The sequence below is a fragment of the Azospira sp. MPR-LB4 genome, from assembly GCF_058809525.1.
Genome location: NZ_CM179521.1, coordinates 3,637,537 through 3,691,895, shown reverse-complemented (window position 1 = coordinate 3,691,895; position 54,359 = coordinate 3,637,537). Strand labels below are relative to the sequence as shown.

55 protein-coding genes (2 of these 55 only partly in view) are annotated in these 54,359 nt (G+C 66.9%); 36 read left to right on the top strand and 19 right to left on the bottom strand.

Annotated elements, in window-relative coordinates:
• Positions 1-603, top strand: the 3' portion of a protein-coding gene (locus tag AC3QLZ_RS17300) for a TraB/GumN family protein (RefSeq protein WP_492783281.1). It extends 378 nt beyond the left edge of the window; the window shows 603 of its 981 coding nt (coding positions 379-981); the start codon falls outside the window, past its left edge; the stop codon is at positions 601-603.
• A gap of 97 nt (positions 604-700) precedes the next feature.
• On the opposite strand, the gene AC3QLZ_RS17295 is transcribed toward AC3QLZ_RS17300, so the two are convergent.
• Positions 701-1,642 carry a LysR family transcriptional regulator gene (locus AC3QLZ_RS17295; protein ID WP_014237157.1) on the bottom strand — a complete coding sequence of 314 codons (942 nt, stop codon included), beginning with the start codon at positions 1,640-1,642 and terminating at the stop codon, positions 701-703.
• Positions 1,643-1,775: 133 nt separating this feature from the next.
• Between AC3QLZ_RS17295 and AC3QLZ_RS17290 the strand changes: the two genes are divergently transcribed.
• A complete protein-coding gene (locus AC3QLZ_RS17290; protein WP_014237156.1) occupies positions 1,776-2,531 on the top strand; it encodes an SDR family NAD(P)-dependent oxidoreductase in 756 nt (251 codons plus the stop codon).
• A gap of 102 nt (positions 2,532-2,633) precedes the next feature.
• On the opposite strand, the gene AC3QLZ_RS17285 is transcribed toward AC3QLZ_RS17290, so the two are convergent.
• The 3 genes from AC3QLZ_RS17285 to AC3QLZ_RS17275 form a co-directional block, all read right to left on the bottom strand.
• Positions 2,634-3,587, bottom strand: coding sequence for a c-type cytochrome (locus tag AC3QLZ_RS17285; protein ID WP_014237155.1), 954 nt, complete (start codon positions 3,585-3,587; stop codon positions 2,634-2,636).
• Between the two features lie 36 nt (positions 3,588-3,623).
• Positions 3,624-4,358: a c-type cytochrome gene (locus AC3QLZ_RS17280; RefSeq protein WP_014237154.1), complete on the bottom strand. Its 735-nt coding sequence runs from the start codon at positions 4,356-4,358 to the stop codon at positions 3,624-3,626.
• Positions 4,359-4,560: 202 nt separating this feature from the next.
• Positions 4,561-6,651, bottom strand: a complete 2,091-nt coding sequence (locus AC3QLZ_RS17275) for a c-type cytochrome (protein WP_014237153.1) — start codon at positions 6,649-6,651, stop codon at positions 4,561-4,563.
• A gap of 199 nt (positions 6,652-6,850) precedes the next feature.
• On the opposite strand from AC3QLZ_RS17275, the gene AC3QLZ_RS17270 reads away from it, so the two are divergent.
• The 4 genes from AC3QLZ_RS17270 (at position 6,851) to AC3QLZ_RS17255 (ending at position 10,220) form a co-directional block, all read left to right on the top strand.
• Positions 6,851-8,254 carry an NAD(P)H-dependent oxidoreductase gene (locus AC3QLZ_RS17270; protein WP_162097135.1) on the top strand — a complete coding sequence of 468 codons (1,404 nt, stop codon included), beginning with the start codon at positions 6,851-6,853 and terminating at the stop codon, positions 8,252-8,254.
• A 296-nt stretch (positions 8,255-8,550) separates the two neighbouring features.
• Positions 8,551-9,033: a hypothetical protein gene (locus AC3QLZ_RS17265; RefSeq protein ID WP_130458241.1), complete on the top strand. Its 483-nt coding sequence runs from the start codon at positions 8,551-8,553 to the stop codon at positions 9,031-9,033.
• Positions 9,034-9,191: 158 nt separating this feature from the next.
• On the top strand, positions 9,192-9,833 hold the full coding sequence (locus AC3QLZ_RS17260) for a hypothetical protein (protein ID WP_130458240.1): 642 nt from the start codon (positions 9,192-9,194) through the stop codon (positions 9,831-9,833).
• Positions 9,834-9,929: 96 nt separating this feature from the next.
• A complete protein-coding gene (locus tag AC3QLZ_RS17255; protein WP_014237150.1) occupies positions 9,930-10,220 on the top strand; it encodes a hypothetical protein in 291 nt (96 codons plus the stop codon).
• A 213-nt stretch (positions 10,221-10,433) separates the two neighbouring features.
• Here the strand turns inward: AC3QLZ_RS17255 and AC3QLZ_RS17250 are convergent, their stop codons facing one another.
• Positions 10,434-10,874: a carboxymuconolactone decarboxylase family protein gene (locus AC3QLZ_RS17250; RefSeq protein ID WP_014237149.1), complete on the bottom strand. Its 441-nt coding sequence runs from the start codon at positions 10,872-10,874 to the stop codon at positions 10,434-10,436.
• Between the two features lie 116 nt (positions 10,875-10,990).
• Between AC3QLZ_RS17250 and pdxR the strand changes: the two genes are divergently transcribed.
• Positions 10,991-12,559 carry a MocR-like pyridoxine biosynthesis transcription factor PdxR gene (gene pdxR, locus AC3QLZ_RS17245; RefSeq protein WP_014237148.1) on the top strand — a complete coding sequence of 523 codons (1,569 nt, stop codon included), beginning with the start codon at positions 10,991-10,993 and terminating at the stop codon, positions 12,557-12,559.
• 6 nt (positions 12,560-12,565) lie between these two features.
• Here the strand turns inward: pdxR and AC3QLZ_RS17240 are convergent, their stop codons facing one another.
• The 6 genes from AC3QLZ_RS17240 to dinB form a co-directional block, all read right to left on the bottom strand.
• On the bottom strand, positions 12,566-13,210 hold the full coding sequence (locus AC3QLZ_RS17240) for a response regulator transcription factor (protein WP_014237147.1): 645 nt from the start codon (positions 13,208-13,210) through the stop codon (positions 12,566-12,568).
• Positions 13,207-15,042 carry a sensor histidine kinase gene (locus tag AC3QLZ_RS17235; protein WP_014237146.1) on the bottom strand — a complete coding sequence of 612 codons (1,836 nt, stop codon included), beginning with the start codon at positions 15,040-15,042 and terminating at the stop codon, positions 13,207-13,209. The genes AC3QLZ_RS17240 and AC3QLZ_RS17235 overlap by 4 nt, the downstream gene beginning before the upstream one ends.
• A 135-nt stretch (positions 15,043-15,177) precedes the next feature.
• Positions 15,178-15,486 (bottom strand): c-type cytochrome, encoded by a 309-nt coding sequence (locus AC3QLZ_RS17230; protein WP_014237145.1) that lies wholly within the window; start codon positions 15,484-15,486, stop codon positions 15,178-15,180.
• A gap of 153 nt (positions 15,487-15,639) precedes the next feature.
• Complete coding sequence (locus tag AC3QLZ_RS17225; protein ID WP_014237144.1) at positions 15,640-17,121, bottom strand: type IV pili methyl-accepting chemotaxis transducer N-terminal domain-containing protein; 1,482 nt, start codon at positions 17,119-17,121, stop codon at positions 15,640-15,642.
• A gap of 96 nt (positions 17,122-17,217) precedes the next feature.
• Positions 17,218-18,948 (bottom strand): nitrite reductase, encoded by a 1,731-nt coding sequence (locus AC3QLZ_RS17220; protein ID WP_014237143.1) that lies wholly within the window; start codon positions 18,946-18,948, stop codon positions 17,218-17,220.
• Positions 18,949-19,168: 220 nt separating this feature from the next.
• Complete coding sequence (gene dinB, locus AC3QLZ_RS17215; RefSeq protein ID WP_014237142.1) at positions 19,169-20,332, bottom strand: DNA polymerase IV; 1,164 nt, start codon at positions 20,330-20,332, stop codon at positions 19,169-19,171.
• A gap of 647 nt (positions 20,333-20,979) precedes the next feature.
• Here dinB and AC3QLZ_RS17210 point away from each other — a divergent pair.
• Entirely contained in the window at positions 20,980-21,375 is a 396-nt protein-coding gene (locus AC3QLZ_RS17210) for a phasin family protein (RefSeq protein WP_014237141.1), read from the top strand.
• A 218-nt stretch (positions 21,376-21,593) separates the two neighbouring features.
• Here the strand turns inward: AC3QLZ_RS17210 and AC3QLZ_RS17205 are convergent, their stop codons facing one another.
• From AC3QLZ_RS17205 to AC3QLZ_RS17195, 3 genes are all read right to left on the bottom strand, one after another.
• A complete protein-coding gene (locus AC3QLZ_RS17205; RefSeq protein ID WP_014237140.1) occupies positions 21,594-22,100 on the bottom strand; it encodes a DUF2242 domain-containing protein in 507 nt (168 codons plus the stop codon).
• Between the two features lie 153 nt (positions 22,101-22,253).
• The gene (locus AC3QLZ_RS17200; protein ID WP_014237139.1) at positions 22,254-23,171 is read right to left on the bottom strand and encodes a pirin family protein; all 918 of its coding nucleotides are present in this window, start codon (positions 23,169-23,171) and stop codon (positions 22,254-22,256) included.
• A 134-nt stretch (positions 23,172-23,305) separates the two neighbouring features.
• Positions 23,306-23,905, bottom strand: coding sequence for an FMN-dependent NADH-azoreductase (locus tag AC3QLZ_RS17195; RefSeq protein WP_014237138.1), 600 nt, complete (start codon positions 23,903-23,905; stop codon positions 23,306-23,308).
• A gap of 164 nt (positions 23,906-24,069) precedes the next feature.
• On the opposite strand from AC3QLZ_RS17195, the gene AC3QLZ_RS17190 reads away from it, so the two are divergent.
• From AC3QLZ_RS17190 to arfB, 8 genes are all read left to right on the top strand, one after another.
• Complete coding sequence (locus AC3QLZ_RS17190) at positions 24,070-25,011, top strand: LysR family transcriptional regulator (protein ID WP_014237137.1); 942 nt, start codon at positions 24,070-24,072, stop codon at positions 25,009-25,011.
• Positions 25,012-25,141: 130 nt separating this feature from the next.
• Positions 25,142-26,731 (top strand): fatty acid--CoA ligase, encoded by a 1,590-nt coding sequence (locus tag AC3QLZ_RS17185; RefSeq protein WP_014237136.1) that lies wholly within the window; start codon positions 25,142-25,144, stop codon positions 26,729-26,731.
• Between the two features lie 294 nt (positions 26,732-27,025).
• Positions 27,026-27,862 (top strand): methionine ABC transporter ATP-binding protein, encoded by an 837-nt coding sequence (locus AC3QLZ_RS17180; RefSeq protein ID WP_014237135.1) that lies wholly within the window; start codon positions 27,026-27,028, stop codon positions 27,860-27,862.
• Entirely contained in the window at positions 27,855-28,553 is a 699-nt protein-coding gene (locus AC3QLZ_RS17175) for a methionine ABC transporter permease (protein WP_014237134.1), read from the top strand. Before AC3QLZ_RS17180 ends, AC3QLZ_RS17175 begins: the two co-directional genes overlap by 8 nt.
• Before the next feature lie 250 nt (positions 28,554-28,803).
• On the top strand, positions 28,804-29,607 hold the full coding sequence (locus AC3QLZ_RS17170; RefSeq protein ID WP_014237133.1) for a MetQ/NlpA family ABC transporter substrate-binding protein: 804 nt from the start codon (positions 28,804-28,806) through the stop codon (positions 29,605-29,607).
• A gap of 256 nt (positions 29,608-29,863) precedes the next feature.
• Positions 29,864-30,439, top strand: coding sequence for a cupin domain-containing protein (locus AC3QLZ_RS17165; RefSeq protein ID WP_014237132.1), 576 nt, complete (start codon positions 29,864-29,866; stop codon positions 30,437-30,439).
• Positions 30,440-30,485: 46 nt separating this feature from the next.
• The gene (locus AC3QLZ_RS17160; RefSeq protein ID WP_014237131.1) at positions 30,486-31,295 is read left to right on the top strand and encodes a MetQ/NlpA family ABC transporter substrate-binding protein; all 810 of its coding nucleotides are present in this window, start codon (positions 30,486-30,488) and stop codon (positions 31,293-31,295) included.
• Between the two features lie 135 nt (positions 31,296-31,430).
• Complete coding sequence (gene arfB / locus AC3QLZ_RS17155; RefSeq protein ID WP_014237130.1) at positions 31,431-31,829, top strand: alternative ribosome rescue aminoacyl-tRNA hydrolase ArfB; 399 nt, start codon at positions 31,431-31,433, stop codon at positions 31,827-31,829.
• Positions 31,830-31,920: 91 nt separating this feature from the next.
• On the opposite strand, the gene AC3QLZ_RS17150 is transcribed toward arfB, so the two are convergent.
• The gene (locus AC3QLZ_RS17150; RefSeq protein ID WP_014237129.1) at positions 31,921-32,328 is read right to left on the bottom strand and encodes an FKBP-type peptidyl-prolyl cis-trans isomerase; all 408 of its coding nucleotides are present in this window, start codon (positions 32,326-32,328) and stop codon (positions 31,921-31,923) included.
• Positions 32,329-32,832: 504 nt separating this feature from the next.
• Here AC3QLZ_RS17150 and AC3QLZ_RS17145 point away from each other — a divergent pair.
• From AC3QLZ_RS17145 to AC3QLZ_RS17090, 12 genes are all read left to right on the top strand, one after another.
• On the top strand, positions 32,833-33,987 hold the full coding sequence (locus tag AC3QLZ_RS17145; RefSeq protein ID WP_014237128.1) for an ABC transporter substrate-binding protein: 1,155 nt from the start codon (positions 32,833-32,835) through the stop codon (positions 33,985-33,987).
• Between the two features lie 87 nt (positions 33,988-34,074).
• Complete coding sequence (locus AC3QLZ_RS17140; RefSeq protein ID WP_014237127.1) at positions 34,075-34,956, top strand: branched-chain amino acid ABC transporter permease; 882 nt, start codon at positions 34,075-34,077, stop codon at positions 34,954-34,956.
• The gene (locus tag AC3QLZ_RS17135; protein ID WP_014237126.1) at positions 34,956-35,819 is read left to right on the top strand and encodes a branched-chain amino acid ABC transporter permease; all 864 of its coding nucleotides are present in this window, start codon (positions 34,956-34,958) and stop codon (positions 35,817-35,819) included. Before AC3QLZ_RS17140 ends, AC3QLZ_RS17135 begins: the two co-directional genes overlap by 1 nt.
• Positions 35,816-36,598 (top strand): ABC transporter ATP-binding protein, encoded by a 783-nt coding sequence (locus AC3QLZ_RS17130; protein WP_014237125.1) that lies wholly within the window; start codon positions 35,816-35,818, stop codon positions 36,596-36,598. The genes AC3QLZ_RS17135 and AC3QLZ_RS17130 overlap by 4 nt, the downstream gene beginning before the upstream one ends.
• Positions 36,598-37,311, top strand: a complete 714-nt coding sequence (locus AC3QLZ_RS17125) for an ABC transporter ATP-binding protein (RefSeq protein ID WP_014237124.1) — start codon at positions 36,598-36,600, stop codon at positions 37,309-37,311. The genes AC3QLZ_RS17130 and AC3QLZ_RS17125 overlap by 1 nt, the downstream gene beginning before the upstream one ends.
• Before the next feature lie 371 nt (positions 37,312-37,682).
• Positions 37,683-37,829, top strand: a complete 147-nt coding sequence (locus AC3QLZ_RS17120) for a hypothetical protein (protein WP_162097134.1) — start codon at positions 37,683-37,685, stop codon at positions 37,827-37,829.
• The gene (locus tag AC3QLZ_RS17115; RefSeq protein ID WP_014237123.1) at positions 37,810-38,364 is read left to right on the top strand and encodes an HNH endonuclease; all 555 of its coding nucleotides are present in this window, start codon (positions 37,810-37,812) and stop codon (positions 38,362-38,364) included. The genes AC3QLZ_RS17120 and AC3QLZ_RS17115 overlap by 20 nt, the downstream gene beginning before the upstream one ends.
• 101 nt (positions 38,365-38,465) lie before the next feature.
• Positions 38,466-38,735 (top strand): hypothetical protein, encoded by a 270-nt coding sequence (locus AC3QLZ_RS17110; protein ID WP_043798045.1) that lies wholly within the window; start codon positions 38,466-38,468, stop codon positions 38,733-38,735.
• Positions 38,736-39,038: 303 nt separating this feature from the next.
• Positions 39,039-39,842 (top strand): methyltransferase domain-containing protein, encoded by an 804-nt coding sequence (locus AC3QLZ_RS17105; RefSeq protein ID WP_014237122.1) that lies wholly within the window; start codon positions 39,039-39,041, stop codon positions 39,840-39,842.
• 194 nt (positions 39,843-40,036) lie between these two features.
• On the top strand, positions 40,037-40,405 hold the full coding sequence (locus AC3QLZ_RS17100) for an HdeA/HdeB family chaperone (protein ID WP_014237121.1): 369 nt from the start codon (positions 40,037-40,039) through the stop codon (positions 40,403-40,405).
• 16 nt (positions 40,406-40,421) lie between these two features.
• Complete coding sequence (locus AC3QLZ_RS17095; RefSeq protein WP_014237120.1) at positions 40,422-40,802, top strand: YajD family HNH nuclease; 381 nt, start codon at positions 40,422-40,424, stop codon at positions 40,800-40,802.
• A 137-nt stretch (positions 40,803-40,939) separates the two neighbouring features.
• Positions 40,940-41,137 carry a hypothetical protein gene (locus tag AC3QLZ_RS17090; RefSeq protein WP_014237119.1) on the top strand — a complete coding sequence of 66 codons (198 nt, stop codon included), beginning with the start codon at positions 40,940-40,942 and terminating at the stop codon, positions 41,135-41,137.
• On the opposite strand, the gene AC3QLZ_RS17085 is transcribed toward AC3QLZ_RS17090, so the two are convergent.
• A complete protein-coding gene (locus tag AC3QLZ_RS17085; RefSeq protein WP_014237118.1) occupies positions 41,134-41,304 on the bottom strand; it encodes a hypothetical protein in 171 nt (56 codons plus the stop codon). The genes AC3QLZ_RS17090 and AC3QLZ_RS17085 overlap by 4 nt on opposite strands.
• 270 nt (positions 41,305-41,574) lie before the next feature.
• Between AC3QLZ_RS17085 and AC3QLZ_RS17080 the strand changes: the two genes are divergently transcribed.
• The 3 genes from AC3QLZ_RS17080 (at position 41,575) to AC3QLZ_RS17070 (ending at position 45,488) form a co-directional block, all read left to right on the top strand.
• Complete coding sequence (locus tag AC3QLZ_RS17080; protein ID WP_014237117.1) at positions 41,575-41,949, top strand: hypothetical protein; 375 nt, start codon at positions 41,575-41,577, stop codon at positions 41,947-41,949.
• Positions 41,950-42,008: 59 nt separating this feature from the next.
• Positions 42,009-43,712: an ABC transporter ATP-binding protein/permease gene (locus AC3QLZ_RS17075; protein WP_014237116.1), complete on the top strand. Its 1,704-nt coding sequence runs from the start codon at positions 42,009-42,011 to the stop codon at positions 43,710-43,712.
• A 93-nt stretch (positions 43,713-43,805) separates the two neighbouring features.
• Positions 43,806-45,488 carry an ABC-F family ATP-binding cassette domain-containing protein gene (locus tag AC3QLZ_RS17070; RefSeq protein WP_492783280.1) on the top strand — a complete coding sequence of 561 codons (1,683 nt, stop codon included), beginning with the start codon at positions 43,806-43,808 and terminating at the stop codon, positions 45,486-45,488.
• Between the two features lie 64 nt (positions 45,489-45,552).
• Here AC3QLZ_RS17070 and chrA read toward each other — a convergent pair whose 3' ends face one another.
• Positions 45,553-46,923 carry a chromate efflux transporter gene (gene chrA, locus AC3QLZ_RS17065; protein WP_043799143.1) on the bottom strand — a complete coding sequence of 457 codons (1,371 nt, stop codon included), beginning with the start codon at positions 46,921-46,923 and terminating at the stop codon, positions 45,553-45,555.
• A gap of 180 nt (positions 46,924-47,103) precedes the next feature.
• Between chrA and AC3QLZ_RS17060 the strand changes: the two genes are divergently transcribed.
• The gene (locus AC3QLZ_RS17060; protein ID WP_014237113.1) at positions 47,104-48,783 is read left to right on the top strand and encodes a two-component system response regulator; all 1,680 of its coding nucleotides are present in this window, start codon (positions 47,104-47,106) and stop codon (positions 48,781-48,783) included.
• Between the two features lie 40 nt (positions 48,784-48,823).
• Here the strand turns inward: AC3QLZ_RS17060 and AC3QLZ_RS17055 are convergent, their stop codons facing one another.
• Positions 48,824-49,141: a DUF2325 domain-containing protein gene (locus tag AC3QLZ_RS17055; protein WP_014237112.1), complete on the bottom strand. Its 318-nt coding sequence runs from the start codon at positions 49,139-49,141 to the stop codon at positions 48,824-48,826.
• Positions 49,142-49,291: 150 nt separating this feature from the next.
• Complete coding sequence (locus AC3QLZ_RS17050; protein ID WP_014237111.1) at positions 49,292-50,065, bottom strand: rhodanese-like domain-containing protein; 774 nt, start codon at positions 50,063-50,065, stop codon at positions 49,292-49,294.
• A 262-nt stretch (positions 50,066-50,327) separates the two neighbouring features.
• On the opposite strand from AC3QLZ_RS17050, the gene AC3QLZ_RS17045 reads away from it, so the two are divergent.
• The 4 genes from AC3QLZ_RS17045 to AC3QLZ_RS17030 all read left to right on the top strand — a co-directional run.
• Positions 50,328-51,833 carry a pyridoxal-phosphate dependent enzyme gene (locus tag AC3QLZ_RS17045; RefSeq protein ID WP_014237110.1) on the top strand — a complete coding sequence of 502 codons (1,506 nt, stop codon included), beginning with the start codon at positions 50,328-50,330 and terminating at the stop codon, positions 51,831-51,833.
• Between the two features lie 173 nt (positions 51,834-52,006).
• On the top strand, positions 52,007-53,185 hold the full coding sequence (locus AC3QLZ_RS17040) for a trans-sulfuration enzyme family protein (protein ID WP_014237109.1): 1,179 nt from the start codon (positions 52,007-52,009) through the stop codon (positions 53,183-53,185).
• Positions 53,186-53,205: 20 nt separating this feature from the next.
• The gene (locus AC3QLZ_RS17035; protein ID WP_014237108.1) at positions 53,206-53,991 is read left to right on the top strand and encodes an enoyl-CoA hydratase; all 786 of its coding nucleotides are present in this window, start codon (positions 53,206-53,208) and stop codon (positions 53,989-53,991) included.
• Positions 53,992-54,051: 60 nt separating this feature from the next.
• On the top strand, positions 54,052-54,359 hold the 5' portion of the coding sequence (locus AC3QLZ_RS17030) for a CoA-binding protein (protein WP_014237107.1). The gene runs 151 nt beyond the window's last position; the window shows 308 of its 459 coding nt (coding positions 1-308); its start codon is at positions 54,052-54,054; the stop codon falls past the right edge of the window.

Sequence of the window (54,359 nt, the reverse complement as noted above, 5' to 3'; positions counted from 1 at the left end):
CTGCCGGCCGGACTGCAGGAGCGGATCCGTCGCCAGGCAGAGGCCTCCTGCCTGCCCTACGCCGCCATCGCCGCCCTGTCGCCGGAACTGCAGGTGGTGACCCTGACGGTGATGCTGGCGAAGAAGGAAGGGCTGGACCCGACCTATGCCCTGGACATGATGCTGGCCGGCTTCGGCCACGGCACCAAGCGCCCGGTGGTTTCCCTGGAGGAACCGGAACTGCAGATGAAGGCCCTGCACATGAAGACGCCCCGTGAGACCCAGGCCTTCGTCGAGGCCAGCCTCAATTCCCTGGAGTCGGAGAAGGCCCTGGGCGCCCTCAGGCGCCTGGCCAAGGCCTGGGAGGAAGGGGATTACGCCACCATGGCGGACTATCCCGCCTGGTGCGAGTGCATGGAAACGCCGGTGGAACGCAAGGCCATGCAGCGCCTGCTCAACGAGCGCAACCCGGACATGGCCATACGCATCGACCAGCTGCACCGCCAGGGCAGCCGGGTCTTCGCCGGCGTCGGCAGCCTGCACCTGTTCGGCCCCACCGGCCTGCCCGCCCTGATGCAGAAGAAGGGCTACACGGTGGAACGGATCGACTTCGCCCGGCCCTGAAGGCGGCCGGGGCGGCTCAGGTGGCCCGCTCCTTCCTGCATCACCGCCTCCTGCATCACCGCCTCCTGCATCACCGCTTTCTGCCTCAGCACCGCCCTCATCCCGCCGCCTCGCCGCCTCGCCGCCTCGCCGCCTCGCCGCCAGCATAGTCCGCCACCACCTCCACCAGCCAGTCCATGAAGACCCGCACCCGGCGCGGCAGGTGGCGGCGGTTGGCATAGAGGAGATGCACCGGCATGGGCGGGGCGTTGAACTCGGGCAGCACCGGCAGGAGCAACCCGGCCTCTAGCAGGGCCTGCATGCCCGCCAGCGGCACCTGAATGAGGCCCAGACCGGCCAGGCAGGCGGCGGTGTAGGCGTCCGAATTGTTCACCGTCACCGCCCCGGCCATGGGGATGCGGCGCAGCTCCCCGGCCCCGTCCACGTATTCGAAGCCGGGGGACTTGCCCCCCAGGATGGGGACGTAATGGATCAGCCGGTGGGCGGCCAGGTCTTCCAGGGAATGGGGCGTGCCGTGCCGTTCCAGGTAGGCCGGGCTGGCCAGGTTGAGCTGGCGCAACTGGCCCAGGGGCCGGGCCACCAGGGAGGAATCCCCCAGGGCGCCGACCCGCAGCACGCAGTCGAAGCCTTCCCGCACCAGGTCCACGCGGCGGTCGGTGCTGCTCACTTCCACCTCCAGCCCCGGGTGCCGTTCGAGAAACTCCGGCAGCCGGGGCATGACCGCGTGGCGCGCCGTCCCGGCCGGCATGTCCACCCGCAGGCGGCCGCTGAGCTGGGCTTCGTCACGGCGGAACATGGTCTGCAGTTCCTCCATGTCCGCCAGCAGGTCCCGGCTGCGCTCGTAGTAGGCCAGGCCGTCCTGGGTCAGCTGCACCCGGCGGGTGGTGCGGTGCAGGAGGCGGGCGCCGAGCTGGCTCTCCAGCCGTTGCACGGCGGCGGAAATGCTGGCCTTGGGCAGGCCCAGGCTGTCGGCGGCCTGGGTGAAGCTGGCCAGTTCGGCCACCCGCAGGAAGATTTGCATGGCGTCGAGCTGGTCCATGGCGCCCTCATTGTCTATGAATGACGAACAGTCTAAACAAATACCGCGTATTTATCCGGCACTTTTCGATCAATAGACTGGCTTCCACGGTCGGCCCCAAAGCCGGCCCTCCCCCACCTTCAAGGAGCCAGACATGACCAAGATCGCACTCATCACCGGCGGCAGCCGGGGCCTGGGCCGCAACGCCGCCCTCAAGCTCGCCGCCCGCGGCGTGGACATCATCCTCACCTACCGCAGCCGGGCCGACGAGGCGGCTGCCGTCGTCGCCCAGATCGAGGCCCTGGGCCGCCGTGCCGTGGCCCTGCCCCTGGCGGTGGATGAAGCCGCCGGCTTCCCCGCCTTCGCCGAGGCGGTGCGCCAGGCCCTGGCCGGGACCTGGCAGCGGGAGCGTTTCGACTTCCTGGTGAACAACGCCGGCATGGGCATCAACGCCGCTTTCGCCGAGACCACGGAGGCCCAGTTCGACCTGCTCATGAACACCCACCTGAAAGGGCCCTTCTTCCTCACCCAGGCCCTTCTGCCCCTGCTCAACGACGGCGGGCGCATCCTCAACGTCTCCACCGGCCTGGCCCGCTTCGCCCTGCCCGGCTATGCCGCCTACGCCAGCATGAAAGGCGGCATCGAGGTGTTGACCCGCTACCTGGCCAAGGAACTCGGGCCCCGGGGCATCGCCGTCAATGTGCTGGCCCCCGGCGCCATCGAGACCGACTTCGGCGGCGGCGCCGTGCGCGACAACGCCCAGCTCAACGCCTTCATCGCCGCCCAGACCGCCCTGGGCCGGGTCGGCCAGCCGGACGACATCGGCCATGCCGTGGCCGCCCTGCTGTCGGAGGAGACGGGCTGGATCACTGCCCAGCGCATCGAGGCTTCCGGCGGCATGTTCCTCTGAGCAAAAAAAAAGCAGCCGTCCCTGGAGCGGTACGGCTGCGAAAAGGAAAGGGGGCTGTCATGGCCCCTTTCCGGGGGTTGGGAATAAGGGAAACAGCCGGGCCTACTGCACGCCCTGCCCCAGCTTCTTGCCGTTCACCACCACGCCGTAGAGATTGACGCCGTCGTCGGCGTGGTAGCGCTTGCGCGTCTCGTCGATGCTGCCGTTGACCAGGCGCGGGTCCTGGGGCCGCTCGTGGGAATTGATGTAGGCGGCCACGTCCCAGGCCTCCTGGTCCGAGAGGGTCTCGCCCCGGCCCAGGGGCATGTTGTGCTGGATGAAGCCGGCGGCGGTGTTGATGCGGTGCATGCCGGCGCCCCAGTTGTAGGAGTCCTTGCCCCACAGGGCGGGGAAGACGGAGGTGACGCCCACCTTCTTGCCCTCGCCGTTTTCGCCGTGGCACAGCTGGCACTGCTTCTCATAGACCGCCTTGCCCCGGGCGATGTCGTAGCCGCCCTTGGGCGGCGGCGGCTCGTCGAAGCCCCGTCCCGGCAGGGCCTTGCCCGTGGGAGCGCCGGTGGACAGCCAGTAGGCGTAGGTGGTGAGGGCGGTGAGGATTTCGCTGTCGGCCGCCGGCGGCTTGCCGTTCATGCTGAACTGGAAGCAGCCCTGCATGCGCTCCACATAGGTATTCACCTTGTTGTTTTTCTTGCGGTAGGCCGGATACATGGGATAGGCCGCCCACAGGGGCGCCGAGTTGGCCTTGCGGCCCCGGTCGATGTGGCAGTTCACGCAGTTCATCTCGTTGCCCACGTATTCGGGCGCCAGGGCCTTGGTGTTCATGAACAGGTCCTGGCCCCGGCGCACCAGTTCGCCGAAGGCGTTGTTGGGAATGTCGGTGTCGGCCGGGGGCTGGAAGTACTGCTGGCTCACCGGCTTGGCCGGGGCCTTGGGCAGCTGGGTCTGGTCGTCCAGGCGGGAATTACGGAGAGTGTTGGCGGTGTCGGCTGCCTGGGCAACACCGGCGAACAGGCAGATGCTGCCCAGCAGGGCGGCAAGAATCTTGGCGTTTTTCATGGCGGGAATCCTTTCGATGTAGGGGGAACGTTCGTCTCAGCGCAGGCGATGCTGGCTTTCGTCGAAGACTTCCTTGGATTCCCCCAGGCCGGCGAAATAGTCGGCCACGGCCTTGATCTCGGCTTCGCTCAGATCCACGGCGATATGGGCCATGAGCCCGTTGGGGTCGTTGCGGCGGCTGGGCGGCACGGCGGCCACCGCCTTGGTTTTGCGGGTCGCGGCCACGGCCTTGGTGCCGCGCCAGGCTTTCAGCTGGTTCTCGATGTAGAGGGCGGACTGGCCCGCCAGGGGCGGGAAGGTGTCGCCCACGCCGACGCCGGCGGGGCCATGGCACAGGGTGCATTCGGGGATGTTGCGCTCCCAGGCGCCGCGCAGGGCGATCCAGGCGCCGCTGCCAGGCTGGGGCCGCTCCACCGGGCCGGGCTTGATATTGACCTTGGGCAGCTCGGCGTAGGCCTTGGCCACGGCCGCCACTTCCTCAGGCGTGAGGGACTGGGCGATGGGCTGCATCACCGCATTCTCCCGGCGGCCGGCCTTGAAATCGGCCAGCTGCTTGGCGATGTAGGCCTCGGGCAGGCCCGCCAGGCGCGGAAAGCCGGCGGCGGCCATGCCCTTGCCGTCGGTGCCGTGACAGGTGATGCAGGGCATGGCCGCCGGATTGGCGCCGCCCTTCTGCATGATGTCGCTGCCGTCGACAGCCTGGGCCGACAGGGGCAGCAGCGCCGGCAGCAACAGGAGGCCGGAGAGCAGCGGGGTAATCAGTTTTCTCATGGGGTATCTCCTCTCGAAGTTCGGGAATGAGTGACGGAGCGGTCGGGCGCTCTCTATTCTGAATGCATATGCAGATGGCTGGGGGTCGGGTTTCTCCTCGGTTACGTCAATCTCGATCCGCCCCCCGGAAAAAAGCCGCCCCGGGAGGGGGCGGCAGCCTCAGGCTCAAGGCGGGTCGGAAAGCTGGATGAAGGGGTGGGCCTCAGTAGCGGGCATCCTCCGGCTTCTTGCCATTGGGCCAGTCCTTCACCTTTTCGGGGAAGTCCGGGCGGGGCTGGTGGCTGAAGTACTCGGCCACGTCCAGGGCCTCCTGGTCGGAGAGGCCACCCTGGCCCAGGGGGAACTTGCCGTGGAAGCCGATGGGCATGTTGCGTTTGACGAAGGCGGCGGCGGTATAGGTGCGGGCCATGCCGGCGCCGATGTTGAAGGACTCGTCGCCCCACAGCGGCGGATAGACCATCTTGCCGTCTGCGGACTTGAGGCCTTCGCCGTTCTCGCCGTGGCACACGGCGCACTGCTCGGCGTAGATCTTCTTGCCGTTGTCGCTATCGGGCTTCAGGGAACGGTCGATCTTGCCGATGCCGCGGCCGGGCACCTTGTCTTCCGGCTTGGTGGCGCCCTTCATCCAGTCGAAGTAGGCGACCATGGCCTTCATGTCCGCCGACTCCACGGGCAGGGGCTTCCCGTTCATGGAGCGCTTGAAGCAACCGTTGATGCGGTCCTCCAGGGTGATGATGCGGCCGGCCCGGGGCGCGTAGCTGGGGAAGAAGGCGGAGACGCCGACGAAGGGCGAGCCGTCGGCCACGGTACCGGCATTGAGGTGGCAGCTGGTGCAGTTGAGCTGGTCGCCCACATGGTTGGGCAGCAGGTCCTTGGTTTCCAGGTGCAGGCGCATGCCGCGCACCAGCTGTTCGGCGTTGGGCTTGGCCAGCATGTCGGCCAGGCGCGGCGTCTCGAACTTGCTGTTGTCGATGGCCTTGGGGTCCTGCTTCACCACTTCGGCCCGCATCTTCTTCACCTGGGAGGCGGTCACGGCTTCGCCGCCGTTGCCCCAGCTGCTGCGGACGAAGGTGATCAGCTCGGCCAGCTCCTGGTCGTTGAGGCGGGCAAAGCCGGGCATGGTGAATACCCGGGGATGGGCCGCCGTAGAGGCGGTCTTCCAGCCGGTGAGGGTGATGTGCAGCAGGGTGGCCGGGTCCTTCGCCGTCACCGCCGGGTTGCCGGCCAGGGGCGGGAAGATCTTGCTGACGCCGTTGCCGTCCTGGCGGTGGCAGTCGCCGCAGAACTGCACGTAGGCCAGGCCGCCGCGGGAGCTGAAGAGATTGCCCGGCACCTTGCCCGCCACCTCGCTGCGGGGCACGCTGGGGGCCGGCAGTTCATGCTCGCCCGGGGGCAGGGACTTGAGATAGGTGGCGATGGCCACCAGGTCCTCGTCCTTCACGTGCTGGGTGCTGTGGTGGATGACCTCGGCCATGTTGCCGGAGGCGGTGGCGAAGCGGTTCTGCCCGGTCTTGAGGAACAGGGCGGTGTCCTCCACCGTCCACAGGCCGCGCAGGCTCAGGGCGCGCCAGGATTCCACGGTCTCCCCGGCGAGGAAGTGCTTGCCCTTGCTGCCGGCGTCACTCATGGCCTTCTCCTGGAAGGCGATGCCCCGGGGCGTGTGGCAGGCGCCGCAGTGGCCCAGGCCCTGGACCAGGTAGGCGCCCCGGTTCCAGGTGGCGTCCTTGCCGGCGTCGGGCTGGAAGGGAGTGGCGTCGAGGAAGGCCCAGTTCCACAGGGAAAGGCCCCAGCGCTGGTTGAAGGGCCAGCGCATGGCGGTGGGCTTGTTGGCCTGCTTCACCGGCGCCAGGCCCTGCATCAGGTAGGCGTAGAGGGCCTGCATGTCCTCGCCGGTCATTTTGGCGTAGGAGGGATAGGGCATGGCCGGGTAGAGGTTGTGGCCGTCCGCCGCCACGCCCTTGCGCATGGCCCGGTCGAACTGGGCGAAGGTGTAGTTGCCGATGCCCGTTTCCTTGTCCGGCGTGATGTTGGTGGAGAAGAGCACGCCGAAGGGCGTGGCCAGTTCCCGGCCGCCGGCCATGGACTTGCCGCCTTCGGCGGTGTGGCAGGCAACGCAATCGCCCAGGCGGGCCAGGTATTCGCCCCGGGCGATCTGGCCGGCATCGGCGGCTTCGGCCCGACCCAGGCCGGCGGCGGCCAGGGCGGAGAGGAGGAAGGTGGCGGCGGCGCTGCGCCACAGGCGCGTCAAGGCGCCGGCCGGCGCCCCTGCAGGCACGGATGGGACATGGGTCATGGCTGTACTCCCTGTACTTGGTTTGTTTGGGATCAAGTCTAGGGAGGGTGCCCCGCCGCGCCTATTCGGATATCCGGTTAGGGCCATAACCGAAAGTGACTATTGCCGGCGGCTGCCTAAACCGCTTGTCCTGGGCGCCCCGACCTGCCCTCCCCGCTGCACATCGCCATTTCCCCGGCCCCGGGATCATGGCAACATCATGCCAATTCCATTATTCCACTCGCCCATGCAGCCGCCCACCACACCCGCCGCCGACCGCCGCATCCTCATCCTCGACGCCACCCCCGACGACGACGGCCCCGACCGCCGGGTGGCCGACCGGCTGGCCGCCCTGGCCACCGACAGCGGCGCCCTGATCAGCCGCTTCCGCCTGGAAGAGGTGCGCCTGGCCCCCTGCCTGGGCGACTTCGAATGCTGGACCAAGACCCCCGGCCTGTGCCGCACCCAGGATGACGCCAACGCCATCGCCAAGGCCTTCCAGCAGGCCGACCTGGCGGTGATGGTGACTCCCCTCTTCCACGGCGGCTACCGGCCCTCCCTCAAGGGCGCCCTGGACCGGCTGCTGGGCGTGATCCACCCCTTCTTCCACGAATCCCTCGGCGTCACCCGCCACCAGCCCCGCTACGAGCGCTATCCGGCCATGCTCTTCGTCGGCCTGGAAGCCGCGCCCGATGCGGCGGCCCGGGAACTGTTCGCCGCCTTTGCCGGCGGCAACGCCATCAACCTCATGGCCCCCCGTTTCCACACCCTGGTGCTGGCCCCCGCCACCGCCCCCTGGGAAGAGGCCCTGGCCGCCGGCTTCGCCCAGGCCCTGGCCGGCAGCGACGGCGAACCCTTCCCCCACCACCCGCCGGCGGACGCCCTGGCCCGGGCCTGCGCGCCGGACCCGGCCCTGCCGCCGGCGCCGGTGCAGCGCGCCGCCCTGCTGGTGGGCAGTGCCCGGCCCAAGGGCGAAAGCACCTCCGAATCCCTGGCCCGCAGCCTGGCGGAAAACCTGGAACGGCAGGGCGTCGCCGTCACCCTGGTGCACGTCATCGACTTCATCAAGCCCGGCCGCCGCGCCGACGCCGCCCTGGCCGCCCTGGGCGAAGCCGAGCTGCTGGTGGTGTCCGCCCCCCTCTACGTGGACGGCCTGCCGGGCCTGGTCCTCAAGGCCATGGAACAGATCGCCACCCAGCCCGGCCGCCTGCAGCGGATCGCCGGCCTGCTCAACAGCGGCTACCCGGAAGCAGCCCACAACCGCTCCGCCATGGCCCAGCTGCGCCGCTTCGCCCACAACGCCGGACTCGGCTGGGCCGGCGGACTGGCCATGGGCGCCGGCGAAGTGCTGCACGGCAAACCCCTGGCCAGCATGGGCTTCATGTTCCGCAAGCAGATCGCCGCCCTCCGCCAAGCCGCCCCGGCCCTGGCCGCCGGCCGCGGCATCCCCTCCGAAGCCAGCGCCTCCATGGCCCGCCCCCTCCTCCCCGCCTGGCTGTTCCGCCTGGCCGCCAAACTCCGCTGGTTCACCCAGGCCCGCAGCCACGGCACCCCATGGAACGACCTGGGAGCCAGGCCCCATGAGTTGAAGCGGGAGGAGAAGCCGCTGGGGGATGGGGGCTGAGTTGGCGGGCCGCAGATGGGATTGAACGAAACCGAAGGAGACGTGGGGAAAAGCGTCCCCATGAAGTCGTTGGGAAAGCTCATAAAAATGACATTTAGCTGACCGACTGGCAAAATCATCGCGACGTTGAACAGGTGCCACTTATGGCTGCCATCTATCCTCGCGGCATTGCTGCCAATCTAACGAAATTCTGTATATGAAAGCCTCCCAGGCTGCCACTATTTTCTGCTTATACGGCATTCCGCCGGCTTATATGGCAGTTATGCCATCACTTCACGTTAGCGAATAGGATAGTCATGCGCAAAGTTTTCTTACTCACGGGTTTTCAAAACTGGGGCAAAACTTATTTGATTAAGCAGTTGTTTTCGAGAAGTCGATTCCACAAAGGCAGCACATATTCTTTTGGAGACCATGACTTTCTTGTTCTTCCACAATCAAATGATGACCTTGGAAAAGATGGCTATGAAGATGCCTATGAAAAGAGAATAGAAGAGCTGGGTAAAAATGGAATCGAGCCAAAGTATATTTTTTCTGCCTTTTGCCCCACAAAAGAACCACAGAACTTATCCGCGAAAATAATTAATAATTTGTACGCAAGAGACAATGTGATCGTGATTCCTATTGAGTACAAATGGTGTGAGCACGCTCGACTCCAGCTTCCTGAAATATCGTCTTATTTTTCACCCTTGCCAAACGTCTCTATTTCACCGTTATCAGGCAAGGATCCGTCAAAAAAACTAGCGACTCTTCAAAAAATTGTTCTTTCTAATCTACCGTGAAATTCGCTAACAATTCCGTCAAAAGGGAGGCCGCAAGCTACGCTTGTGGCCTCCCTTCCCGGCTTCGCCGATGCGGCGACCCCTCACATCAAACGTTAGCCCCAAAGCCCCTCTACGCTGTACTTACTGTCGTATTCTTGGGATCGGCTGCGGCTTATGTGTTGCTGCCACATGGGGAGCTTATCCAGCAGCTTGCCGCCGTTCCTCTCGTTGGCTCACTCGTTGCTGCATTGGTTCAGACTTTACGGGATCAAGCTGCACACGAACGTCAATTGATTCTTCAAGCTTCCGAGCATCAGTTTGCTATTGGGGCCAGCTCCCACATGGCGGATGTTGCCTTTGATAAACATGTGATCTTTTGTGAAGAGTACGTTCAAGAGGTGTTTGCTACGCTTGGCACCTTGTTTCGCGAAGGACCAACAGAAAATGTTTTGCCGCACGCCTCAACGCTATTTCAAATTCGAAATAAACACGCCGTCTGGCTAACCAATGATCTCGATTCAGACCTTCAAAAATTTGAGGGTGCTCTACGGAAGATTGGCGCAAGCGATTGGTATCTACGTAACGCTGAACGTGCCGAAGATCGGCAACAGAAAATCGAAGAAATGTACAAAACCCTTGCAGATGTTCTTGGGCAAGAAAACATGGGACCAGAATGGCAAGGACAACCATTATCAGCAGATCTCGCAATATCTACGGTCATTCGAGGTTTGCGGCAAGTTCTTGGCACTGAAGAACTAACCGAATTGCGTTCCGCCTTAGTTCAATCTGCTTTGATTAACGTTAAAGAAAATAGCTAATCCTTCGGTCAAGCGGGACTGCGGAACCGGCCTGGCTTCTCCGATCCATCGTTTTCGCGCCGCAGCCCCTTACCTCCAACGTTAAAGCGCACACCCATGCCGCCCGCCAATCGTACAGACGCTGTCCCGAAGGAGCTAGACAAACTTCAGGAGCTCGCCCGGGTTGCCTCGCACAAAGCGCTGGAGGAATACGAGTCGCCCCCCAAGGAATGGGAGGCCAATCTCACACTTGGAACGGTCTTCGATGGCGATGACAGAATCTTTGAGTTGTACGTGGCAGCGGACAATCCCAAAGATACAATCGTTATCAGTTCAGCGCGTGTAGATCGCAAGAACCATTCGGTTCAAGTGGTAATCACAAACCTAAAAAGAAAGATCGCACCTTGACTTGCGCATTCAAAGCTGGCGGCTTAATGCGCTCTAACATGACGCTCAGTCGCTCCGCGAATGGAATCGCCTTGCTCGTGGGAATACCGAGAATGCGATGCTCTCTTCTATGTTTGAGAGTAGCAGCCCTAAAACCACGCCAGTGCCTAGCGGCAATCAGCCCCAACAAAAAAGCCAACCCCAGGGTTGGCTTTTTTGTTTTCCCGCTCCGACCTACAGCAACGGCGGCGTACGCGAAGCGACCATGAGGCGGTTCCAGCCGTTGATTTCGACTACGCACAGGGTCAGGTTGGCGATTTCCACCGGGCTGAAGTGGGCTTTGACCTCCTCGTAGATGGCGTCCGGCACTTCCTGGCCGCTGAGGGCGGTGACGGCTTCGGCCCAGGCCAGGGCGGCACGCTGGCGGGGGTCGAAGACCGGGGCTTCCTTCCAGGTGGCGGTGAGGTTGATCTGGTTTTCGCTGAGGCCGTACTTGCGGGCCAGGGGCACGTGCATGGCGACGCAGAAGGCGCAGCCGTTGATCTGGGAGACGCGCAGGCGCACCAGTTCGAGCAGGCCCAGGTCCAGGCCGGCGCCCTGGACGTAGGTGTGCACGCCGAACATGGCCTTGTAGCCGTCGGGGATCAGTTTGCCGATATCGAAGCGTTGTTCCATGGTTTCCATCCTTGGGAGAGTTGGGGGAATCCCGCGCTGCAGGATGGGGCCATCCTAATGGGCCGGTGGTACGATGCATACGTCCATTTATCGACCATTTGATTGGTCCACTTGCCATGAAACGTGCCGCAGAACTGGAGCTGGCCCTGGCTCCCCGGGCCGAGGGCGTGACCCTGCAACGCTGGCTGTGCGGGGAGCTGCGGGCCGCGATCCTGGCCGGGCGCCTGGCGCCGGGGTGCCGCCTGCCTTCCACCCGGGACTTCGCCCGCCAGCAGGCCATCTCCCGGGGCACCGTGGTGGCCGTCTACGACCAGCTGATCGCCGAAGGCTATCTCAGCGGCGCCACCGGCAGCGGCACCACCGTGGCTGCGGCCCTGCCCATCGCCGCGGCCGGCACGGCGCAGCCCCGGACCAGCACCGCCCCGGGCGTTGCCCGCGCTGCCGCCGCCGACAGGGCGGAGACGGACGATGCCGCCGCCAACCGCCCCCGGCTGTCGCGCCAGGGACAACTGCTGGCGAACAGCCCTTTCCTCTCCCGGGAGGGTATGGTCCTGGGGCGGCCCTTCAGCCCCAACCAGCCGGACCTGGGGGCCTTTCCCCACGCCGTCTGGCAGCGCCTCACGCACCAGCAGGGGCGCGGCCTGCGGCCCGACGACATGGGCTACGGCGACGGGGCCGGCCATCTGCCCCTGCGCCGGGCCATCGCCGAGCACCTGCGCTATTCCCAGCGGATCGACTGCCATGCGGGCCAGGTGATGATCCTGTCCAGCGCCCAGCAGGCCCTGGACCTGTGCGCCCGCCTGCTGCTGGACCCGGGCGATACGGCCCTGGTGGAAGACCCGGGCTATCCCGGGGCGGCCCGCCTGTTCGAGTTGGGCGGCGCCCGGGTGCAGGGCGTGCCGGTGGACCGGCTGGGCCTGTGCACCGACGCCCTGCCGACGGCGGCGGATGCGCGACTGGCCTACGTCACCGCCGCCCACCAGTCGCCCCTGGGCGGCACCCTGCCCCTGGAGCGGCGCCTGGCCCTGCTGGCCTGGGCCGAAGCGGGCCGGCGGATCATCATCGAGGATGACTACGACGGCGAGTACCGCTTCGACGGGGCGCCCCTGCCGGCCCTGAAAAGCCTGGACCGCCACGACCGGGTGATCTACCTGGGCACCTTCAGCAAGCTACTCTTTCCCGCCCTGCGCCTGGCCTACGCGGTGGTGCCCGAATGGCTGGCGGAACCCTTCGCCTCGGCCATCTCCCTCACCGTGCGCCACGCCCCGATCCTGCCCCAGGCGGTGCTGGCCGCCTTCATCGGCGAAGGCCATTTCGCCCGCCACCTACGCCAGATGCGTCGCCTCTACGGCGAGCGGGCCGCCTGCTTCCAGCACGAGTGCGCCACCCAGCTCGACGGCCTGCTGACGATGCTGCCCATCACCACCGGCCTCGACGCCACCGCGCTCCTGCCCCGGGGCAGCGACGACCGGGCGGTGGCCGCGGCCCTCGGCGCCTGGGGCGTGGAAGCCCGGCCCATCTCTTTCTACGGCATGGGCCAGCCGGCGCCGCCGGGGCTGGTCATGGGGTTCTCCGCCTGCAACGAGGCGGCGATCCGGCGCGGCATGGCCACCATGGCGCCGGTGCTGGAATCCTTCAACGCGGCAGCGGCCGGCAACAGGGGCCGGGCAACCGCCGGCGTCTGACGACTCTCAGTCCAGCCCGGCCGGGTCGGCCCGCAGGATCAGCCGGGCCAGTTCGGCGGCACTGCCGGTGCCGGTCTTTTCCATGACGTGCTGACGATGCACGTGCACCGTGTTTTCGCTGATGCCCAGGGCCCGCGCCACTTCCTTGTTGGCCTGGCCCAGGGCCAGCAGCCGCGCCACTTCCCGCTCCCGGGCCGAGAGGCGCTCCAGGCATTCCCGGGCCTCCTGGTGGCGGCGGCTGGCGGCGTGGCGTTCCAGGCTCAGCTGCACGGCCCGCTCCACGGTGTCGAGGAACTGCTGATCCTTGAAGGGCTTCTGCAGGAAATCCACGGCCCCCTCCTTCATGGCCTGCACCGCCAGTTCCACGTCGCCGTGGCCGGTCATGAAAATGATGGGGAAGGGATTGGCGGCCGGATCGCCGGCCTTGAGGCGCCGCTGCAGTTCCAGGCCGCTGACCCGGGGCATGCGGATGTCCAGCACCAGGCAGCCGCCGCCGGCGGAAAAGGCGGGGGCGGCGGCGAGAAAGGCTTCCGCCGATTCGTGGCCCACCGCCTGCCAGCCCACGGACTCGAGCAGGAACAGGAGGGAGCGGCGGAAGGGGGCTTCGTCATCCACCACGTGGATGACCGGGGGCGTGGCAGTGGTGTTCATAGGGGCGTGCTTTCGCCGTCAGCGGCCAGGGGCAGGGAAAAGTGCAGGACCAGGCCGGGGCCGTCGGCGGGTGCGGCGGCCGCCAGTTCGCCGCCGTGGGCCTCGATGATGGTCTTGCAGATGGAGAGCCCCAGGCCCAGGCCGTCGGGCTTGGTGGTGAAAAAGGGTTCGAACAGGCGCTGCTGCAGTTCGGGGCTGAGGCCGCCGCCGTGGTCCCGCACGGCGACGCGGCAGCGCCCTTCCCCGGCACTGAGGCTGACGGCGATGGGGGCATCGCTGCCGACGGCCTCCTGGGCGTCCCAGGCGTTCTTGAAGAGGTTGAGCAGCACCTGCTGCAGTTGCAGCGGGTCCGCCAGCACCTGGCGTCCGCCGGGCGGCAGGGCGTCTTCCAGGGCGATGGCCGGGGCATTGGCCTGGATGCCCCGCAGCAGGTCGGCGCTTTCCCGCACCAGCTGGGCCAAATCGCAAAGCTGCCGCACCCGGCTGCGCTTGCGGGCGAAGGCCCGGATGCCGCCCAGGATGCCGGCGGCCCGCTCCGATTCGCTGGCGATCTCTGCCGCCGCCTGCTGCAGGGCCTCGGGCGTCAGGTTGCCGGCCTGCTGGCGGCGCAGCAGGCTGCGGGCGTAGTTGCCGATGGCGGCCAGGGGCTGGTTCAGTTCGTGGGCCAGGGTGCCGGCCAGCTCCCCCAGGATGGAGAGGCGGGAGAGATGGTCCATCTGCTCCTGGCCGGAACGCAGGGTGGCCTCCAGCCGGTGCCGCTCGGCCAGGGCGAAGGTCAGTTCCCGGGTGCGCCGCTGCACCAGATGCTCCACCCGCAGGGTGTACAGGCCGCCACCCAGCAGGAGCAGCACCAGCCCCGCCGCCCAGGGCCAGTAGCGGCGCCACAGGGCATCCCAGCCGGTCTCCCGCAGGAAGGCGTAGGGGCCGATTTTCAGTTCGCGGAACAGCTCGTGCACCGGGTGGTAGTCGGCGGGCACGCTCCAGGTCTGGCCGCCCTCGTCCGCCGGCAGGGAGAGCAGGGCCAGCAGCACGGCCCGGGACAGGGCCGGGTCGGTACCCCGGGCGGCGGCGAAGGCCCAGCCCGGGTAGAGGGCGGAGGTGACGCCGCAATGGCCCACGTCGGCCCGGGGCGAGAGCACCCGCAGGCGGCCGGGCGGCACTGTCCCTTCCCGCTCCAGGCGCTCCAGCAGGCAGGCCCGCAGCACGCCGGCGTCGGCCTCGCCGCGCAGCACCGCCTCCACCACCCGGGGCATGGGGAAGCCGGTGAACAGGGGCCGGGGCTGGCCCTGCTCCGGGTCCAGGCCGTGGCGGAGCAGTTCGGCCCAGATCAGCTGGTAGCCGCCGAAGGCATCCTCCGCCACCGCCGCCAGGGTGGCGCCGCGCAGGTCTTCCAGGCGGCGCAGGTCGCGCCGCCGCTCCAGCACCACCACGGCGGAGCCGACCACGTGGGCCGGGTCCTGGGAAGGGGCGGAAACCTGGGTGGCGATGCGGCTGATGCCGTGCTCCGCCTCCAGGGCGACGTAGTGGCCCGGGTTGGTGACGACGAATTCCACCTCCCCGCCCTGCAGGGCTTGGGACAGTTCATCCAGGTCGTACTGGCGCAGCTGGATGCGGTGGCCCGGCAGGCGCCGCTCCAGTTCCTGCACCAGGGGCTTCCACTGCACCTCGGCCTCTTCCGAGCCGAGCCAGGCCAGCACCCCGAGGCGGATGTCCGCAGCGCCGGCGGCAGCGGCCCACAGGCCCAGCAGCAGGAGCGCGCCGCAGCGGCCCAGGGCCGGCGCGAGGGAGGCGGGAATGAAAGCGGAGAAGGGGGTACGGCGGCAGGCAGGCATGGCCCGGATTGTAGCCGGGGCAGGCGCCGAAGGGGCATCCAGGGCCGGGCTTGGATCAGACCTGCCGGACAGCCAGACAGGACGGCGGACCGGGCGACGGGAGGGCGCCGAGGTCCGCCGGATAAGGCTGAGGGCTTACTTCAGGGAGAGGACCCAGGTCGCCAGCTTCTTGGCTTCGTCGGCGGTGACGTTGTTGGGGGGCATGGGCACTTCGCCCCAGACGCCCTTGCCGCCGGCCTTGATCTTGGCGGCCAGCTTGTCGACGGCGCCGGCATCGCCCTTGTACTTGGCGGCCACGTCCTTGTAGGCCGGGCCCAGCACCTTCACCGCCACCTGGTGGCAGGACATGCAGTTCTTGGCCTTGGCCAGGGCTTCGTCGGCCTGGGCGTTGCCCAGCAGGAACAGGCCGCCGAGGGCCAGCAGGGAGAGGTGGGTGGATTTCATGGCACGCTTCCTTCGGTGTAGTGGTTGGAAAGCGGCACTGTGCCGGCCCGGGCAAGTTTTTCGCGCCGCGGCCGGCGGCCCGGAAATAATCCTTTGTTACCAGTCAGTTGGCGAAGTGCAGGCTTGATCCCGGTCAAGAACGGCGGGCGGGCCTCATTTGCCCAGCCGCTCGTAGAGCTTCACCGTGGTATCCATCAGGCGCAGCAGGCGCTCGCCTTCGGTGAACACCACCCGGGCGTGGTGGGTGCGCCGGGCCCGGGACAGGTCGGGCAGCAGGGAGGCGATGAAGACCTGCCACTGGGCGTCCACCTCCTTCAGCTGCAGCGCCAGCTCGGCCACGCCGTGGCTGTTCTGCTGCAGCTCGGTCAGGTTGCGCGCGAATTCCCGCACCGATTCGGTCAGGGCCGGCTCCCCCAGGTCTTCGCAGCCGGGCCAGTCCCAGAAGAGGAAGAGCTTGCACACCCGCTGGGAGATCATGCGGTTGCGCCCGGCCGTGTTCACGTAGTGGGCGTCCGGCGTCTCGCCGCACAGTTCGGCGGCCTTGGTCATGGCGTCGGTGGCCTCCAGCATCTTTTCGCTGAGCCCCAGCACGGCGGCGGCCTCGGCCGGGGTGGCGCTGCCCAGCAGGGCTTCCCGGTAGGCGGGCCAGATGGCCTGCACCGCCTGCAGCCGCTCGCCCACCTGGGGCGCCAGCGCCAGGCCGTCGAGGCGCTTGTCCACCCGCTCGAAATCCCCCACCAGGGCCCGCAGGCGCACCTGGTACTTGGCCGGCGGCAGGCCGGTGGCGATCATGGCCCAGGAGGTGGCCAGGCGCTGGGAGAGGACCCGCAGGCGGCCGCAGAGATTGACCAGGGCGCCGGCGGACAGCTTCTTGCGGGGACGGATGATCTCGGCCCGCTCGCGCCGGGAAAAGCTCATGCGCCGCTCCGGGTTGCCGTTTTCGTAATCCCGCAGGGCGGCGTTCTGGATGTAGAGGATGCGCCCGTCCACCACGATCAGGCCCAGGTCGATCAGCTCCCGCAGGCAGCGGGAGAAGGACTCGGGGGTGATGCCCAGGCGGGCGGCGATCATTTTCTTGCTCGGGCGCAGGGTCACCGGCGTTTCGCCGGCGGACTTGAGGGCTTCGCCGCCCTGGGCCAGCAGGTAGTCGAGGACCCGCTGGGTGGCGGAGAGGCCGTAGTGGTAACTGGTGACGTCGCATTCCGTGCTGCGCAGGCGCAGGGCCAGGAGCTGGATGAGACGGTCGCTGAGGGGCAGGTCCTGCTGCACGATGGCGCGCAGGCGCCAGGCGTCGATGACCAGGATCAGGCTGCTGCCCAGGCTCTCGCACTGGGAGGTGTAGCGCTCGGCGCCGAACACTTCGCCGGGGGCCAGGAGCTGGGGGCTCTGGATCAGTTCCAGGGTCTTCTCCACCTCGCCGGCCAGGCGGGTGCTGCGGCGCAGGGTGCCGCGCACCAGGACGAAGGCTTCCTTGACTGGGCTCTGCACGGAAAAGATCTGGGTGTGGGCGGGAATGGAGACGACCCGGCTGGCGGCCAGCAGCTGGTCCGTCACGCTGTCGGCCAGGCCGTTGAAGAGGGGGATGTCCGACAGCAGCTCCCGGCTGCAGCGTCGGCTTTCCTTGGGACTGAACATGGGCGATTCCGGCTAGGGGTGACCAATGAAAAGACGAGAGAAGGCGCACCTTCTCTCGTCTTCCTGGGATGCCGCTTCAGGAGAGGCTAGACCCCATTAGTACACATCGTGCTGGGTGTTGTAAACGTTGAACTTGCCCGTCGGCGTCACCAGCTTGGGGTCCTTGATCACGGCCTTCAGCTTGCGGGTCTTGTCGTCCACCACGACGATGGCCGATTCCTGGTCCTTGCCGTTCCACACGGAGAACCACACTTCGTCGCCGGCCTTGTTGTACTCGGGCTGGACGATGCGCTTGGGGCCTTCCTTGATGCCGGACCAGTCGCCGATGGGCAGCAGCTCGTAACCCTTGTCCAGGTTATTCACGTCCCACACCGCCACGGACTGGCTGATGTTGGCTTCCGGATTGAGGGTGGTGTCCACCCACAGGTTCCTGGACTTGGGATGGGTCTTCAGGAACAGGGAACCGCCGCCCAGGCCCTTCAGGGTGCGCACCACCTTCCAGGCGTTGTCGCCATGCTTCACCGGGTCGGTGCCGATGAGGGAGATGGAATCGTCGCCCAGGTGGCCGGTGGCCCACACGGGACCGAACTTGGGATCGACGAAGTTGGCGCCCCGGCCCGGGTGCGGCGTCTTGCCCACGTCCACCAGCTTGGCCAGCTTGCCGTCCTTGGTGTCGATGACGGCGATCTTGTTGGAGGCGTTGGCCGCATCCATGAAGTAGCGGTGGGTGGATTCGAAACCGCCGTCATGGAGGAAGGGCGCCGCCTCGATCATCTTGATCTTCAGGTTGCTGAGATCGCGGTAATCCACCGAGTAGACCATCCCGGTTTCCTTCACGTTCACGAAGAATTCCGGATTGAAGTGGGAGGAGACGATGGCCGCCACCCGGGGTTCCGGATGGTAGTCCTGGGTGCCCACGGTCATGCCCCGGGTGGAGACGATCTTGCGCGGCTTGAGGGTATCGCCGTCCATGATGACGAATTGGGGTGGCCAGTAGGTGCCGGCGATGGCGTACTTGTCCTCGAAGCCCTTGGCCTTGGAGCTTTCCACCGAGCGGGCTTCCATGCCCACCTTGATCTCGGCCACGGTGTCCGGCTTTTCCATCCACAGGTCGATCAGGTTGATCTTGGCGTCGCGGCCGATGACGAAGAGGTAGCGGCCGGAGGCGGACATGCGGGAGATGTGCACCGCGTAGCCGGTGTTGAGGATGCTGACGATCTTCTTGCTGTCGCCGTCGATCAGGGCGATCTCGCCCGCATCGCGCAGGGTGACGGAGAAGAGGTTGTCCAGGTTGAGGTTGTTGAGCTTCTTCTTCGGCCGCTTTTCCACCGGCACGATCACCTTCCAGCTGGCTTCCATTTCCTTCAGGCCGTACTCGGGCGGCGCCGGCGGGGTCTGCTGGATGTAGCGGGCCATGAGGTCCACTTCGTCGTCACTGAGGACGCCGGAAGTGCCCCAGTTGGGCATGCCGCCGGCGGAGCCGTACTTGATGAAGACCTTGAGGTATTCCAGGCCCTTGGCGATGGTCAGGTCCGGCGTCAGGGCCTTGCCGGTGGCGCCCTTGCGCAGCACGCCGTGGCAGCCGGCGCAGCGCTCGAAGAAGATGCGCTTGGCCTTCTCGAACTCGGCCTCGGTCATCTTCGGCGCCAGGGGATTGATGTCCTGGTGCATGGGCACGCTGGCCAGGGGCGAGCCGCCGCCGGCCTGGTAGTCCCGCATGGTGGCGTCGCCGTGGGATTCCGGCGTGCCGGCAAAGGCGAACTGCACGGCAAAGGCCAGGGCCGGAATGGCCGCCAGCCTGAGTAGGTTGAAACGCTTCGTTTTCATGGCTCCCTGTTCCTGAAAAAATTGAGTGAGGAGGCCCCAATTTCTTCAGCGGCAGAAAACGTACTTTGATCAGGGTCAATAGAATCGGGCGTCACGGTGGCAGCTGGGTTCCGCGCCCCATGCAGGCTTGACGCGCGTCAAGGTTGTCCCGCCGGCATGGTCCCGGCGACGCGAAAAAAGGCCATCGCCGCCCCCGAAAAACGGGGACGCCGCCCCGGCCCTAGAGGGGCAGTTCGGCCTGGACCAGGGGCGCTGGCAGGGCTGCCGCTGCCGCCGCCGGCAGCAGGGAACTGGCCCGCACTCCGAGCAGGCGGAGGCGCTGCTGCAGGGGCACCCGCTTCAGGCATTCGCCGGCAGCCTTGCGGATCGCCGCCCCGTCGGCGGTGGGCACGGCCAGGGTGAGGTCCCGGGTCACCGACTGGAAGTCCGCATAGCGCAGCTTGATGCCGATGGTGCGGGCCACGTAGCCCTGGCGCGCCAGGTCGTCGGCCACCCGCAGGCACATGCCGGTGAAGATTTCCGACAGTTCGGCCCGGTCGTGGCGGGCGTGCAGGTCCCGGGAGAAGGTGCTTTCCCGGCTGATGGACTTGGGCTCCCGGGAGGTGCTCAGGGGCCGCTCGTCGATGCCGTGGGCGGCCCGGTGCAGCCAGGCGCCGGTGCTGCGGCCGAAGTGCTGCACCAGCATTTCCGGCGGAGCCGCCGCCAGGTCACCGATGCTGTGGATGCCCAGCTGGCCCAGGCGTTCGTTGGCCTTGGGGCCGATGCCGTTGATCTTCTTCGCCACCAGGGGCCAGATGCGGGTCGGCACCTCCTCCATGCCGAGCACGGTGATTCCGTCCGGCTTGTCCAGGTCGGAGCAGATCTTGGACAGCAGCTTGTTGGGCGTGATGCCGATGGAGCAGGTAAGGCCGGTGGCGGCCAGCACCGCCGCCTTCAGGCGCCGGGCCAGGGGCAGCGTGGCCTCCTCGATGTGGCTGAGGTCGATGTAGATCTCGTCGATGCCCCGGTCCTCGATACAGGGCGCGATGGCCGCCACGGCGGCCTTGAAGCGGCGCGAATAGTCCCGGTAGGCGTCGAAGTTGGCCGGCAGCAGGATGGCATCGGGCGCCAGCTGGGCCGCCTTCATCAGCCCCATGCCGGAAAAGACGCCCAGGGCCCGGGCCTCGTAGGTGGAGGTGGTGATGACGCCGCGCCCCACGTAGTCCCGCAGGCGGGCGAAGTGCAGGCTGCCGTCGGCCTGGCGCCGGGGCCGGTCCACGGCACGGCCGCCCACCACCACCGGCCGGCCCCGCAGCTCCGGGTAGTGCAGCAGCTCCACCGAGGCGAAGAAGGCGTCCATGTCCAGGTGGGCGATGCGCCGTTCGGGCAGCACCGCGGCAGGCATCGCTGTTCCGGCCGCGGCAGCGGGCAGGTCGGCGGGCGGGACCGGGGCACGGGAATCGTCAGGGAGTGGGCAGGGCTCATCCTTCATGGCTGTATAAATATACAGTACATTGACTGGGGCGTTAAGAGGCTGCCCCGGCCTGCCGACGCGCCGCCCGTCCCACGTCGCCTTTCATCTGCCACCTGGCCTCTGCCACCGTTCCCATGTCGCAGCGCACCAATAGCGCCAAGGAGATGCCTGATTTCATCGGACCTGCCGGGCAGCGCTTATTCCATGGGCATTAACAGACCCCCTCCCCGGAAAGCCACTTACGGTAGGACTCTTGGCATATGACCTCTGGAGAGTGGCGTATTCATTGGCTTCCAGAGTGGGCGTAAGATGCATTTGCCCCTTTTGTCATCGGGGGTAAAGGGTTCCGCCGCCAGGCCCGCCCGCCCTCTGCCGCGGAGGGCGACGACCGGCGCCGGGACCGTCCGCAGGCACGGGCGGCACCGGGCTAACACATCCCCGCCGGCTTCTCACCTAGGCGAGACCCCAGGGTCATTCCCGGGACTCGACCCGGGTCCCAGGCAGGGTTGCCGTGGCTATGATGGCGCCGCTCGATACATCGACACCGATACTTATAAGACAACGCTAGGGGTAATAACATGATCAATCTGCACAACCATCTGCTGGCCGTCACCAAGACCAATATGGAAAACACCCTGGACCTGGCCCACGGCAGCTTCGCCAGCATCGAACGTCTCGCCAACCTCAACCTCAACACCGCCCGCGCCCTGCTGGAACACGGCATCGAGCACACCCGCTGCGTCATGGGCGCCAAGTCGGCCCAGGAAGTGCTGGAACTGCAGACCAAGGCCACCCAGCCGGTCCTGGGCCAGACCCTGGCCTACCTGCAGAACGCCCAGCAGATCGTCACCATGAGCCAGCAGGAACACAAGGCCCGGGTGCAGCAGCAGGTCACCGACATGGGCCAGCAGGTCGCCGCCACGGTGGAACACGCCGTGGCCGCCGTCACCCGCCTGGGCAAGCCGATCAAATAATAAAAAATAGGGGGACCCGCCGGCCTCGTCCGGCGCTTGCTCGACCATGAGGACGGCCGGATCTCCTGGAGATTCGGCCTTTTGTTTTGGCGCCCCCGCCCCGGGCCGCGACACCCGCTGCGGCCTCCGCCCCTGCCCTGCCCTGCCCCGCACCGGGGATGGGACCGGCGCTCCTGCCCCTTCCCTTCCCCCTTCCCTTCCCCCTTCCCTGCCCGTCTTTACTGGCGGCCGCCCAGTTCCCGCTGCACCGCCCGGTAGAAGCGCTCGTAGAAATCCCGGGCGGCCACGGTCTCGCCCCGGGTCTTGACCTGGTTGTCGCCCTCGGTGCTGCTGCTGAAGGAAATGGGGGCCACCAGGGGCACGCCGACGCTGGTGCTCTGGCGGGTGGTCTTGACGTCGAAATGCTCTTCCGTGGCGGTGACGAACAGGGTGGCGCCGCCCCGCGCCTCGCTGCAGGCCAGGTGCAGGCGCAGCTGGGCGTGGCCCTTGTCGTCCACCCGGAATTCCTTGGCGCCGCTGAAGGTCAGGGCATCGCGCCCGGGCAGCACCACGTAGCCGTCCCCCAGCAGGACCCGCCGGGCCGCATCGCACAGGGGCGCCGCCGCCGTGGGGAAATCCCGGCGATGGCGCGGGTCGGACTGGAAATCCTCCCGTTCCGCATAGCTGCCGGGACCGCCGCAGGCGGCCAGCAGCAGGGGCAGCAGCAAGAGGGCGCATCGTTTCATGTCGTTCTCCCTTCCGCCGGGGCCGGGCGGCCCCGCACCCCCTAATTTTGCGCCCCTTTAATGCCTTTTGCCTGCCCCGCCGGCGATGGCGGCGCCAAAGAAAAACGCCGCCGGCGCAAGGCAGGCGGCGTTGCCAGGGGAGAAGGAGAAAAGCTACAGGGCCCGCACCGGGGCGGCGGCGAAATGGCCGGCGCTGTAGTCGCGCATGGCCTGCTGGATTTCCTCCGCCGTGTTCATGACGAAGGGGCCGTACTGGGCGATGGGCTCGCCCAGGGGCCGGCCCGCCACCAGCAGCAGGCGGGAATCCTCCGCCGCTGCCAGGTGCACGCCGGGGGCGCCGTCGTTGGCCAGGATGGCCATATGCCGGTCGGGCACCACATTGCCGCCCACCTCCACGCTGCCCCGGTAGGTGTAGGTGAAGGCGTTGTGGCCGGCGGGAATCTCGTGGAACAGGGCGCTGCCGGCAGGCAGGTGGATGTCCAGGTAGAGGGGCTCCGTATCCGGGCGCTGCACGGCCCCGGCCACGCCCTGGCTGGCGCCGGCGATGATGCGCACCCGCACGCCCGCGGCGGTGGTGTATTCGGGAATGGCGGCGGGCGGAATGTCCCGGTAGTAGGGCGCCACCATCTTGTTCCTGGCCGGCAGGTTGAGCCATAGCTGGAAGCCTTCCATCAGGCCCTCCTCCTGCTCCGGCAGTTCGGAGTGGATGAGGCCGCTGCCGGCGGTCATCCACTGGGCGCCGCCGGGGCCCAGCAGGCCCTCGTTGCCGACGCTGTCGTGGTGACGCATGCGGCCGGCGATCATGTAGGTGACGGTCTCGAAGCCCCGGTGGGGATGGTCGGGAAAGCCGCCGATGTAGTCCTCCGCGTTTTCGTTGCGGAAGGCGTCGAGCATGAGGAAGGGATCGAGGCGGCGCTGCAGGTTCTGGGTCAGCACCCGGGTCAGGCGCACGCCGGCCCCGTCGGAAGTGGCCATGCCCCGCACCAGGCGTTCCACGGCCCGGGAGGCGGCATTGGCAGCGTTGGCGGCAGCCGGTGCGGCCGGCGGCGCAGTGCGGTGGAGAGTGGTCATGGCATGGACTCCTGATGAAGCCGCATCCCGGGCGGGACGGCGGCGGGGAGGACGGGCCTCCCAGGTTAAACGGTGGACAGCGCCGGCCCAGGCCCGTTGCCCGCAGGCAGGGGACCGGACCGGCAGCGTCAGGCTCAGGCGGCGATGGCGTCGATCTGGGCCTGGGCTTCGGCGAAGCCCTTGGCGGCGGCATCCGGCCCCATGGCCAGGCCCTCGGCGTAGATGAATTCCACGTCGGTCATGCCGAGGAAGGCCAGCACGCTCTTCAGGTAGGGCACCTGGGAATCGGCCGGGGTGTTGCGGTAGAGGCCGCCCCGGGCCAGGGCCACGTACACCTTCTTGCCGGTGATCAGGCCCTGGGGACCGTTCTCGGTGTAGCGGAAGGTGACGCCGGCACGGGCGATGGCATCGATCCAGGCCTTCAGCTGCACCGGCACGCCGAAGTTGTACATGGGCACACCCAGCACGATGGCGTCGGCGGACTGCACCTGGGCGATGAGGGCGTCGTCCAGGGCCACCCGGGCGGCCTGCTCGGGGCTGCGCTGCTCGGCGGGGGTGAACAGGGCGGAGAGGGCCGGCTCGTCCAGCACCGGATGGGGATTGGCGGCCAGGTCCCGCACTTCCACCAGGGTGCCGGGATGGGCGGCCTGCAGGCGGGCGGTGATGGAATCGGCGACGCGGGTGGAATTGGCACCGGCGGAACGGGCGCTGGCGTTGATCTGCAGGATTTTCATGATGGCTTCTCCGTGGGGTTGGGGTGCGGGGCCGGGCTGGCGGATGCTGCTCCGGCGAACCGTTGAGTGCACTTTATTACCCGCAATAACGCACCGGAAGCCCTTCAAATGGATATCATTGTTCCACCAATGCAACAACAGACCCTTTACGCCCGGAGCCCGCCATGACCCCCGACCTCAAGCTGGACGCCAACGACCTGGTGCTGTTCGCCCGCATCATGGAAGCGGGCAGTTTTTCCAAGGCCGCCGAGCGGGTGGGCCTGCCCAAGTCCACCCTCTCCCGCCGCATCACCGCCCTGGAGGCCACCCTGGGGGAACGGCTGCTGACCCGCAGCACCCGGCGCCTGGCCATCACCGAATTCGGCGAAGGCATCCTGGACCACGCCCGCCGCCTGCTGGAGGAAACCGAAGCCACCGCCGCCCTGGCACTGCACCGCCAGGCCACGCCCCAGGGCGTGCTGCGGGTTTCCATGCCGCCGGACTTCGGCGAGTTGGACCTGGCCCCGGCCCTCATCGACTTCGCCGCCCACTACCCGGCGGTGCGCCTGGAACTGGACCTGTCGCCGCGCCGGGTGGACCTGCTGGCGGAACGCTTCGACCTGGCGGTGCGGGTCGCCAGCCAGCTGCCGGACGACACCAGCCTGGTGGCCCGGCCCCTGACCCGGTTCCATTCCGGCCTCTACGCCAGCCCGGCCTACGTCGAGCGCCACGGCGCCCCCCGGGCCCCGGCCGAGCTGATGCAGCACATCTGCCTGCGCCTCATCACCAGCAACGGCGAAGCCCAGCCCTGGCGCCTCTCCTGCGGCAACGAGCGCTGGGAGGGCCTGCCCACGGGCCCCCTGACGGCCAACTCGGTGGGCATGCAGCGCACCCTGGCGGCCCACGGCATGGGCATCGTCGGCCTGGCCCACCGCTTCGCCCGCCCCTATGTGGAAAGCGGCCAGCTGCAACGCCTGCTGCCCGCATGGGAGCTGCCCTGCGTCACCGTCTGGTGCGTCACCCCGGGGCGGCGCCTGCTGCCCACCCGCACCGCCGCCTTCATCGACATGCTGCGACTGACTCTGGACGTGCCGGATAACCCGATCCCGGGCCGCGGCGGAATATAGAAAGACACAAGCGGTATTTCACAGCCCTGCGGGCCGGGCCCTACAGTGGCAGCCTGTTCAATGCCGCCGCGCCCCTCCCGGGCCCCATCGCCATGCACACCAAGTCCCACCGCCCCGCCGGAGTCCGCCCATGAGCCGCGGCCTGACCCTGGGCGACACCCTTTCCTGGCCCGCCCGCTACTTCCCCGACAAGCCCGCCCTCATTGCCTGGGAGGGCGGCGATCACGACACGCCGGCCCAGCGCCGGGTGTGGACCTACGCCCAGCTCAACGCCGAGGTGAACCGCCACGCCCACGCCCTCCTCGCCCTGGGCGTGCAGAAGGGCGACGTGGTCGCCGCCTTCCTCTACAACACCCCGGCCTTCGTCTTTTCCCTGCTGGCCGCCGCCCGGGTGGGAGCCGTCTTCAATCCCATCAACTACCGCCTGGCGGCCCAGGAGCTGGCCTTCATCCTGGAGGACGGCCAGGCCAAGGTGCTGCTGTTCGAGAAGGAAGGCTGCGAGGTCGTGGAAAAGGCGCGAGAGCATGGCGTGCCCACGGCCCACTGGATCTACGCCGACTCTGACGCAGCCCCCGCCTTCGCCACCGCCAGGCTGGACCAGCTGGTGCGGCACCAGCCCGCCACCCTGCCGCCGGTGATCGTGGAGGAAAACGACAACTGCATCCTCATGTACACCAGCGGCACCACCGGCCGGCCCAAGGGCGTGCTGCACACCCACCGCAGCAAGCTGGCCCACAACGCCATGATGCACCAGGCCATGACCCTCTCCCGGGAGGACGTGGGCCTGGCGGTGGCGCCCCTGAACCACACCGCCGAGCTGCACACCAGCTTCCTGCCCCGCTTGCAGCTGGGGGCCACCCAGGTGCTGCTGCGCCGCTTCGACGCCGGCGAGGCCTGGCGCCTGACCGAGGTGGAGAAGGTGACCCATTTCTTCGCCGCCCCCACCATGGTCACCCTGCTCCTGCATCACCCGGACGTGGCCAGCCGGGACCTTTCCAGCCTGCGCCTGGTGGAATACGGCGGCGCCTCCATGGCGCCCCACCTGATCCGGGAATGGGACAAGAAGGTGGGCGCCGGCCTGGTGCAGATCTACGGCACCACGGAAATGGGGCCCTGCATGTCCGTGCTCTATCCCCACGAACAGCTTTCCCACGCCGGTTCCGCCGGCCTGCCCTCCCTCAACCACGATCTGCTGGTGGCCCGGGTCAAGGCCGACGGCAGTCCTTCGGACCCCGCCGACCTGGCGGCTCCGGACGAGGTGGGCGAAATCCTGGTGCGGGGGCCCTGCATGATGGGCGGCTACCTCAACCGCCCGGAGGCCAACGCCCGGGCCCTGGCCTTTGGCTGGTACCACACCGGCGACCTCGGCAGCCTGGATAAGGAAGGCTATCTGTGGATCCGCGACCGCATCGACCACATGATCAATTCCGGCGCCGAGAACGTCTATCCCCGGGAGGTGGAAGACGCCCTGGTGGAACACCCCGGCGTGCTGGAAGTGGCGGTGGTGGGCGAGCCGGACGACACCTGGGGCCAGGTGGTGGCCGCCCACGTGGTGGCCAAGCCCGGCGCCACCCTGACCCAGGAGGCCCTGGACCACTTCCTCCTGGAGGGGGACCGGCTGGCCCACTACAAGCGGCCCCGGCGCTACCACTTCATCGAGGCCCTGCCCAAGACCACCAGCGGCAAGATCCAGAAGCACCTGCTGCGTCAGGCGGGGTAAGTGGGGGCCGGCGGGGATGGGCATGGCGCCTTTCCCCCCGGAACCCGGCACCGGAAAAGGGGAAAAAACACGGCAGCTACGGGAAATCCATAGCATTCAGCGGCTTGTCAGCCCCCGGTTCGAGGGCTAAAGTTCCGCCTTTGCGGTTTTCCCCTCCCTGGCGCCGCGCTTCCCGCCCGGCCCCCGGCCCGGCGCAAGTCCCCGCCAGCCGGCGCCCGCGGCACTTTCGGCGAGCCTGACTGTCCCAAGGTGCCCGACGACGACCCGAACCATCCAGAACAGCGTTTTCCCATAATGACAACTCAAAACACCGATTCCCCCGCCCTGGCGCTGCGGGGAGTCAGCAAAAGCTTCCGCACCCCGGACGGCCAGCAGGTGGGCGTGCACCCCACCGACCTGGACGTGGCCCCGGGCGAAATCCACGGCATCATCGGCTTCTCCGGCGCCGGCAAGTCCACCCTGCTGCGCCTGGCCAACCTGCTGGAGCGCCCCGACGCCGGCCAGGTGGTGGTGCACGGCCAGGACCTGATGACCCTCTCCCCCGCCGACCTGCGCACCGCCCGCCAGCGCATCGGCATGATCTTCCAGCACTTCAACCTGCTGCATAACCGCACCGTGGCCGACAACGTGGCCTTCCCCCTGCGCATCGCCGGGGCCGACGAGGCCCGCATCAACGAGCGGGTGAAGACCTGCCTGGAATTCGTCGGCCTTTCCGAGAAGGCCGGGGTCTATCCGGCCCAGCTTTCCGGCGGCCAGAAGCAGCGCGTCGCCATCGCCCGGGCCCTGGCCCCGGAGCCCCACGTGCTGCTGGCGGACGAGCCCACCTCGGCCCTGGACCCCCGCACCACCCAGTCCCTGCTGGAAGTGCTGGCCGACGTGAACCGCCGCCTGGGCGTCACCATCCTGCTGGTGAGCCACGAGATGGGCGTCATCCGCCGCCTCTGCCACCGGGTTTCCGTCATGGAAGCGGGGCAGATCGTGGAGCGCCTGACCATCGCCAACGGCCGCATCCCGCCTGATTCCCAGCTGGCCCAGTGGCTGCGCGAATACGGCGATGCCGAAGGCGACGCCGAGGAAGCCGCCGCCGACCCCGCCCCCCAACACCTGCTGAGCGAGGCCGCCCATGGCTGATGAAACCCTGGCCCCCGTGCCCACCATCCTCGACACCTTCATCGAACTGCTGCCGGAAATCGGCAAGGCCGCCGGCGAGACCGGCCTGATGATGCTGATCTGCCTCACCGCCGCCGTCATCGTCGGCGGCGCCCTCGGCATCCTGGTCTTCCTCACCTCCCCCGGCCAGGTGCTGGGCCGTTACCGCCGCTTCAACCTGGTGGCCAACGGCTTCATCAACGTCTTCCGCTCCTTCCCCTTCATCATCCTGCTGGTGGCGGTGTCGCCCTTCACCCGGCACATCGTCGGCACCTCCATCGGCCCCCTGGCCGCCAGCGTGCCTTTATCCCTGGCCGCCATCTTCTATTTCGCCCGCATCATCGAGCAGACCCTGCGCGACGTGCCCCGGGGCGTCATCGAGGCGGCCGAGGCCATGGGCGCCTCGCCCCTGCAGATCGTCACCCAGGTGCTGCTGGTGGAAGCCCGTTCCGGCCTGATCCTGGCGGTCACCATCACCGCCGTCAGCTTCCTCTCCTACTCCGCCGTGGCCGGCGTGGTGGGCGGCGGCGGCATCGGCGACCTGGCCATCCGCTACGGCTACTACCGCTTCCAGACCGATGTGATGCTGATCACCATCGTCCTGCTGGTGGTGCTGGTGCAGGGCATCCAGTTCTTCGGCCAATGGCTGGCGCGGCGTGTGGATAAGCGCTAGACCTTAAAACCTAAGCCACAGAGGACACAGAGAGCACAGAGAAAAGGCAAAAGGCGATAGGCTTGGGAGGCAATAGGGACGCCATTTTCCACGATGGAACGGCTGAGAAGTCCGTCTCTATTGGCTGCCAGATCAGCCGCCCTTTCAAGTTCAGTCCAGGCTGCAAAGCGGAGGACGAACACCCTCTGTGATCTCTGTGTCCTCTGTGGCAACGCCTTTTGATTCACCCCCAACTACGGAGTCCAAACACATGAAACTGATCCGTTCCCTCCTCGTTGCCGGTCTGGCCCTGGGCTTGGCGGCGGCTCCCGCCTTCGCGCAGGAGAAGAAGAACCTGACCATCGGCGCCACCGCCGGCCCCAACTTCGACCAGGTCAAGCTGGGCATCAAGCCCATCCTGGAAAAGAAGGGCTACAGCGTGAAGCTGGTGGAATTCAACGACTACGTGCAGCCCAACCTGGCCCTGGCCCAGGGTTCCCTGGACGCCAACGTCTTCCAGCACGTCATCTACCTGAAGAAGTTTTCCGCCGACAAGGGCCTCAACCTGACCGACGTGGTCAAGGTGCCGGTGGCCCCCATGGGCCTCTACTCCAAGAAGGCCAAGAGCCTCAAGGACGTCAAGGACGGCGACCGCGTCACCCTGCCCAACGATCCCTCCAACCTGGCCCGGGCCCTGCACTTCCTGGAGCAGAACGGCCTGATCAAGGTCAAGGCCGGCATCGACGCCCTCAAGGCCACCGAGAAGGACGTGGCGGAGAACCCGCGCAAGCTGCAGCTGACCCCCATCGAAGCCGCCCAGCTGCCCCGCACCCTGGACGACGCCGGTCTGGTGGTGGTGCCCGGCAACTTCGCCATCGCCTCCGGCCTCAAGCTGAGCGAAGCCATCTCCCTGGAAAAGACCCCGGACCACTACCTCAACGTGGTGGCGGTGAAGACCGAAGACCAGAACAAGGCCTGGGCCCAGGACATCGTCGCCGCCTTCAAGTCCGCCGAATTCAAGGCCGTGCTGGACAAGCACTTCCAGGGCTACGCCCGCCCCAACTACTGGCAGTAAGCGGACAGCCGGCCCCAAGCCGGCCTAACTGCCCCGCCACAGGCCGCCTCCGGGCGGCCTTTTTCTTGGCCGTCGCCATCCGCCGCCCCTCTGGTCGGGCGCGTCCCCTGCCCCATATTCCGCCGCCGCATATCGACCCCACCAATCGGTATTTCCGCCGGTGCCGGCGATTCCCTAAAGTGGCTCCCATCCTCACTTCCGGCGTGGGGCCCGATCGCCGCGATCGGCCCCCGCCCGCAACCACTGGAGCCCCGGCATGGCACGCCTGTTCACCCCCGATGGCAAGTACGAAGCCGACCCGGCCACCGTCAACGCCCTCGCCCGCAGCCTGGGCCTGACCCTGCGCCACCTGCCCCTGCCCCGGGACCCGCAAACCGCCGCCCTGCTGGCCCGGCCCGAACTGGACCCGGCGCAACAGGCCCAGCTGCTGCAATACCTCGATGCCAGCCTGGGCCAGGCCGTGCAGGCCCCCGTCGGCGCCGGCCGGGACCTGGTGGCCTTCCACGCCGACCTGCCCGAGCTGCCCCGCCTGCGCCAGCAGTTCGCCCAGGTCCATACCCATACGGACCACGAGGTGCGCTACATCCTGGCCGGCACCGGCTACTTCGGCGTGGTCCGGGCGGATGGCAGCCAGGTGCTGCTGGAAGCGGGCCCCGGCGATTACCTGGAAGTCCCCGCCGGCACCGAACACTGGTTCGCCCTCGGCCCTGACCCTGGGCTCAAGGCCCTGCGCCTCTTTTCCCGGGAGAAGCAGTGGGTCGCCGACTACACCGGGCGCCAGGCCGACCCCGCCCTGCTGGGCCTGCTGCAGGCCGGCACCGACAGCCACTGAGCCAACGTAGAAAACAACCCCAACCATCCCCACCGGAGCCATTGCCATGAAAATCATCCACACCCTGCTGGCCGCCGCCCTCTCCCTGGGCCTGGCCGCCGCCGCCCCGGGCGCCCTGGCCCAGGAGAAGAAAAACCTGACCCTCGGCGCCACCGCCGGCCCCAACTTCGACCAGCTGAAGCTGGGCATCAAGCCCATCCTGGAAAAGAAGGGCTACAGCGTGAAGCTGGTGGAATTCAACGACTACGTGCAGCCCAACCTGGCCCTGGCCCAGGGCTCCCTGGACGCCAACCTGTTCCAGCACGTCATCTACCTGAAGAAATTCGCCGCCGACAAGGGCCTCAACCTGGTGGACGTGATCAAGGCCCCGATCGCCCCCCTCGGCCTCTATTCCAAGAAGCGCGCCAGCCTCAAGGAACTGAAGGACGGCGACCGCATCACCCTGCCCAACGATCCTTCCAACCTGGCCCGGGCCCTGGTGTTCCTGGAACAGAACGGCCTGCTCAAGGTGAAGCCGGGCACCGATCCCCTCAAGGCCACCGAGAAGGACGTGGCGGAGAACCCCCACAAGCTGAAGCTGACCCCCATCGAGGCCGCCCAGCTGCCCCGCACCCTGGACGATGCCGCCTTCGTCGTCATCAACGGCAACTTTGCCATCGCCTCCGGCCTCAAGCTGAGCGAAGCCATCGCCCTGGAAAATACCCCCGACCACTATCTCAACGTGGTGGCGGTGAAGGCGGAAGACCAGCACAAGCCCTGGACCCAGGACATCGTCGCCGCCTTCAAGTCCCCCGAATACAAGGCCGTGCTGGACAAGCACTTCCAGGGCTACGCCCGCCCCGCCTACCTGCAGTGAGGCCGGCGCCCCGCGCCAAAGCAAAGGGCCACCCCGGGGTGGCCCTTTTTCATGGCGGCCCGGCAACGGGCTGGCGGCGGATTGGCGCAGAATGGGGGAAAATGCCGACCTGCCCCCCGCCCCAAGGATTCAGCTGTGAGCATCACCCTCAACGAAAGCGAAGTGGAAATCGTCGCCATCCGCGCCCAGGGCGCCGGCGGCCAGAATGTGAACAAGGTCTCCAACGCGGTGCACCTGCGCTTCGACGTGGGCGCCTCGTCCCTGCCCGAAGAGATCAAGGCCAGGCTGCTGGCCCGGCGCGACCAGCGCCTCAGCAGCGACGGCGTCATCGTCATCAAGGCCCAGAAGCACCGCAGCCTGGAACGCAACCGGGAAGACGCCCTGGTGCGGCTGCGGGAAATGATCGCCGCCGCGGCCTTCGTCCCCGCCCAGCGCCGTCCCACCAAACCCAGCCGCAGCTCCCAGCGCAAGCGGGTGGACAGCAAGGTCAAGCGGGGCCTGGTGAAACTGCAACGGGGCCGGGTCAGCGAGTAGGGAAAAGGGGAAAACAGGGAAAGTCCGCGCGGGGCGGACGCCCCGGGCCGGGGCGCGCTGTGTGGCGCCCGGGTCCCGCATCCGCCAAGGATTAGCGGATCACCTTGAGCAGTTCCACCTCGAAGGTCAGGGTGGCGTTGGGCGGCACGGCGCTGCCGGCGCCGCGGGAGCCATAGGCGATTTCCGGCGGGCAGGTGAGGCGGGCCTTGCCGCCTTCGCGCATCTTGGAGACGCCCTCGGTCCAGCAGGGAATGACCCGGTTGAGGGGGAAGGTGGCGGGCTGGCCCCGCTTGTAGGAGCTGTCGAACTCGCTGCCGTTGGCCAGGGTGCCCCGGTAGTGCACCTGCACCGTCAGTTCGGGGGCAGCCTTTTCGCCGCTGCCGTCCTTGAGGGATTCATAGACCAGGCCGGAAGGGGTCTTTTCCGGGGCGCCCGCCTGGACGCCGGCGGCAGCCAGGGCCGCCACGGCGGTCAGCATGAGTTTTTGCCACAGTTGCATGATTTCTCCATCAGTTTGAGCGAAAGGCCGAATGCATACCGGGCCGGCCGAGCAGCATTCAGGCGGGGCCGGAAGCGGTATGCAGCGCCCGATTATAGGCCGCCAGCCGCCATGCGGCGCCAGTCCGGAGCACTCGGCCATGAGCCGGGCACTTGCGGATTCCGGCACCGTTCGCCCCTGCGGGTTTCCACGTACTGACGCCGGAGGGCCCGGAGCCGGTATAATTGATGGTTTCCTCCCCATTTCGCATGGGCTGCCCGGGATTCGTCCCGCCGCCGCCCACCCAACGGGGAACCCGGTCAAACCAGGACAGGCTGGAACCACAAGCTTCCCAGCCCGGGCCTGGGCGCAGGTTACGAGAAACCTGTGCCGGCCAGGCAAGCGCCGCGCCCAAAAGGCGGGCATTGCCGCACCGGCGCCGATATCGACAGGCGTTCCGCCCGGGCCCGCCGGCCCGGCCCGACGCATTGGTACGAATCAAAAACAGAATTCACTGGAGAAACTATGCGCTTCCTGCCCAAATCCCTCGTTCTGGTTGGCGCCCTCGCCGCCGCCGGCCTGGCCCAGGCCGCCGACATCAAGATCGGCGTGGCCGCCGCCCTCACCGGCGGTGCCGCCCAGTACGGCGTCGCCATCCGCAACGGCTTCCAGCTGGCTGCCGATGAAATCAACGCCAAGGGCGGTGTGAACGGCAACAAGATCCAGCTGGTCGTCGAGGACGAGCAGGGCAAGAAGGAAGAAGGCATCAACGTCTTCAAGAAGCTGATTTTCCAGGACAAGGTGCTGATGGTCTTCGGCCCCACCCTGTCCAACTCCATGTTCGCCGCCGGCCCCGTGGCCAACGGCGCCAAGACCGTGGTCTTCGGTACCTCCGTCACCGCCAACGGCATCACCGACATCGGCCCCTACGTCTTCCGCAACTCCGTCATGGAATCGGACGTGCTGCCGGTGACCGTGGCCACCGCCACCAAGCACTACAAGCTGAAGCAGGTCGCCGTCATCTACGGTAACGACGACGCCTTCACCAAGAGCGGCTACGACGTCTTCAAGAAGGTGCTGGAAGACCAGAAGCTGCCCGTCACCACCACCGAGACCTACGTCAAGGGCGACGTGGACTTCAAGGCCCAGCTGACCAAGATCAAGGCCTCCAACCCGGATGCGGTGATCTGTTCCTGTCTGGCCGAAGAAGCCGCCAACATCATGCTGCAGGCCCGGGGCCTGGGCATCAAGGTGCCCTTCATCGGCGGCAACGGCTTCAATTCCCCCAAGCTGTTCGAGATCTCCAAGCTGGCTGGTGAAGGCACCTTCGTCGGCAGCCCCTGGTCCAACACCAACCCGGCGCCCGCCAACAAGGCCTTCGTCGCTGCCTACGTGAAGAAGTACAACGCCGAGCCCAACCAGTTCGCCGCCCAGGCCTTCGACGCCCTGCACGTGGCCGCCGCCGCCCTGCAGGAAGTGAAGCTCTCCGGCGACATCGCCGCCGACCGGGAAGCCCTGAAGAACGCCCTGCCCAAGGCCACCATCAACGGCGCCACCGGCCCCTTCAAGTTCCGTCCCGCCGTCACCAAGTCCGGCAAGCCGGGCGGCTGGGATGCGGATCAGAAGCCCTTCATCTACGTGGTCAAGGGTGGCAAGTTCACCGCCTTCGACGGCAAGTAAGCGACTGTCCGCGTAAGCCTGTCTTACCCACCAATGCGGGGCCGATGAAAGTCTGCCCCGCATTGCATTTGCAACTGGAATTTCCCCATGCTTGAACAACAACTCCTCAACGCCCTGACGCTCGGCAGCGTCTACGCGCTGTTCGCCCTGGGTTTCACCCTGGTGTTCGGCGTGCTGGCGGTGATCAACCTCTCCCACGGAGCGGTGTTCATGGTCGGCAGCTACGCCGCCCTGGCCATGGTCAGCCACCTCAACGCCCCCCTGTGGGTGGCCATGCTCGGCGCCATGGTGGTCAGCGGCACCATCGGCCTGCTGGTGGACGTGCTGGTGCTGAAGCCCCTGCGCGCCCGCAACGCCCCCCACCTGATTCCCATGATCGCCACCATCGGTGTCGGCATCATGCTCACCAGCGCTGCCCAGGGCCTGTTCGGCGCCGAGGTGCTGCGCTTCCCCGAGGACGTCATGCCGGCCGGCGAATTCATGGTCGGCGACGTCCATGTGCGGGCTCTGGAAATCGCCATCGTCGCCATCGCCTTCCTGCTCATGGCCGTGCTGTTCACCATCTTGAAGCGCACCCAGCTGGGCCGCGCCCTGCGGGCCATCGCCGAATCCCCCAAGGCCGCCTATCTGCTGGGCATCAACGTGGAAGGCCTGTTCCACATCACCTCCTTCGTCGCCGCCGCCCTGGGCGGCATCGCCGGGGTGCTGATCGGCCTCAACTTCAACGCCATCACCCCCTTCATGGGCCAGCCCATGCTGCACAAGGGCATCGCCGTGATCATCCTCGGCGGCATGGGCGACATCCGCGGCGCCCTCATCGGCGGCCTCTTCCTGGGCTTCGCCGAGGTCATCAGCAAGGCCTACCTGTCGAGCCAGATGGGCGACGCGGTGGCCTTCGGCCTGCTCTTCCTGATCCTGCTGGTGCGGCCTTCCGGGCTGTTCGGGCGCAAGCTGGAAAGGAAAGCGTGATGGAATGGTTCAATGACTTCTGGTCCACCTACAGCACCCTGGTGTTCTCGGTGGGCGTCCACGCCCTGTTGGCCCTCTCCATCTGGCTGACCCTTTCCTGCGGCCTCCTGTCCCTGGCCAACGCCGCCTTCATGGGCGTCGGCGCCTACGTCTCGGCCCTGCTCACCCTGCATCTGGAGTGGTCCTTCGGCAGCGTGCTGCTGGCCGGCGGCATTGCCCCGACCCTGGTGGCCCTGATCATCGGCGCCCCGGTGCTGCGGCTGTCCGGCGTCTACCTGGCCATGGCCACCCTGGCCTTCGGCGAGGTGGTGCGCATCACCGTGCTCAACCTGGAGATCACCGGCGGCCCCGAAGGCCTCAACGGCATTCCCCTGGCCACCGAAGGCTGGCACATCGCCCTGATCCTGGCGGTGGCCGTCTATGGCCTGGCCCGGCTGCGCCGCTCCAAGGTGGGCCGCGCCTTCGAGGCCATCAAGGAAGACGAGGTGGCCGCCCGCCTGATGGGCATCAACGTGGACCGCTACAAGCTGCTGGCCTTCTCCCTCGGCGCCTTCATCGCCGGCGTGGCCGGGGCCCTCAACGCCCACTTCACCTTCTTCATCAGCCCCCGGGAATATGGCTTCGAAAACGCCGTGGACATCCTCACCATGGCGGTGCTGGGCGGTACCTCCAGCCTCATCGGCCCCATGCTCGGCTCCTCCATCCTGACCCTGCTGCCGGAACTGCTGCGCTCTCTGCAGGACTTCCGTTCCCTGGTGAACGGCGCCGTGCTGGTGCTGGTGGTGCTGTTCCTGCCCAAGGGCCTGTGGGAATCCCGCCGCATCCGTGCCTTCTTCAAGCGTCTCAAGGGAGGTCAGGCATGAACGCCCCCCAGCAACCCAATCTGCTTTCCATCCGTAACGTCGGCAAGCATTTCGGCGGCCTGCACGTGCTGCAGGACGTCAGCTTCGAAGTGCCCGCCGGCAGCATCTACGGCCTCATCGGCCCCAACGGCGCCGGCAAGACCACGGTGTTCAACCTCATCACCGGCCTGCTCACCCCCAGCGCCGGCCAGATCGACTTCCAGGGCCAGACCCTGATCGGCCTGGAGCCCCACCGCATCACCCACCAGGGCATCGCCCGCACCTTCCAGAACATCCGCATCTTCAAGGAAATGGACCTGCTGGAAAACGTCATGGTGGGCATGCACGACCACCTCAACTACGGCGGCTTCGGCATCTTCCTCAACAGCCCGGCCTGCCGCGCTGCCGAGAAGAAGGCCCGGGAACGGGCCCTGGAGCTGCTCTCCTGGGTGGGTCTGGACCACAAGGCCGACATGCTGGCCGACAACCTTTCCTACGGCGACCAGCGCAAGCTGGAATTCGCCCGGGCCCTGGCGACGGAACCCAAGCTGCTGCTGCTGGACGAGCCGGTGGCCGGCATGAACCCGTCGGAAAAGACCATCCTCATGGAAGAGATCAACAACATCCGCAACCGGGGCTACGGCGTCTTCATGATCGAGCACGACATGCGCTTCGTCATGGGCCTGTGCGACCGCATCGCCGTGCTCAACTTCGGCCGCATCATCGCCGAAGGCACGCCGGACGAAGTGCGCAACAACCCGGACGTGATCGAGGCCTACCTGGGCAAGGAGGACGAGTAATGAGCGTACTTCTGCGCGTACACGACCTGGCCGTGGCCTACGGCCACATCGAGGCCGTCAAGGGCCTGGACTTCCACCTCAACGAGGGCGAGATCACCGCCCTGGTGGGGGCCAACGGCGCCGGCAAGAGCACCACCCTGCTGGCCCTCTCCGGCCTCATCAAGCCCACCCGGGGCAAGATCGAATTCCAGGGCGAAGACATCTCCCGCCTGCCCGCCCACCAGATCGTCGAGCGGGGCCTGGTGCAGGTGGCCGAAGGCCGGGCCATCCTCACCACCCTGACGGTGGAGGAAAACCTGCAGCTGGGCGCCTACACCCGGCAGGACAAGGAGGGCATCCCCGCCTCCATGGAAGAGGTGTACCAGCTCTTCCCCCGCCTCAAGGAACGCTCCCAGCAGTTCGCCGGCAACCTTTCCGGCGGCGAGCAGCAGATGCTGGCCATCGGCCGGGCCCTCATGGCCAAGCCCAAACTCCTGCTGCTGGACGAGCCCTCCATGGGCCTGGCCCCCATCGTGGTGCAGGAAATCTTCCGCATCCTGGTGGAGATCAACCGCCGCGGCCTCACCATCCTGCTGGTGGAGCAGAACGTGCGCCAGGCCCTGAAGATCGCCAAGCACGGCTACGTCATCGAGACCGGCAAGATCGTGCTGGCCGATTCCGGCGCCAACCTGCTGGCCAACCCCAAGGTGGAAGAAGCCTACCTGGGCGGCTGACACGCCCGAGCGGGAGTGGCCGACAGGCCACTGCCCCACAAACAAGAAGGGACGCCATTCTCCCGGCACACCGGGCCAGGAATGGCGTCCCTTCTGTATTTCAGCGGCCCTATCTGAGCGGTGACGGGCCCCATAGCCTTCCCATCAAAGCGGCCGCCCAGGGGCGATACAAAATTGCCACCTGCCGGCATAGCAGGCCGACATCTTGTTCCTCCGGGGTTATCGAAGCTCGGGTTGCACCGGCTTTCCGCCAGGAACGAATGTGGTGGGAATAGTCCCGATGCAACCGTGCGCAAAAAACTGGAGACATGACATTTGGCTGGCCGACTGGCAAAATCAGCGCCACATTGAACCAGTCACGCATGCCGCGCATGACCGCCATCGATCCCCACAAATATTGCCGCCAATCTAGCGGAAGCCTCTATTGGGGAGCGCCCCAGGCTGCCGCGTTTTCTGGCTTATACGGCAGTTTTGCCGTCTACTTCACGTTAGAAGCTTATGCCTACAAAACCACTTGACCGCTTGATGTTTGTCCAAGGAGGGCTGTGCTTCTTCTGCAAGCAACCGTTGCCGAAGGCTGAGGCAAGCGTTGAGCACTTGTTCGCCAGTTCCAACGGTGGGAGCAACAACGACGAAAACTGCGTCGCATGCTGCAAGTCAGTCAACGCACTGCTCGGCAGCATGTCACTCAAAGAGAAATTTCAGGTTGTTCTCAATCAAAAAGGGCAGTTCAAGTGCCCGAACGGTACGGGTTCTGTCAAAACTGCTACTCCATCGAAGGCTCCGCCTGCCGTCACGCCTCAAGCAAAACCTAAAACTCCACCCAAGGTAGCAGCCGTCGTCAAAACCAAAGATGACAAGCTGGCTTTTGTTGTCGCCAATCTGAAACAGCGCGGCAATTCCAAGCCGCGCACCCTCAAGACGCTTACAAGCACTATTGCCTCGCTTTACCCCAAAGGTGTGTCCAAAACAGAGTTGGCTTCATTGCTTCAGCAATTGCAATCAACAGGCAAGGTCATCGTCAAAGAGAACAAGGTGACTTATGCGCTTTGAATCACCAGCTTCTCGCCCGGCGCTCAACCTCGCTCCTTTTGGTCGCTGGACGCTGCGCGATAAAGCCACGCAGCGCCGGTTAGCTCTACCTTGGGCGTCGCATGGCTAGCATCGACACGGACCTGTTGCTCCTGATCGCCATTGCGGTGATCGCCGTTTGGGTGCTCGTAACCATGTGGCGGTACGTTTCGATTCAATCTCAGAAGGAATTGATACAGCAAGAACAGGACATATTCGGGGATGCTTTGAGTCCCGAAAATCGAGAGTTCATGGCCGTGGTCGTCCCTCGGTTTGCTTCACCTCTAGGGTTTCTTGTAGCTGTTGCAGTGATCGCACTCCTCGCCATTGCAAAAGTTGTCGGCTATCTCTAGCAGGCAATTACCGCTCTGGATCGGAAGCCGCCGTAAAGCAATGGCCGGTCTGCAAGCAGAACCGGCCATTTTTCATTGGGCACACCACGGCAACCGATGACCCGGCTAAGAGCCCGCGGGCTGCCCTCGAGTCACTGAGTGGCAAGGCTGGAAGTCCACTGGGTAGATGCCTCCCGATGCACCGGAATGGCTGCATTCGTGGGCATGCCCGGCGCGGCGCATAAGAAAAGACAAAACGGCTATTTCCGCCCGGGGCCGGGCGGGCCCTACAGTGGCCGGCACAACGATCACCGTGAGCCGACCATGCCCGACATCTACAACACCATCACCGAGGCTGCCGCCGAGGTTACCGCCCGCATCGCCGAGGTGCTGGAAATCCGTGCCGCCGAACCCCAGCAGAGACGCATGCTGGAAACCTATCTGGCGGAGATTCCCTTCCCTGCCGACGCCCGGGTCCTGGAAGTGGGCTGCGGCACCGGCGCCGTCGCCCGCCGTCTGGCCGCCTGGCCCGGGGTGGTGGAAGTGGTGGGCCTGGACCCTTCCCCCATCTTCCTCGCCAAGGCCCGGGAACTGGGCGCCCACCTGCCCCACCTTTCCTTCCGCGAAGGCGGCGCCCACGGCCTGCCCTTTGCCGACGGCCACTTCGACGTGGTCATCTTCCACACCACCCTGTGCCACCTCTCCCAGCCCCTGGACGCGCTGCAGGAGGCCCACCGGGTGCTGCGTCCCGGCGGCCGCCTGGCGGTGTTCGACGGCGATTACGCCTCCACCACCTTCGGCACCGGCGACCTGGACCCCCTGGAAATCTGCGCCCACGCCTTCCGCGAGCATTTCATCGACGACAGCTGGATCGCCCGCCGCACGCCCCTGCTGGCGCGTCAAGCCGGCTTCCGGGTGGATGCCTTCCACAGCCACGGCTACACCGAGAGCAGCGCTCCCAGCTATCTCTACACGGTGGTGGACCGGGGCGCCGATGCCTTGGCGGAAGAAGGCCGCATCGGCCGCCCCCTGGCGGAGGCCCTCAAGGCCGAAGCCCGGCGCCGGGCGGAGGCCCATCAGTTCTTCGGCCACATCGGCTACACCAGCCTCATCGCCGAGCGCCTCTAGCCGCCGGGCGCCCCTGCCCTGGCGGGCGTCGATGCCGGTGACGGCATAGACGTCGGCCACCGGCGCCACGCTGCGTCGCGGCCGCCACGTCAGGGATTTGCCCAGGGGCCGCATCAGCGGTTATGGTCGGGGCATGGTGGCCGCCGGGGGGAAAGCCCTAGAATGGCGGCTGCGACCTTCACCTGGAGTCTGGCATGCCGCCCCGGAAACACCCCGCCCGTCTGGCCCTTGTCCTGCTGTCCCTCGCCTGTCTCGCCGCCCCGGTGGCGCCGGCGGCAGCGGCGCCGCTGAAGGTGCTCGGTTTCGACGACATGAGCTGCCAGGCCTGGGTCCGCTCCCGGGACGAGGCGGAGCAGCGGGCCCTCTACCTGGCCTGGATGCGCGGCGTCCTCACCGGCCACAACTACGCCCGGCAGAGCCAGCAGGTTTCCGCCATTTCCAGCGGCACCATCGAGAACTACGTCAATCGCTATTGCAGCGAAAAGCCCACGGGGGATTTCGGCGACGCCATCCTGCGCCTTTCCGACCAGTTCTCCGGCCGCAACGCGATCCTCACCAAATAATCGGCGGAGCCTGTCCATGAGCAAGAAGAGCATCGACCACCAACGCCTGGACCAGGTGGTACTGGCAGCCCGCCAGGCCCGGGACGAACGGGAAAAGGGCTACCGGGAACGGGCCCTGAAGATTTATCCGTGGATCTGCGGCCGCTGCGGCCGGGAGTTCACCCACAGCAACCTGCGGGAGCTGACGGTGCACCACCGGGACCACAACCACGACAATAATCCCGTGGACGGCAGCAACTGGGAGTTGCTGTGCCTCTACTGCCACGACAACGAACACCAGAAGCAGATCGAGTTCGACCAGGGCAACCGGGCCACCAACGGCTTTGGCGGCGGCGCCAGCCATTCCCCCTTCGCCAACCTGAAGGCCCTCCTGGGCAAGGGCGAAGGTTCGGACTAGGCCCGCTGCGGCATCAACAGTGACAGCCGGGGCCCAGGTCCGCACCGGCCCGGCCGCCCCGCTTTTCCCCAGGACTTTCCTGATCGCGCCGGCCTCTGGGACCGGCCCTCTTCCTTCACCAGCCAGACACCCGTTGCATGGATTCCCGACCGGCACGCCCCCAGGCGCCCCTGTGCACCCGCTGCGCCCACTACTACATCACCCACGACGTGAGCTTTCCCTACGGCTGCCGGGCCCTGGACTTCAAGAGCCGGCGCCCGCCCATTCTTGAAGTGCAGGACGCTTCGGGCCTGGAGTGCCAGTACTTCCTGGCCAAGAGCGGCCCCCGGGCCTAGCGGCGGATGCCGCTGTGGCGGGCCTTGCGCCGCCAGCAGGCGGGCGTCTGCAAGGCCAGCGTATCCACCGGCTTGCTGCCGAACAGGGCCTGGGCGAAAGCCCGGCGCTCCCGTTCTTCCTGGGTGACGCCGGCGATGTGTTCAAACCATTTCTGAAGGCGGTTCATGGCGACTGGCTCCTCGATGTCGGATGGATTGCAAGGTTCGGTACGGTTCGAAATGCCGTCCTTGGATGCAAGAATATCCGACTACTGTATAAATGTACAGTAGTCGGATATTCGGCTTCCCCGCGCCCGGGACGAGGCCGCTGCAAGGGCCGTCCGCCGGGCCTGGCAGCTGCCACGGAAGCCAATAGGGACGGCCTTCTCCACAGGGCGCTGGGCCGCCGGGCCCGGGAGTGCTATGTTCCGCCCTGCACTCAACACGGAGCCCCGCCCATGGCCTGGGAGAACACCCCGCAGACCTTCACCTCGGAACGCGGCCTGCGGGCCGCCCTCATCTTCGCCCTGGCGGCCGAACGCCTGTCCCTCTATTACGAACACGGCCAGTGGCTCACCGAGGCCCAGGGCGCCACCCTGGCCGCCGACTGGCTGGCCCGCTCCAAGCAGACCATGGCCCTGGCTGAGCGCCGCCATCTGGCCGGCCTCAGCGACCGCCTGGCCCGGGACATCGCCGCCTCCCTGTCCCGGGAGGCGGGCCTGTACACGGCCCATGAAATGCTCGAGTCCCTCGATCCGAACTATCATTCCGACATGGCCCAGACCCTCATGGCCGAATGTGAGCGCCTGCTCGACAGCGAACCGGCGCCCTGAGCCGCCCCCCTGCCCGGGGCCAGCCCCCGGGCGCTTCGCCCGCAACGACAAGAACAACCATGAAATCCGTCGACCGACACCTGTGGCAACGCTTCACCGGCATTGCCGCGCCCTACTGGCGCAGCGAGGAGAAATGGAAGGCCTGGGGACTGCTGGTGCTGCTGGTGCTGCTGCTCCTGGGTCAGACCCGCTTCGCCGTGCTCTTCAACGAGCAGACCGGGGAATTCACCTCGGCCCTGGCGGCCCGGGACGAGCCCCGCTTCTGGGATGCAATCCAGCTCTGCCTGGTCCTGCTGGCGGTGGCCGTGCCCATCTACGGCTTCTACTACTACGTGCGCGACAAGCTGGGCCTGCACTGGCGGCGCTGGCTGACCCACCGCTTCCTCGACAACTATTTCAGCCACCGGCACTTCTACGAGCTCAACGCCGAGACGGCCATCGACAACCCGGACCAGCGCATCGCCGAAGACATCAACACCTTCACCCAGCGCTCCCTCTTCTTCCTCCTCATCTTCATCGGCGCCGTGCTGCAGCTGGCGGCCTTCAGCCACGTGCTGTGGTCCATCTCCCGGGACCTGGTGTATTTCCTGGTGGTCTATGCGCTGGCCGGCACCCTCATCACCATCTTCGTCTTCGGCAAGCCCCTCATCGGCCTCAATTTCCACCAGCTGCGCAAGGAGGCGGATTTCCGCTTCAGCCTGGTGCGGGTGCGGGAAAATGCCGAGTCCATCGCCTTCTACCGGGGCGAGGCCCAGGAAGCCCACCAGGTGAAGCAGCGCTTCGCCAAGGCCTTCAACAACTTCAACAAGCTGATCCGCAAGCAGCTCAGCCTCAACCTCTTCCAGTACGCCTACACCCTGCTCACCATGGTGCTGCCCGCCGCCATCATTTCCTCCCGGGTGCTGTCGGGGGAACTGGAGGTGGGCCGCGCCATCCAGGCCGCCGGCGCCTTTGCCGCCGTGCTCGGGGCCATTTCCGTGATCGTGGAGAACTTCGAGGGCCTGAGCCGCTTCGCCGCCGGGGTGGACCGGCTGGACGCCTTCGCCCGCATCATGTCCGGCCAGCTGCCGGAGCAGCACCGCAGCGCCGGCCACATTGAACTGCTGGAGGAGCCGCGCCTGTCCCTAGAGCGGGTCACCCTGCAGACGCCCGACGACGGACGGGTGCTGGTGCGGGACCTGTCCCTCCAGATCACCCCGGGGGAAGGGCTGCTCATCGTCGGCGAAAGCGGCAGCGGCAAGAGCTCCCTGCTACGAGCCATCGCCGGCCTGTGGTCGGTCGGCAGCGGCAGCATCACCTGCCCGCCCAGCGAGGACATCCTGTTCCTGCCCCAGCAGCCCTACATGCTGCTCGGCACCCTGCGCAGCCAGCTGCTCTACCCCAAGCGGGAACAGCACATCAGCGACGCCGAACTGCTGCACCTGCTGGAGCGGGTGAACCTGCCCGACCTGGCCGGCCGGGTCGGTGGCCTGCATGTGGAGCGGGACTGGGGCAAGGTCCTCTCCGTCGGCGAACAGCAGCGCCTGGCCTTCGCCCGGGTGCTCCTGAGCAAGCCCCGCTACGCCATGCTGGACGAGGCCACCAGCGCCCTGGACATCGCCAACGAGGAAAGCCTCTACCGCACCCTGGCCACCACCGATACCACCCTGATCAGCGTCGGCCACCGCACCACCATCCTCAAATACCACCGCCAGGTGCTGGAACTCACCGGCAACGGCCAGTGGCAACGCCACCGGGCTGAGAGTTATCGCTTCATGCAGTGAGGCCGGGCGCGGGGAACAGCCCGCCGCCCCGATTTTCCTTGGTGCGGGCGGCCCAAGTGGCTATCATGGCCGACCCTCTGGCTGGCTTTCCCCATGATCACCCTCAAGAACATCGTCCTGCGCCGCGGTACCAAGGTGGTGCTGGACCGCGCTTCCGTCACCATCAACCCCGGCGAAAAGGTCGGCCTGGTGGGGCGCAACGGCGCCGGCAAGTCCTCCCTCTTCGCCCTGCTCAACGGCAACCTGCACGAAGACGGTGGCGACGTTTCCATCCCCAGCCAGTGGCGCATGGCCCAGGTGGCCCAGGACATGTCGGAGACCGAGCAGAGCGCCACCGACTTCGTCATCGAGGGCGACACCGTGCTGCTGGCCGCCCAGCAGGAGGTGGCCGCCGCCGAGGCCAGCGACGACGGCATGCGCATGGCCCATGCCTATACCGCCCTCTACGACGCCGGCGCCCACGATGCTCCGGCCCGGGCCCAGGCCCTGATCCTGGGCCTCGGCTTCCACGTCGATGAACTCTCCCAGCCGGTGAACAGCTTCTCCGGCGGCTGGCGCATGCGCCTGCAGCTGGCCCGGGCCCTGATGTGTCCTTCCGACCTCTTGCTGCTGGACGAGCCCACCAACCACCTGGATCTGGACGCCCTGGTCTGGCTCGAAGCCTGGCTCAAGCGCTACACCGGCACCCTGGTGATGATCAGCCACGACCGGGAATTCCTCGACGCCATCACCAACGTCACCCTGCACATCGACAACGCCAAGCTGGTGCGCTACGGCGGCAACTACAGCACCTTCGAGGACATGCGGGCCGAGCAGATGCTGCTGCAACAGGCCACCCTGGCCAAGCAGCAGGAAAAGATCGCCCACCTGCAGAAGTTCATCGACCGCTTCAAGGCCAAGGCCAGCAAGGCCAAGCAGGCCCAGAGCCGGGTCAAGGCCCTGGAGCGCATGGAGAAGATCGCCCCGGTGCTGGCCGACGCCGAATTCACCTTCGAATTCAAAGAGCCCCTCAACCTGCCCAACCCCATGCTCTCCCTGCTCGGCGCCGATATCGGCTACCCGCCGGCGGAGGATGCGGCGCCCGGCACGCCGCCCACGGTCATCGTGCGCGGCATCAACCGCTCGGTGCATGCGGGCCAGCGCATCGGCATCCTGGGGGCCAACGGCCAGGGCAAGTCCACCCTGGTCAAGACCATCGCCCGGGACCTGGCGCCCATCGCCGGCGACCTGACCGAGGGCAAGGGCCTCAACATCGGCTACTTCGCCCAGCAGGAACTGGACGTGCTGCGGCCTGAGGACACGCCCCTGGAACACATGATCCGCCTGGCCAAGGAAGTCATCGCCGCCGGCCGCAGCGGCTACGTGGCGGGCAAGGAACAGGACCTGCGCAACTTCCTCGGCACCTTCAACTTCAGCGGCGACATGGTCAAGCAGCCGGTGGGCACCATGAGCGGCGGCGAGAAGGCCCGCCTGGTGCTGTGCATGATCGTCTGGCAGCGCCCCAACCTCTTGCTGCTGGACGAACCCACCAACCACCTGGACCTCTCCACCCGGGAGGCCCTCAGCGTGGCTCTGAACGAGTTCGAAGGCACGGTGATGCTGGTCAGCCACGACCGGGCCCTGCTGCGCTCGGTGTGCGACGAGTTCTGGCTGGTGGCCGACGGCGCCGTGGGTCCCTACGACGGCGATCTGGACGACTACCAGCGCTACCTGCTGGACGAAGCCCGCCGCGCCCGGGAGGCGGCCAGCGCCTCGCGCCGGCAGGTGGAAGCCTGAGAAGCCCTCCGGTCCCAAACAAAAAACGCCACCGCAAAGGTGGCGTTTTCGTTTCAGCACCCCACTACAGCAGCGGCGGTATCCAGGCCAGCAGCAGGCCCGCGGCGCCGCAGCCCAGGATCACCGGGATCACCCCCAGCTGGTAGCGGAACAGGGCCAGCCCCGCCCCCAGGCCCAGCACCAGGGCCGGCCACTCGAAGGCCCCGCCCCAGCCCGCCGGCCACAACACATGCCAGGCAAAGAACAGCGCCAGGTTGAGGATCACCCCCACCACCGCCGCCGTGATGCCGGTGAGGGGGGCGGTGAATTTCAACTGGCCGTGGGTGGATTCCACCAAGGGCCCGCCCAGCTGGATGAAGACGAAAGACGGCAGGAAGGTGAAGAAGGTCACCGCCAGGGCCGCCACGGCCCCGGCCAGGAAGAGATGGTCGGCGCCGAACAGGGCCTGGTTCCAGCCGCCGACGAAGCCGACGAAGGTCACCACCATGATCAGGGGCCCGGGCGTGGTTTCCCCCAGGGCCAGGGCGTCGATCATCTGGGCCGGGGACAGCCACTGGTAATGCTCCACCGCGCCCTGGAAGACATAGGGCAGCACTGCATAGGCGCCGCCGAAAGTGAGCAGGGCCGCCTTGGTGAAGAACCAGCCCATCTGGCTCAAGGCGCCGGCCCAACCGAACAGCCCCGCCAGCACCGCCATGGCTCCGGCCCACAGGCCCAGGCCCAGCAGCAGGACCCGGGCAAAGCGGCCCCAGGTGAAACGGGCATGGGCCGGCGGCGGCGTCTCGTCGTCGATGAGGGCCGGCCCGAAATGCTTCTGTGTGACCCCGTGGCCGCCCCCGGCCTGGAACCAGGCCGGCCGCCAACGCCCGCCCAGAGCCCCCAGCAGGCCGGCCCCCAGGACGATGGCGGGGAACGGCAGCCCCAGGGCGAAGATGGCGAGGAAGGCGGCGGCGGCGATGGCCACCAGGGCCCGGTTACGCAGCACCCGGGAACCGATGCGCCAGGCGGCCAGTGCGACGATGGCCGTCACCGCCGGCTTGATGCCGTAAAGCACCCCGGCCACCGCCGGCACCTGGCCGAAGGCCAGGTACACCCAGGCCAGGCCGATCAGCAGCAGCAGGGAAGGCAACACGAACAGCCCGCCGGCCATGAGGCCGCCCACGGTGCGATGCATCATCCAGCCGATGTAGGTGGCCAGCTGCTGGGCCTCGGGACCGGGCAGCACCATGCAGTAGTTGAGGGCGTGGAGAAAGCGCCGCTCGGAAATCCAGCGTTTCTTCTCCACCAGATCGCTATGCATGATGGCGATCTGCCCCGCCGGCCCGCCGAAGCTGATGCAGCCCAGCTTCAGCCAGTAGCGGAAGGCCTGGCCCGGGGAGACGGCAGGAGGAGCGGCGCCCTCGGCAGGCTGGCTTGTTGCGGGTGGGGCGGACATGGGTTCGGTCATGGGCAAGGAACGTGGGTCAAGGTTACGGCACTGCCGTGACGATACTATTTAATCCGCTGCCGCGTACCGGCCCAGGAGCCGCAGCCCATGGGGGAAGCCACGCCAACATGGGCCGCCGGGAGGCTGGCGACGTACAATCCATTGGCATCCCTTCGGAGCCCTGTCGGTATGACCCTCGCCCCTCCCCCCGGATTCCGCACCCTGCTGCTGGTGGACGACGAACCGGCCCTGCTCAACGCCCTCAAGCGGGAATTCCGCAGCGCCCCCTATGAGGTGCTGACCGCCACCAGCGGCGAGGAGGCCCTGGCGGTACTGGCCGACCGCGACGTCCAGGTCATCCTCTCCGACTACCGCATGCCCGGCATGAGCGGCGTCGAATTCCTGGCCCAGGCCCGGGCCCTGCGCCCCGACGCCGTGCGCATGGTCCTTTCCGGCTATGCCGACATCGGTGCCGTCATCGCCGCCATCAACCAGGGCAACATCTACAAATTCCTCAACAAGCCCTGGGACGGAGAGGAACTGCGGGCGGTCACCGCCCAGGCCTTCGCCCATCACGCCCTGGTGCGCCGCGGCGCCCAGTTTTCCCAGATTTTCGAGAACACCAGCGAAGGCATTTTCATCCTCGACCGGGAGGGACGCTTCGAAACGGTCAATGGCGCCTTCTGCGCCATCACCGGCTACAGCGAGGCCGACATCGTCGGCCAGGACCACCACTGCCTGCTGCTGCCCCAGCCGGGACGGCCGACGCCGGAGTTCATGCAGGAACTGGCCGATGGCGGCCACTGGCGCGGCGAACTGTGGCTGCAGCGCCGGGACGGCCAGGTCTTCCCCGCCGCCCTGACCCTGTCGCCGGTGTGCGACGGCAACCGGCGGCTGGTCCAGGTGGTGGGCCTGTGCGCCGACATCACCGAACGCAAGGGAAGGGAAATCGCCCTCCTCGAAAGCGAAAAGCGCTTTCGGGATTTCATGGAATTCGCCCCGGTGGGCATGGCCATCGTCAATCTGGACGGCCGCCTGGGCAAGGTGAACCAGGCCCTCTGCCAGATTCTCGGCTACTCCCGGGAAGCCCTGGAGCGCCTCAGTTTCGAGGACCTGACCCCGGACGAGGACCTGGCCGCCGACCTGGCCATGTGGCGCCGCCTGCGCCAGGGCGAAATGCCGGTGTGGCAGGCGGAGAAGCGCTACCTGCGCAGCGACGGCAGCCCGGTGTGGGTGGAGCTGACGGCCGCCGTGCTGCGCAGCACCCAAGGTGTGGCCCAGTGCTTCGACGTCCAGGTGGAGGACATCAGCGAACGCCGCCGGGACCAGGAGAAGATCCGCCAGCTGGCCTATTTCGACGCCCTCACCGGCCTGCCCAATCGGCGCCTGCTGCAGGACCGGCTGGAACAGGCCCTGCTGCGGGCCCGGCGCCACCAGCAGCAGGTGGGCGTGCTGTTCCTCGACCTGGACCATTTCAAGCAGGTCAATGACGTGCATGGCCACGAAGTGGGCGACGAGCTGCTCAGCGCCGCCGCCCGGCGCCTCACCCGCTGCGTGCGCCAGGGCGACACCGTGGCGCGCCAGGGGGGCGACGAATTCATCGTGGTGCTGGCCGAGGTGGGAGCGCCGGCAGGGGTCATCCGGGCGGCTGAAACCATCATCGCCAGCCTGGCGGCACCCTATGAGCTGGGCCAGGCCCGCATCCGGGTGGACGTCATCACCGCCAGCGTCGGCATCGCCCTCTTCCCCGCCCACGGCAGCGACAGCCAGACCCTGATGAAACATGCGGACCTGGCCATGTACGCCGCCAAGCAGGCCGGGCGCAACGGCTACCGCATCTACGACGAGGGCCTGGCGCCGGGAGGCTGAAAGCCTCGGGACAGACGACAGCTGCAAGGAGACGAGCGGCTCACTGCCACGCCGCAGCCGGCTGGCGACCGATGAACTCGGCCAGCTTCTCCCGCATCTCCAGGGCCGAATGGCGGCAGTAGATCAGGGGCACGTCGCTCTTCTCCGCCTGGCGGCGCACGTGGCGCAGCAGTTCGTGGTTCACCCGGGCGCAGACCACCACCACCAGCCGGGTGCGGGAGGGAATGACCCGGCGCGAATCGCCGGCCTTGCGCCCGCTCCAGTGCTCGGTGGGGGCATCGAGCAGGGCCGGCGCCAGGCGGGCCACTTCGTTTTCGATGGTGCGCACGTTGTCGGCGCCGACGATGAGCAGTGACATTGCGATCTCCTATCCTGATCCGCCGGCCCTCGAGAAGGAAGGCCCCTGGGCATTAAGAATGCCGTTGCGGCAAAAGCAGATTGCCTTTTCGCAAATAGACCATCCAATACTTATTGTTGATGTTTTTATTTCTTTACGGAATAACAAAACTCACTGCTGCCAGGGCAGGCCCCGCTGCCGCCAGCCGTTGAGGATGCGCCGCCCCTGGGCGTCCTTCGCCCCTTCGAAGCCTTCCAGCACGTTGTACACCTGCCGGTAGCCCGCCTGCCGCAGCAGTTCCGCCGCCCGGTGGGAACGCTGGCCGGAGCGGCAGATGAGCAGCACCAGCGCCTGCGTCGCCACCTCCCGGCGCACCTGGGCGACGAAGTCCGGGTTCTCCTCCCAGTCCGGATAGCGCATGAATTCCACCTCCCGGGCCCCGGGAATGGCGCCCACCAGTTCCCGCTCGGCCTCGCTGCGCACGTCCACCAGGCAGGCATCGGAACGCAGCTTGAGCAGCAGCCAGGCCTCTTCCGGCGTCAGAGCGCCGGCGTAGGCCAGCCGTTCCGCCACTCCCCGGGCATGGGCCCGGGCCAGGATCAGTTCGTCTTCCATGGTGCTTTCCTCTCCATTTTTCCCTCCTTGCATGGATACCGTGTTCGCCGCCCCGGCGGGCGGCCCCGGCAAGACCTGGGCACCGGGCCCGCTTCCCGGGCCGGATGGCAGTTCATGCACGCCGTAGCTGGCCAGGCTGCCCAGGGCCAGCACGGCCCGGGCGTCGATGCCGTCCTGGGCCTCGATCAGCGCCTCCAGCCTGGGGACGGCCATGTCGGCCCGGAGATCGAGCAGGGCGCCGGGCCGGCCCCGGTGGATGCGGGCCAGCCGCTCGCCCAGGTCGACGCAACGCGCAGCGGCGGGATGGCCTTGGACCAGATACAGGGGCATGACAACCTCATGGCGTGGGAATGGCTGCACTCTAGCCAGGGCTCTTCATGCACTGAAGTTCCATTTTTTTATTCCCTTATTCCCGAAAGGGCGAAAACCCTGTCAATGCTGGCCCTGGCGCCATCCCCGGGAGAGCCGAAAAAGGGGCCGATGATGCCGCCAGGGGCAAAATCGATATAACCAACAGATATCAAATCATTCGCTTTTATTCTTTTTGTAAAAATCGGCTTGGAATTACAGTGGGCGACATCCCAGGAGCGCCATGACTGCCGCAACCGGCCACGGCGCCCCTTCCCGGGCCGGCCCCAATCTCCACCTGTCCCCGCCGGCCCCCTTCGTCTTCCAGCCGAACCGAGATTCCATGACCGATACCGCCGCCACCCTCGCTCCTTCCGCCACCCTGCCCCGCTCCAGCCTGGACCTGATCGGGGCCACCCCCCTGGTGGAAGTGACCCACTTCGACACCGGCCCCTGCCGTCTCTTCCTCAAGCTGGAAAGCCAGAATCCGGGCGGCTCCATCAAGGACCGGGTGGCCCGTTCCATGATCGACGCCGCCGAGAAGGAAGGCCTGATCAAGCCCGGCTCCACCCTGGTGGAGGCCACCGCCGGCAACACCGGTCTGGCCCTCACCCTGGTGGGTGCCCAGCGCGGTTACAAGGTGGTGCTGGTGGTGCCGGACAAGATGAGCCAGGAAAAGATCTTCGCCCTGAAGGCCCTGGGGGCCCGGGTGGTGATGACCCGCTCCGACGTGGGCGTCGGCCATCCCGAGTACTACCAGGACATGGCCCAGCGCCTGGCCAGCGAGATTCCCGGCGCCTGGTATGTGAACCAGTTCGGCAACCCCAACAATCCCAAGGCCCACGAGACCGGCACCGGGCCGGAACTGTGGTCCCAGCTGAAGGGCCGCATCGACGCCGTGGTCTGCGGCGTCGGCAGCGGCGGCACCCTCACCGGCCTGACCCGCTTCTTCCGCCAGAAATCGCCCCGGGTGAAGATGGTGCTGGCCGATCCGGCCGGCTCCGTGCTGGCCGACTACGTGGCCCACGGCTACATCAAGGAGGCCGGCTCCTGGCTGGTGGAAGGCATCGGCGAGGATTTCATCCCCCCCATCTGCGACCTCACCGGGGTGCGCGAGGCCTACACCGTGCCCGACGCCGAGAGCTTCGCCGCCGCCCGGGAACTGCTGCGCAAGGAAGGCATCATGGGCGGCTCCTCCACCGGCACCCTGCTGGCCGCGGCCCTGCGCTACTGCCGCACCCGCACCAAGCCGGAGCACGTGGTCACCTTCGTCTGCGACCATGGCAACCGCTATCTCTCCAAGATGTACAACGACTTCTGGATGGCGGACCAGGGCTTCCTGCCCAAGGACGTGCGGGGCGACCTGCGGGACATCATCGGCCGCCGCGCCGACGAGGGCGCCGTGGTCACCGTGGCGCCGACGGATACGGTGCTCACCGCCTACGGCCGCTTCAAGCTCTACGACGTCTCCCAGCTGCCGGTGACCAATGACGAAGGCCGGATCGTCGGCCTCATCGACGAATCGGACCTGCTGCTGGCCATCACCAAGGACGAGGCCAACTTCCGCCAGCCGGTGAAGAAATTCATGACCAGCCGCCTCACCACCCTGCCCCCCACGGCCCCCATCAGCGACCTGCTGCCCCTCTTCGACCAGGGCCTGGTGCCCATCGTGGTGGACGGCGACCGCTTCCTCGGCCTGGTGACCCGCATCGACCTGCTCAACCACCTGCGGCGCAAGCTGAAGAGCTAAGACCTCAATCTTTTGCCACAGAGGGCACAGAGAACACAGAGTAAAACCCAAAGGACCGTTAGCTTGCCGGGGTGCAGGAAAAGCGCCCCCGGCATTTCTGGCGCCGATGGTTTTCCCCTCTGTGCTCTCTGTGTCCTCTGTGGCTCCGTTTTTAGATTTTTTTCGAGCTCCCCATGACCCACAAACAAGGTTTTGCCACCCGCGCCATCCATGCCGGCCAGGAGCCGGACCCCACCACCGGCGCCGTCTCCATCCCCATCTACGCCACCTCCACCTACGTCCAGCCGGCCCTCAACGAGCCGAAGCAGTACGCCGGGGCCACCTTCGACTACGCCCGCAGCGCCAACCCCACCCGCCTGGCCCTGGAACGCTGCATCGCCGACCTGGAAGGGGGCGCCTTCGCCACCGCCACAGGCTTTGCCTTCGCCTCGGGCCTGGCCGCCAGCGCCACGGTGCTGGAACTGCTGCCCGCCGGCAGCCATGTGGTGGCCTCCGACGACCTCTACGGCGGCTCGGTGCGCCTCTTCAACCGGGTGCGCAGCAATTCCGCCGACCTCAAGGTGACCTATGCCGACTTCTCCTCCAGGGAGAGCATCGAGGCTGCCATCACCCCGGAAACCAAGCTGCTGTGGGTGGAAACCCCGAGCAATCCGCTCTTGAAGCTGGTGGATCTGGACCTGGTGGCCGCCATCGGCAAGGACCGGGGCCTCCTCACCGTGGCCGACAACACCTTCGCCAGCCCCTGGATCCAGCGGCCCCTGGAACACGGCTTCGACATCGTGGTGCATTCGGCCACCAAGTACTTGAACGGCCATTCCGACGTGATCGCCGGCGTGGCCGTCACTGCCCGAGCGGATCTGGCGGAACGCCTGGCCTTCCTGCAGAACGCCGCCGGCGCAGTGCTGGGGCCTTTCGACGCTTTCCTCGCCCTGCGCGGTTTGAAGACCCTGGCCCTGCGCATGGAACGCCACTGCGCCAACGCCGAGGCCATCGCCCGCTGGCTGGAACAGCATCCGGCCATCGAGAAGGTCCATTACCCCGGCCTGGCAAGCCACCCCCAGCATGAACTGGCCAAGCGCCAGATGCGCGGCTTCGGCGGCATGGTCTCCGCCGTGGTCAAGGGCGGCCTGCCGGCGGCGAAGAAGCTGCTGGAAAACACCAAAATCTTCGTCCTGGCCGAAAGCCTGGGCGGGGTGGAAAGCCTGATCGAACTGCCGGCCCTGATGACCCACGCTTCGGTCCCCCCTGAGCAGCGCCGCCGCATCGGCATCGACGACGGCCTGGTACGCCTTTCCGTCGGCGTGGAAGACGTGGAAGACCTGCTGGCCGATCTGGAACAGGCCCTCAAGTAATAACAAAAGGAGAACAGCACATGAGCGAAGAAGCCCTGGTACTGCGGCAGGACAAGGACGGCATCGCCCGCCTCACCCTCAACCGCCCCGCCGCCCGCAACGCCCTTTCCCGGCCCATGATCGCCGCCCTGCAGGCCGAGTTCGACCGCATCGCCGCGGACCCGTCTATCGGCGTGGTGATCCTGGCCGGCAACGGCCCGGCCTTCTGCGCCGGCCACGACCTGAAGGAAATGCGCGGGGCCGATTACGGCGAACGCTATGCCGAAGACCTTTTCGAGGCCTGCGCCCGGCTCATGCAGCGCATCGTCAGCCTGCCCCAGCCGGTGATCGCCCGGGTGCATGGCATCGCCACCGCCGCCGGGGCCCAGCTGGTGGCCAGCGCCGACCTGGCCATCGCCACGGACGACGCCCGCTTCGCCACGCCCGGCGTCAATATCGGCCTCTTCTGCTCCACTCCCATGGTGGCTTTGTCGCGCAATATCTCCCACAAGCACGCCCTGCAGATGCTGCTCACCGGCGACCTCATCGACGCCCCCACGGCCCTGCGTTTCGGCCTTATCAACGAGCACGTGTCCGGGGAACAACTGGATGTCGCGGTGGAAGCATTGGCGGTTAAAATCGCCAGCAAGTCGCGCCACACCCTGGCCGTGGGCAAAGCCGCCTACTACCGCCAGGCCGAGCTGCCCCTGGACGAGGCCTACGCCTACGCCAAGGGGGTGATGGTGCACAATCTCCAGGCCAGGGACGCCCGGGAAGGCATCGATGCCTTCATCGACAAGCGCCACCCCACCTGGTGCCACGGCTAACGCGGCAGACCCGAGGGGAACCCGGGGCCGCCCGCCCCACCCCTCACACGGAACACTTGCATGAGCGAACTTGCCACCCTGCGCCAGGTCCTGAAAGAAAACCGCACCATCGCCGTGGTCGGCCTCTCCGCCGACTGGAACCGCCCCAGCTACTTCGCCGCCAAGTACATGCAGGAACGGGGCTACCGCATCATCCCGGTGAATCCCAAGTACCCGGAGATCCTGGGGGAGAAGTGCTACCCGGACTTGAAATCCATTCCCGAGAAGGTGGATATCGTGGACGTCTTCCGCAAGCCGGAAGACTGCGTGCCCATCGCCCGGGAAGCGGTGGCCATCGGCGCCAAGGTCTTCTGGATGCAGTTGGGCGT

Coding starts and splice junctions, on each gene's coding strand:
- AC3QLZ_RS17195 (WP_014237138.1), bottom strand. CDS start 23,905: ATGAAAATCCTGCAGATCAACGCCAGCGCCCGTTCCGCCGGTGCCAAT.
- AC3QLZ_RS17225 (WP_014237144.1), bottom strand. CDS start 17,121: ATGTTCAGTCCCAAGGAAAGCCGACGCTGCAGCCGGGAGCTGCTGTCG.
- AC3QLZ_RS17150 (WP_014237129.1), bottom strand. CDS start 32,328: ATGCAACTGTGGCAAAAACTCATGCTGACCGCCGTGGCGGCCCTGGCT.
- AC3QLZ_RS17095 (WP_014237120.1), top strand. CDS start 40,422: ATGAGCAAGAAGAGCATCGACCACCAACGCCTGGACCAGGTGGTACTG.
- AC3QLZ_RS17180 (WP_014237135.1), top strand. CDS start 27,026: ATGACAACTCAAAACACCGATTCCCCCGCCCTGGCGCTGCGGGGAGTC.
- AC3QLZ_RS17235 (WP_014237146.1), bottom strand. CDS start 15,042: ATGCCTGCCTGCCGCCGTACCCCCTTCTCCGCTTTCATTCCCGCCTCC.
- AC3QLZ_RS17130 (WP_014237125.1), top strand. CDS start 35,816: ATGAACGCCCCCCAGCAACCCAATCTGCTTTCCATCCGTAACGTCGGC.
- AC3QLZ_RS17160 (WP_014237131.1), top strand. CDS start 30,486: ATGAAAATCATCCACACCCTGCTGGCCGCCGCCCTCTCCCTGGGCCTG.
- AC3QLZ_RS17265 (WP_130458241.1), top strand. CDS start 8,551: ATGCGCAAAGTTTTCTTACTCACGGGTTTTCAAAACTGGGGCAAAACT.
- AC3QLZ_RS17035 (WP_014237108.1), top strand. CDS start 53,206: ATGAGCGAAGAAGCCCTGGTACTGCGGCAGGACAAGGACGGCATCGCC.
- AC3QLZ_RS17175 (WP_014237134.1), top strand. CDS start 27,855: ATGGCTGATGAAACCCTGGCCCCCGTGCCCACCATCCTCGACACCTTC.
- AC3QLZ_RS17280 (WP_014237154.1), bottom strand. CDS start 4,358: ATGAGAAAACTGATTACCCCGCTGCTCTCCGGCCTCCTGTTGCTGCCG.
- AC3QLZ_RS17110 (WP_043798045.1), top strand. CDS start 38,466: ATGGCTAGCATCGACACGGACCTGTTGCTCCTGATCGCCATTGCGGTG.
- AC3QLZ_RS17210 (WP_014237141.1), top strand. CDS start 20,980: ATGATCAATCTGCACAACCATCTGCTGGCCGTCACCAAGACCAATATG.
- AC3QLZ_RS17050 (WP_014237111.1), bottom strand. CDS start 50,065: ATGCCCCTGTATCTGGTCCAAGGCCATCCCGCCGCTGCGCGTTGCGTC.
- AC3QLZ_RS17125 (WP_014237124.1), top strand. CDS start 36,598: ATGAGCGTACTTCTGCGCGTACACGACCTGGCCGTGGCCTACGGCCAC.
- AC3QLZ_RS17085 (WP_014237118.1), bottom strand. CDS start 41,304: ATGAACCGCCTTCAGAAATGGTTTGAACACATCGCCGGCGTCACCCAG.
- AC3QLZ_RS17060 (WP_014237113.1), top strand. CDS start 47,104: ATGACCCTCGCCCCTCCCCCCGGATTCCGCACCCTGCTGCTGGTGGAC.
- AC3QLZ_RS17070 (WP_492783280.1), top strand. CDS start 43,806: ATGATCACCCTCAAGAACATCGTCCTGCGCCGCGGTACCAAGGTGGTG.
- AC3QLZ_RS17040 (WP_014237109.1), top strand. CDS start 52,007: ATGACCCACAAACAAGGTTTTGCCACCCGCGCCATCCATGCCGGCCAG.
- AC3QLZ_RS17135 (WP_014237126.1), top strand. CDS start 34,956: ATGGAATGGTTCAATGACTTCTGGTCCACCTACAGCACCCTGGTGTTC.
- AC3QLZ_RS17170 (WP_014237133.1), top strand. CDS start 28,804: ATGAAACTGATCCGTTCCCTCCTCGTTGCCGGTCTGGCCCTGGGCTTG.
- dinB (WP_014237142.1), bottom strand. CDS start 20,332: ATGCCTGCCGCGGTGCTGCCCGAACGGCGCATCGCCCACCTGGACATG.
- AC3QLZ_RS17165 (WP_014237132.1), top strand. CDS start 29,864: ATGGCACGCCTGTTCACCCCCGATGGCAAGTACGAAGCCGACCCGGCC.
- AC3QLZ_RS17045 (WP_014237110.1), top strand. CDS start 50,328: ATGACTGCCGCAACCGGCCACGGCGCCCCTTCCCGGGCCGGCCCCAAT.
- AC3QLZ_RS17090 (WP_014237119.1), top strand. CDS start 40,940: ATGGATTCCCGACCGGCACGCCCCCAGGCGCCCCTGTGCACCCGCTGC.
- AC3QLZ_RS17120 (WP_162097134.1), top strand. CDS start 37,683: ATGACCGCCATCGATCCCCACAAATATTGCCGCCAATCTAGCGGAAGC.
- AC3QLZ_RS17145 (WP_014237128.1), top strand. CDS start 32,833: ATGCGCTTCCTGCCCAAATCCCTCGTTCTGGTTGGCGCCCTCGCCGCC.
- AC3QLZ_RS17055 (WP_014237112.1), bottom strand. CDS start 49,141: ATGTCACTGCTCATCGTCGGCGCCGACAACGTGCGCACCATCGAAAAC.
- AC3QLZ_RS17230 (WP_014237145.1), bottom strand. CDS start 15,486: ATGAAATCCACCCACCTCTCCCTGCTGGCCCTCGGCGGCCTGTTCCTG.
- AC3QLZ_RS17200 (WP_014237139.1), bottom strand. CDS start 23,171: ATGACCACTCTCCACCGCACTGCGCCGCCGGCCGCACCGGCTGCCGCC.
- AC3QLZ_RS17285 (WP_014237155.1), bottom strand. CDS start 3,587: ATGAAAAACGCCAAGATTCTTGCCGCCCTGCTGGGCAGCATCTGCCTG.
- AC3QLZ_RS17080 (WP_014237117.1), top strand. CDS start 41,575: ATGGCCTGGGAGAACACCCCGCAGACCTTCACCTCGGAACGCGGCCTG.
- AC3QLZ_RS17275 (WP_014237153.1), bottom strand. CDS start 6,651: ATGACCCATGTCCCATCCGTGCCTGCAGGGGCGCCGGCCGGCGCCTTG.
- AC3QLZ_RS17250 (WP_014237149.1), bottom strand. CDS start 10,874: ATGGAACAACGCTTCGATATCGGCAAACTGATCCCCGACGGCTACAAG.
- AC3QLZ_RS17205 (WP_014237140.1), bottom strand. CDS start 22,100: ATGAAACGATGCGCCCTCTTGCTGCTGCCCCTGCTGCTGGCCGCCTGC.
- AC3QLZ_RS17105 (WP_014237122.1), top strand. CDS start 39,039: ATGCCCGACATCTACAACACCATCACCGAGGCTGCCGCCGAGGTTACC.
- AC3QLZ_RS17220 (WP_014237143.1), bottom strand. CDS start 18,948: ATGAAAACGAAGCGTTTCAACCTACTCAGGCTGGCGGCCATTCCGGCC.
- pdxR (WP_014237148.1), top strand. CDS start 10,991: ATGAAACGTGCCGCAGAACTGGAGCTGGCCCTGGCTCCCCGGGCCGAG.
- AC3QLZ_RS17295 (WP_014237157.1), bottom strand. CDS start 1,642: ATGGACCAGCTCGACGCCATGCAAATCTTCCTGCGGGTGGCCGAACTG.
- AC3QLZ_RS17115 (WP_014237123.1), top strand. CDS start 37,810: ATGCCTACAAAACCACTTGACCGCTTGATGTTTGTCCAAGGAGGGCTG.
- AC3QLZ_RS17190 (WP_014237137.1), top strand. CDS start 24,070: ATGACCCCCGACCTCAAGCTGGACGCCAACGACCTGGTGCTGTTCGCC.
- AC3QLZ_RS17240 (WP_014237147.1), bottom strand. CDS start 13,210: ATGAACACCACTGCCACGCCCCCGGTCATCCACGTGGTGGATGACGAA.
- chrA (WP_043799143.1), bottom strand. CDS start 46,923: ATGTCCGCCCCACCCGCAACAAGCCAGCCTGCCGAGGGCGCCGCTCCT.
- AC3QLZ_RS17185 (WP_014237136.1), top strand. CDS start 25,142: ATGAGCCGCGGCCTGACCCTGGGCGACACCCTTTCCTGGCCCGCCCGC.
- AC3QLZ_RS17255 (WP_014237150.1), top strand. CDS start 9,930: ATGCCGCCCGCCAATCGTACAGACGCTGTCCCGAAGGAGCTAGACAAA.
- AC3QLZ_RS17290 (WP_014237156.1), top strand. CDS start 1,776: ATGACCAAGATCGCACTCATCACCGGCGGCAGCCGGGGCCTGGGCCGC.
- AC3QLZ_RS17075 (WP_014237116.1), top strand. CDS start 42,009: ATGAAATCCGTCGACCGACACCTGTGGCAACGCTTCACCGGCATTGCC.
- AC3QLZ_RS17140 (WP_014237127.1), top strand. CDS start 34,075: ATGCTTGAACAACAACTCCTCAACGCCCTGACGCTCGGCAGCGTCTAC.
- AC3QLZ_RS17100 (WP_014237121.1), top strand. CDS start 40,037: ATGCCGCCCCGGAAACACCCCGCCCGTCTGGCCCTTGTCCTGCTGTCC.
- AC3QLZ_RS17270 (WP_162097135.1), top strand. CDS start 6,851: ATGCCAATTCCATTATTCCACTCGCCCATGCAGCCGCCCACCACACCC.